Consider the following 57,671-nt stretch of genomic DNA (forward strand, 5'->3'; position numbering starts at 1 on the left):
TAGACTGCATAGTATCAGCTCTCCTTTGCTATGTAGCTCTGAAATGGTTGGTCTTTCCACTTTCCATTTTAACCTACGAGATGTAGCAATGTGGAGGGCTGTCTGTTTACGTTCATCATAGCTAGAATCAAACAACAGAGCCTGAACATCTCAATTGTATTGGAATGGCCTTGTGGGTCAAACCCTCGATCCCTCCACCCGCATAGTGAACTGCCCCCTAGTGTTAGACACCATCTAACATATTGGGGTGCAGTTCAATAGCGGGTAGTTTTTTATTTTGCGCGTTTCACGCACTCAACTGGCTAAAGCCTAAACAAAAAAAACCGCACACAGCTTATCAGCTTTGTGCGCGGTTGGGAGACAATGTTTCTATAAAATGATGGCAATCAGCCCGCCGGAGCCTTCATTAATAATGCGGCCCAGCGTCTCCTGCAGCTTGTAGCGGGCGTTGTCCGGCATCATGGCGATTTTGCCCTGAATGCCTTCCCGGACGATGGAATGCAGGGAGCGGCCGAATATGTCGGATTCCCATATTTTTATCGGATCGTTCTCGAAGTCCTGCATCAAATACCGCACCAGCTCTTCGCTCTGCTTCTCCGTGCCGATGATCGGCGCGAATTCGGACTCGACGTCGACCCGGATCATATGAATCGACGGCGCCGTCGCTTTCAGTCGCACCCCGAACCTGGAGCCTTGGCGAATGAGCTCCGGCTCATCCAGCGCCATTTCGGCCAGAGAAGGAGCAGCGATGCCGTATCCGGTCGTCTTGACCATTTCCAGCGCTTCCGCGAAACGGTCATATTCCTTCTTCGCATGCGTGAACTCCTGCATCAGCTGCAGCAGGTGATCCTTGCCTCTGATTTCAACGCCGACGACCTCCATCAAAATTCGGTCATACAGATCGTCAGGCGCATATAGGTCAATTTCCGCTACGCCCTGCCCCATATTCAGGCCGCTGAGTCCAGCCCGGTCGATAAATTCATATTCAAGAAAATTGCTGACGACCCGGTCGACGTCACGGAGACGCCGAATATCTTTGACCGTATCACGAACGGAATTTTCGTAGTTGCTGCGCAGCCAGTGATTTTCGTTCAGCACCATAACCCAGCTCGGCAAGTTCACGTTGACTTCGTGCACCGGGAATTCATACAGCACTTCGCGCAGTACTCCGGTCACGTCCTCCTCCGTCATTGTCGCCGCGCTTAAAGCGATGACCGGAATATCGTACTTCTCGGCGAGTTCCCCGCGAAGCTGCTGCGCTTCCTCGCTCAGCGGGCGCGTGGAGTTGATGACAAGCACAAACGGCTTGCCGACCTCCTTCAATTCCGCGATCACACGCTCTTCGGATTCCACGTAAGAGTAGCGCGGAATGTCCGCAATCGTGCCGTCCGTCGTTACTACGACGCCAAGTGTGGAATGCTCCTGAATGACTTTACGCGTCCCGATTTCTGCCGCTTCCTGGAACGGAATCGGCTCTTCAAACCACGGTGTGGAAATCATGCGCGGGCCGTTCTCATCCTCATAGCCTTTTGCCCCTTCGACGGCGTAGCCGACGCAATCTACGAGCCTGACATTTACTTCCAGCCCTTCTGCCACTTTGATTTGCACCGCATTGTTGGGCACGAATTTCGGCTCGGTCGTCATGATCGTCTTGCCGGCTGCGCTTTGCGGAAGTTCATCCACTGCACGGATCCGATCGGCTTCGCTGGAAATGTTCGGCAGAACGACCGTTTCCATGAAGCGTTTAATAAAGGTCGATTTTCCGGTTCGGACGGCTCCAACCACACCGAGATAAATATCTCCCCCGGTGCGTTCGGCAATGTCCTTGTAAATGTCCACTTTCTCCAATACCAATGATATCCCCTCCTCAAAATTCGCCGAAGGAAAAATGCCTTGAGAGCATCCGCTTCGTTATTTGCGACAACTCGTACATTCATTTGGACTAGTAACATCATATGTAGCAAATGCTGTATTATGACGGATTATACCGTCCAAGCCTACTTTTTTTTGCACACTATCCCTCTATGGATCCTCTTTATTTTCCGCCATATTACAAATATATGTGAACCTCCCGGTTCGTATGACAGGCAAAAAAAGCCGCCCTATCACTTCAGCAAAGTAATAGGACGGCATTTTTTGAGCCTTCAGTTTGAGCATTCATTTTGAGCCTTCATTTCGATCCTTCAAAGTATGTGATTCACTATTCGACCTGCGGTACCGGGGCACCGTCCAGCCAAGCATAAGGCAGTGATTTGACCGGTACGAAGTAAGATTGGTTGCTTAAAATTACCCGAAGATCACCATCTTCCTCACTGACTGCTGAGCCGGATTTATCGATTGCCTGCATAATATCCCAAGCATAGTCGACGTACACCTGACCATTTGCATCGACTATATAAGGAAGCTGCTCCCTGGAAAATACGCTAGTTAGCGCATAATTTTCACCGCGAACTTTGTTCAAATCGACTTCATGCAATCCGGGATACACTTCCGTCTCGGATGTTACCGGCCATTGTCCCGGATTGGACCGCCCATATTGATCTACCAGCCGCTGTACATCATTAACTTTCTGTACCGTGACTAAATCCATCACCTTTACCGTCGGATTCGTCTCTTCATCAATGACGAGAAAATAGGCGCTGCCCCCCTGCTCAAAAGCCGTTGCCGGAATCTCGTCGATATATCCCATTTTATGCAGCTTGTCTAAATCAATACGGAATTTTTCGTATCGAGGCACTTCCTCCCCTGCTGTAATGATCGGCAGTATTCCTTTGTCGGCCTGAAATTGATTTAGCGCGTTTTGGATCCGGTCTACGCTTTCCCGGTAGGACACCGCATTCTCCTGGCGCTTATCTCCCGGGTACATGCAGCCTGACATGAATGATACCGCCAACATCATAATAATGAGCAGTCCGGCATACCGGACAACCCCCTTGCTTCTCGCTAAAAAATTAACTGAACGTTTCAAAGCTCTTCATCCTTTTTGTCGTTTATCCGTATTTTATATCTATGGCCATTTACCATAAATCCTCATTACGCTGCTCGAGCTGCTTGCGGATCGCTGCTTTGAGGGGATCTTCCGGGACGTTTACTGCAGTGTCGCCGCATATTTTCGCCTGACACGCCAAACGAACTCCTTGCTCCAACAGTGGACCTAGCTTGCGAAGCTCGCTAGCGGTCGGAGGGGTAAGCGCTTTGCCATGCTCTTCATCTACTTTCACTTTGCACATTAAACAGCCGGCATTGCCCCCGCAGCGCGTAGCGATATGAATTCTGGCATCTCGTGCAGCCCGCAGGACGGTAGTTCCCCGCCGTACCTTTACGGTTTTCCCTGACGGCATAAATTGAATTGATATATGCACTCCCGGCTCCTCCTATGCTTCGGCGTTTCGCTTGATCAGCCATTGCTCGTACAATTGAGGCGCCTGCAGCAGTTCGGCTACACCGCTCACCACCTGGGGTTCCCACACATTCCCCGCTAAAAGCGCCTGCAGCAGGGGCATGTGATGGTCCGGCGAAGAGCGGATAACTTGCGCCACAGCTGTGTAGCGATCCGGACGCTCTCTAAGCACGTTGAACAGCAGCTCATGAGCGAGCGGCATCAAAGGGACCGAGACCCCTTCCAGCAGCTTGTTATGAGCGTGTTCTTTTAAAACGGCGTTGACTTCCGTCCGGTAAATCGATTTTCCCTTCCGGATTTCAAAGCTGCCGACGAGTTCAATCGTTATAGCTTTGATACGATAATGGCTAAGCAGGGAGGCATAGCAGCCGCTCTCGTCCCATTTGGGCTCATCCAGGGACTGTCCGGCCAAACGGTCATGAAGCCCGCTTAAATCCGCTCTGTCGCAGTACACATCTATGTCACGCGGAGCCCGCTCAAGCGGAACCCCTTGCAGCCATAAACCGCAGCTTCCCCCCAACAGCCAAGTAGCCCCGGCATTATTTAATTGAGCGCATAGTTCGGTTAATGCTGCGGCTAAATCGTCATGGCTATCCCCAATTACGTCTTTATTCATCAACTTCCTCTTCCTTTGCTCCGTTGTCCAGGCCGTATCCGCCTTGCTGTTATTATGTAATCGATACAAGCCCCATCAGGAACCCGGTTAACATAATGACAAAAGCAAGCAATGACAATATGCCTTTTACAATTCCTTTTGTTTTCGTACGGGCGAAGGTGACCAAAAAGACGGACAAACCCATTACCAAAATTGCTGCTATCGATAACCACATTTTCGTCATTGCATCCATGAACTAAACTCTCCCATTAACGTTAATGATATGATGAATATTATAGCATTTTGCACCGAAACAGGCTATGTATAAGAGTTATTGATCCCGGTGAACTGACACCAACGAAAAAAACCGCGGCAAATCGCCGCGGAGTTGCAAATCTGCAGGTACCTCATCAGCACCTTTACTTCTTTAGCATTAATTTCATTAATGCTTCCATATTGTTCGGATTCATGCCGCTCTTCTTGACGGCTCCGATAATTTCCGTGATCGTGCTCTCCGAGACAGGTACTTTTGCCATAGCCGATACCTGCTTGATCAGCTTCCGCAGCTCTGCTTCACTTTGCAAAGTAGAGGGTTTGACAGTGCTTGCCAGCTTTTTTACAGAGCCTTCGGTAATATTTTTGCCGGCCTTTTTGTTAATGGCGTTCAGGGCATCTTTGGAAATTTTGCTCATATTCTCCCCCCTTCGGCTGTCCTCTTTCACAATGTATGAGAAACAGCCGAAAAAGGTGTGTGCAATTACCGCAGCAAGATAAACAATTTAGGTGTGCCACTGCTCCCAAGTTTCCAGTGACATCACTTCCATTTCGGTTTTTCGATCCCGTCCCATCAGGGACTCTACAGCAACTCTTGGCTCAATGCCGTCGAACAGCACATGATATAGCTGCTGGGCAATCGGCATCTGCACCTGATATTTTTCGGAAATGGTCCGCGCTGCCTTTGTCGTACGAATCCCTTCCACGACCATGCCCATCGAGCCGAGAACCGCATCCAGCGCTTTGCCCTCGCCGAGCATAAAGCCTGCCCGCCAATTACGGCTATGACGGCTTGTAGCGGTAACGACCAGGTCACCCACTCCAGCCAGGCCGGCAAAAGTGAGCGGATTTGCTCCCATTTCCACCCCTATGCGGGTAATTTCTGCGAGTCCGCGGGTGAGGAGCGCTGCTTTGGCATTGTCTCCGTATCCGAGACCGTCCGACATGCCGGCACCTAAGGCGATAATGTTTTTTAGCGCACCGGCCAGCTCTACGCCGACCATGTCCCGGTTAGTATATACCCGAAAGTACGAATTCATAAATAAATCCTGCGCGATTTGGGCTTGCTCTTCATCTAATGAGGCTACGACAACGGTCGTAGGACAGCGTTTCACGACTTCTTCGGCATGACTCGGGCCGGACAGGACGACAATACGCCCGGCATCGCATCCCAACTCCTCGGCAATGACGACAGAAATCCGTTTCAGGGTTTCGGTTTCAAAGCCTTTGGTCGCATGGACGACAGTCATATTTTCTGTCCAATAAGGCTTTAGAGCACGGGCTACATCGCGGACGGCAGAAGAAGGAGCTACGATGACCACGGCTTTCGCGCCAGAAACCGCTTCCGCCATATTTGTCGTCGCTACAATACGGGGCGTTAATTCGACCCCGGGCAGAAATTTTTCATTCCGGTGCTTTTCGTTAATTTCGTCTCTTTGCGCCTCGTTACGGGTCCAGATCATTACATCCCTTTGTTCAGCTAGGACGCTGGCCAATGCTGTTCCCCAGCTGCCCGCTACCAATACAGCCGCTTTATCAGACAACGCGTTTACCTCCCTTGGAGCCTAATTTATTCTCTTTGCCTTGAACCAGTTTTACGATATTGGAACGGTGTCTCCAGAAAGCAAAGACAAATATAATAAGACTAGTCCATAAATATGGGCCGATCTCTCCCCCGAGAACAAGAAATAACGGGGTAAGCAAAACAAACAGCAAAGAGCCAAGAGAAACATATCTTGTAATGACAATAGACAAAATAGCAATAATTCCGGCATAAAGCGCCGGAAAGAAAAATAAAGTAGCCATTACGCCGATTGTTGTCGCAATCCCTTTGCCGCCGCGAAAACGGAAATACAGGGGCCAATTGTGGCCGATGATGGCTGCAAGGCCGCATAGCAGCGGAACCCAAACATATTCTCCCCCTAACCAGCGGCCAATCCAAACAGCAGCAATACCCTTGAGAACATCTAGCGCAAGCACCATGATCGCCGGCCCTTTGCCGAGCACTCTCAGTGTGTTGGTAGCTCCAGCGTTCCCGCTACCGTGCTGACGGATATCGATTCCTTTCAAGGACTTCGCCAGCACGACACTAAAGCTGACCGATCCCAACAAATAACTGAAAATTACTGCAATCACGGGTAAAATCACATTTTTCCTCTCCTAACTTTCATCAGACTTCCGGCGCGTAAACAAGCGAATTGGTGTACCTTCGAAATCAAAAGCCGCCCTGATTTTGTTCTCCAAATAACGCTCATAGGAAAAGTGCATCAGTTCCGGATCATTTACAAATACAACGATGGTCGGCGGCTTTACCGTGACCTGCGTTACGTAATTAATTCGCAATCTTCTGCCTTTATCGGTAGGCGGAGGGTTAATCGCAATCGCATCAGATACGACATCGTTCAGCAAATGCGTCTGTACTCTTTTTGCATGCTGATCCGCCACATGCTGTACGACAGGGAGTAGTCTGTGGAGGCGCTGCTTCGTTTTAGCGGAAAGGAACACAACTGGCGCATAAGTCATGAACAAGAAATGATCGCGGATTTTCTGTTCAAATTGATGCATCGTTTTGTCGTCCTTCTCTACAACGTCCCATTTGTTGACGACGAACACGGAAGCTTTACCCGCCTCATAGGCATAACCGGCGATATGCTTATCCTGCTCGATGATCCCTTCCTCGCCATTAATCAGAACGAGCACGACATCCGCCCGCTCAATCGCTTTCATAGCGCGCATCACGCTGTATTTCTCCGTCGTTTCGTACACCTTGCCGCGTTTGCGCATTCCAGCGGTATCGATAAGCACGTAACGCTGCCCATCCTTCTCGAACGGCGTATCGATCGCATCGCGGGTCGTTCCGGCGATATCGCTGACGATAACCCGTTCCTCACCTAAAATCGCATTAATCAGTGACGATTTTCCTACATTCGGCCGCCCAATCAAAGCTACGCGAATGACGTCCTCGTCATATTCATCATCCGCCAGTTCGGGCAAATTGTCCGAAATCGCGTCAAGCAAGTCACCAATCCCTGTCCCGTGGCTGCCAGAAATGCCAATAGGATCGCCGAATCCCAAATTATAGAACTCGTAAATAAGATCGGAACGTCCGATATTATCGACTTTGTTCACGGCAACGATAACCGGTTTGCCGCAGCGGTACAGTAAATTTGCGACTTCCTCATCCGAGCTCGTTACGCCGGCCTTGGCATCGCACATGAAGACGATGACATCCGCCTCTTCGATCGCCAGTTCTGCCTGCATCCGGATCGACTTCAAAATCGGCTCTTCATCTCCGAGCTCGATGCCCCCCGTATCGATAATGCTGAACGGTTTGCCGTTCCATTCGCCCAAGCCGTAAATGCGGTCGCGCGTAATTCCGGGCTTGTCTTCCACAATTGCAAGGCGGTCCCCGATAATCCGGTTAAAAACCGTGGATTTCCCCACATTCGGCCTTCCTACAATCGCCACAACGGGTCTTGCCATAAGGATACCTCCCAGTTCATTCTTATATTTAAACGAAAAGCTTACAATGTCAATGATTCACGAATATCATCATAGCAAAAAAAGCTTTAATTGGCTAACGTTTCATTGCTTATTTTCTGCATCACTTTGTACCTAAAAAAGGAACAACAAACGTTACTATTATTGCCGGTCCCGCTTTCTTTACTCTGGAGCCGCCATAAGTCGACCCGGAAAAATAAAAATCGGCGAACCCATGTTAGGGGGTCGCCGATTTTATGCCTGCTATATCCCGTCGCTTATTTCCATTTGCTCAATTTGTCGCCAAAGCGCTCGCCAAGGGTAATGCTCAGTCCTTGGTTATTCAAAGACACGTTAGGATTATCGCCTAAGTCTTCTTTTCTCACGCTGCTGCCTCTGGACGGTTTTTCGCTTCTTTCCGGCACAGCTGGAGCTTCTTCGGTCTCCTTGATGCTAAGGCTAATCCGTTTCTCAGCCGCATTCACATCAAGAATTTTAACTTGGACCGTCTGTCCTTCCTTCAACACTTCATGCGGTGTACCGATATGTTTATGGGAAATTTGAGAGATATGAACAAGTCCTTCAACCCCAGGTGCAATTTCAACAAAAGCACCGAAGTTCACAAGACGCTTCACTTCACCGCTCACGATATCTCCCGATTTAAATTGCTCGGCAGCCGTTTCCCAAGGGCCAGGTGTTGCCGCCTTAATGCTAAGGCTGATCTTCCCTTTCTCAGGATCAACTTTGAGAACTTTCACCTTCACTTGCTCTCCTTCAGAAAGCACATCGGCCGGCTTCTCAACATGGCTCCAGGCAATTTCGGATACGTGAACGAGTCCGTCTACGCCGCCTACATCGACGAATGCTCCGAATTGAGTCAGGCGCTGTACCGTACCTTCGATCACTTGGCCTTCTTGCAATTCACTCATCACTTTCAGCTTGTTCGCTTCAAACTCTTCGTCAAGCACATCTTTCTGAGACAAAATAACTTTGTTGTTCTCAGGATCGATTTCCTTCACTTTAACGCGAAGTGTGCGCCCTTTATAATCGCTGAAATCTTCAACGAAGTGACGCTCCACCATCGATGCCGGGATAAATCCGCGAACGCCGACATCAGCGACGATTCCGCCTTTTACGACATCAGCAACAGTAACCTCGAAAGTCTCTTGACTTTCAAAACGCTGCTGAAGTACTTCCCACGCATTCTCGCTGTCGATCGCACGCTTGGATAGCACGAGGCGTTCTTTCTCATCGTCAATGCTGACGACTTTCGTCTCTACTTCTTGGCCCACTTCAACGGCATCCGCAGCGCTGTCCAAATGAACAGAAGACAATTCACGAATAGGAATAACGCCGTCATATTTATATCCAATGCTTACATAAGCCTGGTTATCCTCGATTTTGACGATCGTTCCTTTGACGGTGTCCCCTTTTTTCAAGGATACGATTTGATCCAGTTCATCCTGGCTCACTGCCTCGACAGCTTCTTGATTTTTGATTTCTTCCGACATGTCAATACCCTCCTCAATTCAGCAACCCATTTATTTAAACCCGCTTAATGCGAAGTTCAAAACAACTTTATTGATGATAGCTTTCCAAATGCTCTATAGCTTCATGCATATTCAGAGCTTATTCAGCGATCATTCCTTACCCTTGAGCTTTAAGCTCGTTAATACGGGCCATGATTATCTCCGTTGCCCGTTCTGCGGCGTCAGGCACATCGCCGTTTTTGAATTCCGTTAAATCGATTGGAGCTCCGTAGACAACTTTCACTTTCCTGAACAATTTATAATTGCCGACTATAGCTACGGGAATGACCGCACAATCACTGCGAAGTGCGAAGGTCGCTGCTCCTCTTTTGCCCATCCCGCCTGAACGGGACCCTTCTGGGAAAATTCCCATCACCTTGCCCGTCCGCAAAATGGTTAACGACGTCTTGATCGACTCCTTGCTAACGCCTCCCCTTTTGACAGGAAACGCACCAAGTTGTGTAATCAGCCAGCCAAATCCGAAAATGTCGAACAATTCTTTCTTCGCCATAAAATGCACTTTTCGCTTCAAAAGGATTCCGATCGTTGGCGGATCCAGTACACTGATATGATTGGAACAGAGCAGTACGCCGCCTTCCTTGGGGATATGCTCAAGACCTTTCCCCTCCAAACGGAATAGCGCTTTATAAATTAGTATTAATGCACCACGGCAAAAGCTATAAATCATTCCTGTTCTCTCTCCCATAAGCTTCGGTTAATGAAACGATGCGGCTTGCCACTTCACGAGGAGTCAATTGTGTCGTATCCAGCAGTATAGCATCCTCAGCCTGACGAAGGGGGGACACTTCCCGCTCCTGGTCCAGCCGATCCCGCTCTGCGATATCATGGGCGATCTTCTCCATCGTAATTCCTTGCTGTTCCTGCATTTCATTGAATCTGCGACGGGCGCGCTCCTCTACGGTAGCCGTCATAAACACTTTCACTTCGGCATCGGGAAGCACCGTCGTACCGATATCGCGTCCGTCCATGACGACGCCTTTGCGCAAGGCCATTTGGCGTTGAAGAGATACGAGCCATGCCCGCAGCCCCTCGATTTGCGCATATCGGGACACTTGAGAGCTAACCGTTAGAGAACGGATTTCCGCGGTAACATCTTGACCGTTTACGATGACTTGCTGTCCATCTTCTCCCGGTATTAATTCAATACCCAAGTTCTGTATAGAATGAAGCACTTTGTCTACTTCTTCCGGCTGTATGCCGAGATTTTGCAAATACCAGGTTGCTGCGCGATACATTGCACCAGTATCTACATAGACGTAGGACAGCAGGCTTGCCACCATCCGGGCGATTGTGCTTTTACCCGCACCGGCAGGTCCGTCAATCGCGATGTTGATCTTGCCATATTGTGATGACGATGTCCTTGCCAACGGTGACGCCTCCTCATGAAAAACACGGTCTCAATAAAAAAGCAGGCATTGCCTGCGACGTGAAAATTATACCACACAACGGAATGGGATGCAAAAAAACCGAAACTTTCCTGGCTTGCCTAGCGACCTAATGGTTGTTCGATTGCAACGCCCTCAAATTTATCAGCAGAGGCGATATATTCTCTTAAAACGGGAATACGAAGTGCCGCCTGGAAGAGGCACAGTCCGATCAAACAGGTGATGGTCATTCGGATTAACACCGCTTCTGCCCGGCTGCTGAATTGCAAAAACATTTCCGTATATTCCTTAGAACCGCTGTCCTTCGCCATAACGAACCTCCTGCTTCATTAGATACTGATATTTTATCCAACAAAACAGCAGGCCAACCCGCGGTATCCATACGATATGCTAATTAACGTTTCTGACGTATCCCGTACCACGTATCTTCTAAGCAGTTTAACGATTTTTAAAATCAAACTGGCGTTCGAAGCAATAGCGAATCAGCTTCTGCCGCTCCATGTCGGAGATGCTTACAAATTTCACCATCGTCATCGTCCGGCCTGTCTCAAGCTTTTTCGTACGTACGATTTGGGCTTCAAATGGAACATGGTCGATGGAGCCGTTCTTAAACGACAGAAGCAGCCAGCAAAACAGCGGTTCCCCTTCAGCAAGCTTGTACTTGCTGTCCGCAAGAAAAGACACCCCGCCGCCGCCGACGTCTTCAGTGAAGGCTACAAAGCGGGTATTATCCTTCAGCCTGACTGCCAAATCAAGCTTGGCTATGACACGCAAGAAGTGGCGACGCTGAATTTTGGTAATCGTTTCCGGTTCAGGCTTCCTGATCCTTACAAGCTGAACGACATCATCTGCAAACCCGAGTACATAGGTATTGAAGTAATTTTTCACGCCCTGCTCAGTCAAAAAGTAAACAGATAATTCATCTCCCATATACAGCCGTTTAATCCGTCCGCTGCCGCTTTCAATTGGTACTTCTATCAAAAGCGTATCTTCTTCCATATCCGCGATCCGCGATTTGCATTCTTTGTCCATATCTTTGCCGTCCGCTGATGCAACCTGAATATATAACAGGTCATTCACATTAGGAAACAAGCCCCTCCACCGCCTCAATTCGTTATATAACTATTACCAATTGATTATAGCATGCACTAGGTCTATTGGAGCAACAAATTAAATAGCCCTTACCTCTTCATTTCTTAATCCTTAAAAACGCTCCAAAAAAACGAATGACTAGAAGCTTATGCTCCTAGTCATTCGTTCAATCGGCCGATAAAATGTGTAAGGTCAGAATGACCGTTCCGGCTTCACATGACCGTCGCGAATTTGTTCCACGACTTCTTCATCTCCGTTATCAGCATTTAGATAAATGCGATATTTTGAGCCGTTAATCGCGCCGCCGAACTCATATGTCAGCACCTTTTCGGCCCTGTCATTTTCGATCAGCGCCAGGCGCTGATACTGCTCCTTGTATTCGGGATTCAAACGTTTACGGGCCTGCTGCAGAGTCAGCTTTGGCTTTTCCAGCTTTCTGTCCTTGCCTTCCTGTTGCTCGTATACGTAGTCACTGGCCTGCATCCCTATTACGTGGCCGTTATCGAGCGCAACCCTTAACGTTATTTTCTCCGGATAGATCAGCACATCCCCATCTTTTCTTACATAAGTGAAGCTGCCGATATTGTCGTATTCATCGTAAGTAACCGGCGTCAGATCATTGTAGCCCTTACTGGACAAAAACTGATCCGCGCTCACTCTGGCTGATTCGTGGGAAACCGCTTTTGCACCGATATGGCGATCGCTCCAGTAATTGATCAAATGTCCGCCATTACGGGTAAAGTCCATAGTGAGCGCTTCATCTTTAGTGCTGCCTGGAACTTTCGCTGTATACGAGGCCCACTCCGTCCCTTTCCCGTTCTCGGTAACCTTAATGTCCTGGGTATGTTGAGCGCCAGCGAAATGAGCGGCTTTATTTTTAATATCTTGAACCGTCACCGGATTCCCGCCAAGTTTTTTTACCGAGCGCTTATTGTAAATGCTTGATACGGACGGTCCCCAATCCAGCTCCGGATATTCGCCAACACGTTTGTCCACCGTCTTGAAGCCATCGATAATCGTATTGTCCTGCTGACTATCCGGATTCGCCAGCGCCGTCTCCACATCCATCCAGCGCAGACGATTGGCAATAACCTTGTCCTGAACCTGCTGCAATTGCTTAGAAATTTGGGAAGAGCTTTTGTAAAGCTCCTTCAAATTTTTAAGCTCACCGTCACTGAGCGGCTGTTTCGTCAAATCCCGAATCCCTGCTTGATAAGAAAACTTCGAGATGCGGGACAAAAACTCCTCCGTTTTGTTAAAAGGAAGCAGCGTCAAAGGAAGCTGGTTGATTTCATTTTGCGCTTCACTCGTAATTCTCCACACATTTACGAGTCCCTTCCGCTGCGACCCCGATGAGGCGCTATGAACTGCCAGCGTATTTCCGAGCTCCCCGTGCAGTTTGTCAACATGAAAGGACAAATTGTGGAACGCCCGTTGATACTGATTCTCCGCTTTAATTAAAATCGCGTTCTTTTCTTGATTTTCCTGGTATCCCCACATTAAAGCACCGATTAACAAAACCGTTGCGATCGGAAACAAAATGGCACTTAAACGTTTATACATATCATTTACACTCCTTCCTTCAACGAACTGAAGTTAGTTTGACAAGAAGGAGGTAAGTTTATTCATTATTAGCTGCAGTTCCTAAATTCATTTTTTGTTCGAAATATTTGCCGGTCATCCTGGTTGTTGGCACCTCTCAAGGTCTGCTCTTGTCGTTAAGGCATATCCTCTTCAATATCGAAATAATGGCGATTGTCACAAAGACATTGTTTAAATCCCGTCTCGATATGTCCCCGCTCTTTTCTACCGCGAAGCACGAAACGTTCACCGCAGGATTTGCACGTAATTTTTACTTTTACCCGCACAAAAAAGACACCCCTTTCAGTTTCCACGATTTTCAAATGGTGGATAAACTGTTTTTAGGATGCCCTGTTTTCGGTCTTGTTAACCCTGTCCCCCAGAAGGCGGCGGAAAGGAGATCGCTTGTTAGCCCGATACATCTTGCCAATGCCTCCGTACCATAGAAACACCATCAATGGGATGATGTACCAGATCCAGTACTGTGAAATGTTCTCCAATATCCAATCATACACCCCGTGATAAAATAAAGGCATCAGTAAAGAATAGGCAAGGAATCTTCGGCTTTCTTTACCTGCAGCAAATTTGGCACGTCCCATGTAATAGCCCATCATGACTCCGAATAACGCGTGACCTGAAACCGGCAGCAGTGCCCGGATTAACAAGGTTGCGACGGATGCCTGCTGAGCGAAAGAATAAATCACATTCTCAACCGTAGCGAAACCTAGTGAAATAGCGGTAGCATACATGATACCGTCATAGGGTTCATCGAACTCCGTATGATTGTATATCATATGAAACAAAACAAACCATTTCAACGACTCTTCCACACCAGCTGAGATCAAAAAAGCATTGACCAAGGAACCGTCCCCCAGCCAAAGCATCAATCCTTGCTGTACAATCATAACCGGCAGGATAATGACAAAGCCGAGAAAAAACACTTTAATAACCATATGCAGCGGTTCGGCTTCGTACTTGTCCTTAAGATAGAAATAAGTTAACAAGGCGATTCCAGGGGCTACCGCTGCGGTCACAATCGAGATAAAAATCAACGGTTATCCCCCCTCATCGACCGTTTACAACTCTTATCCAGCTTTTGGCGATGTCGAACAATTCGACGATCTATATAAGTTGAACAATTGAAATGGATGTGCAGCAAGTCGTAAAATGATTCTGCGATCACTGTTGCTCCCAAATTTCTTAAGATGTTATAGGTTCTTAAGAGGTAGAATATCACCTCACAAAGGCGACCACAAGCGTATGCTCTCGAAGCAGCTTTCTTTCAGAAAGCTATCAGTTCCTTCGGAATCATTTTCTCCCTTGCCTGCATTCATTTTAAGTTCATCTTATCTAAATTAGTCCTGACGTTTGAAATTATCGCAGATAATCCCTACTGCATTATCGGCCATGACCCGCTTGCCGTACTCTTCCAGCATCGCAGGGGTTACCGATGTAGCCTCGCCGAATTCAGCGAGAACCGCAATGACAGCTGGATGTCTGCCAGCTTCCAATTCGTCAGGCTCTAATTGAAGAATCCATTTCCCATTATATTTATACAGTCTGCCAGCTTCTGTAAGCATCGGCCGCAGAACGTGAGCCGCTTCAATCAGCACTTCAAAATCATCAAAAGAATATAGAATCGTATCACTCTGCTCTAGCGTTACTTCCATCTCATATACTTCATCCGGCAATTCATCCTCATAGTGCGTTCCGATCCCATGATTGTGATCGTACTTACCTCGCGTCACTATGACGACCATTCCCTGAGCAGGAAGCGCGAATACCTCGACAGCCAAAGGGCCTGTAGCGTCAAACCCCACTTCATTATAAGCCTGATCCATCATCTCCGTGAACAGGTCATGTACCTTGGGAATTTCCTGCCACATGTCCTCTTTCTGAATGCCGCGTTCGCTAAGGTCGTCAAACGTGAGGAAAATCCGTATCTTATCCTGGCCAATTCTTTCTATTCTCATACAGGATCCTCCTCCCCAAGCCTTGTTATAACAGATTATGAAACCTGCTGTAATATGTGCTGGAAATGGTTCTTTGTAAGTATGTTATCATTTATCTTACTTAAATGCACGCAATAAAATAGACAAAAAAAGAATCATTTTCCGCCCAACTACATAGGAGCTGAAAATGATCCATAAATTGGTATATTTTATAGTCCGGGAATGACCGAATTCGTCTCCTTCAAAATTTGCTCAACCTCACGGCGCACATCCGCATTGCCTTTGATAAAGTCCGTAATTTGCTTCAGATTGTATTCCTTCGAATGACTCGCATTGGCCGGAGATGCGGAACTGGGATACACCTTTTCGCCGCTAGTACTGCCTGTGCTGCTTGTGCTGCTTGTGCTGCTTGCACCGCTTGCTGCCGCAGAGCCCGAATTCCCCGCCGATTGATGGGAATTCCCTTTGCCCGCGCCCCCCATCGATAACCCTGCTAATTTCATAATCGTTCCTTTTCCCTCTTGACCTGACATTGATCCGTTTTTCTTGGCTGCCCAGACGACAGCCGCTGCTCCAACTAATGCACCACATAAAAATGAGACAGATCTCACCCAAAAAACCTCCTTCAATTGTGTTAAAATCAGTTGTAGTGTTCGCGTAAAGAATTAAACTCATGCGTATTAATTACAGGAAAGAACACGGAAAGCGAGATGAATTCCTTTGTTTAAAAGTAAGCTTTTGCTCCTCGCCGCCTGCTGTATAATACTTAGCTCATGCAGTCAGGATCGTCCCGCATCCAAGCCTATCGCTTCCAACGCCTCATCAAACCAGCCTCCGGAAGCGAATTCTGTGGATTTACCGGATCAAAGCGGTACGGAGGCCAATGACAGCAGTTTAAACGGCAACAGCGGTTCCGCCCCCACAGAAAATGTACAGCCGCAAGAAGCTTCCACCGAGCCCCCCGAAATTCCACAACATAAGTATCACATTAATAATGTGTACCGTGTCGTGCCAAATGAGGACGGGATCGAGAAGAAAGTCGTCTTACTCACGTTCGACGATGGGCCTAAAGAAAAGGAAATGCTGGAGGGTTTGCTGGATACGCTCGATAAACACGAAGCTAAAGCGATATTTTTTGTCAACGGCTACCGGGTGAAAAGCAATCCGGATTTATTGAAGCTGATTTATGACCGCGGCCAAATTATTGGCAATCACAGCTGGGATCATATCGATTTGAAAAAGGAATCCGCCGACAGTGCCCGCAAGCAGGTGGAAGACGTTCAGCAGATCGTCGAGGAAACCGTCGGTGAGCGGCCGCGATTTTTTCGTCCTCCCTTCGGCTCAGGCAATGAGACGCTTCACAGCATAGTTGAAGAGAACGATATGATTTACATGACCTGGTCAAACGGCTCGCTTGACTGGGACGCCAAGTTCAAAAACAAGCCGGATGGCGTCATTCAAAATGTGATGGACCAGCTCCACCCTGGCAGCAACATTTTGATGCATGAGCTCCCTTGGACCGAGGAGGCGCTGGATGAGCTGCTGACGAAAATAGAGACGGAAGGCTATGGATTCGTCGATCCGCGGACGATCTCGGCTCCTCCCGAAAATTGAGGCGGAATCGTAAATACGCTGGCTGCCGTCAGCTTCAGACAAACGGAAAGGGGTATCCCGCAAGGTCTATAAAAGACCAGGAATACCCCTGTTATTTTGTATGTTTATTACCCTTTCTATACTACAGGATCGGATTTTTTTGCGGAGACTACTTAGAAAGCGTTGGCCCTACACTGATATACAAAACTGCGATGTTACATCCCGTTGCTTTGTCCCCATGGCGACTCGCTAATACCCCACCAGAACAACGCCACCATCACGGCAATAAAAATAAACAGCAGGGCATTAAAAAAATATCTGGTCAACTTTACCCGCTGGGAAGGATAAACTTCCCGCCTGGATGGAAGCTCCTGGGCTGCTGACACTGGAGGCGCCTCGATTTCAATTAACGGGTTGTCCGAATACTCTGCAAAACGGCGATAATCCGTTGGAGCAGCTTCCGCAACAGCGCTAGCGCCATAGTCCGCGTTCAACCCGCTCTCCAAATGCCGTTTGCGCGAGGGCTTCCGTTCCTTTGCTGATTTTTTTGGACTTGCTGCCGAACTTTTGCTCCTCAGAGCTCTGGATTTCGTTTCGCCTGGCATTTGATGCTCTGGCTGCTTCCGGTGATCTTCCCCGGACCGATGATGTCTGTCTTTGGCAATGCGGCGCTGACCGTACCGCTCTATCCTGCTCAAGCGTTCACTCATTTTTCCCTCCGATATTTAATGACGAGTCCGGATATGAAATCAATAAGGAAGTGGCATACAATCGGTGCCCATAACGTACCCGCCTGTATATAAATGTAACCAAGCGCATAGCTGCTTAGAAATACCCACCCTGTCGGAATCCAGTGCCTCAGATAGCGGATATGAATCAATGCAAAAATAATACTCGTCCAATACGGCCCGATTCCATGCTGAATTGCACCGCGAAACAGCAATTCTTCACAAATCGATACAATGATGCAAATGACCGCGATATGCCAGATCGGACGGTTCCGAAACAGCATTTCGTTAATGCCCCCGTCATCGAGGCTCTCTTCTTTGACAAACCTGGACAACATAAAATCCAAACTGAACATGGCCGCTGCCAAGCCGCATCCCCAGAACAGAAAGTGAGTGTTTTCGGGAAATTGTAACAATGATATCACATTTCTCTTCTGAAAAAACAAGATGACAATTCCGATAATTAAAGTAAGTCCTTGAGTAATGTATAAATTAATTAATAATAAGCGCTCATTAAGTTGACCGGGATCGACTCTTTGAATTTTTATTTTGCCAAACTTGTTTTTTTTCATAGTATTTGTCAAACCCTGTCCTTTATTATAGTTCTAACTACAATCTAGTTCCTGGCATTTAAAGCTTCATAGTGCTCTCGGACTAAAAAACATTTACAGAGGAGCGTTTTTGACTATGCAAAAAAAATCTTATCGCTTCGAAATTTTTTTTATGCTCGGGTTTCTGTTTACGCTGATCGCCGCATTCGGAACTTTTTTCCTGGGCTTCAAAATGGGGATCAATCAGACGGAAGCAAAGTACGCTCACCTGAAAATTCAATCCGGGTTTGAAACAACGGTTTCCTACGAGCAGCAGGATCTGGTTGCTTATTACTACGTAGTGTTCCAGCCTTACGAGCAGTTCAAGGACCAATATTTCGAGCTTGTAGATCAGCTTAAACGCAGTGATTCCCGGTTGAAATCACACAGTATTTTGAAAAATATCCGCGATGCTTCACGTGATCAGTATGACCAGATTTATTATCAATCTATTACAGTGTCTTCACCTTTGTTAAAAGATGCACAAACCGATATTTTGAAAAGCTTGAAGCTGTTCGACGAAAGCATAGGCCGCATTGAAACCGGGAATAAAGCTGGTCCTGAAATTGCTAAATTGCTCGCTGATGACGACTTTACAAAAAGCGCGGAAAACTACGGGCTCAAAGCCCAGCAAAAATACTATACATCGATGATGAAATGGGCTGCGAAAAGCAACCAAGCCATTCCTGCAGATTTTTCTTTCAAAGACAGTACAACTGTCAAGGAATGGACAAACTTTCCATTAGCGGTAAAGAACAAAATTGTCAGCGACATGATGGCTAGCAGCAATTTATATGTATCTTACCTTCCGCAGGACATGACCGCCAAAATTGACCAAATGATCGACAGCGGCAAAGCCAGCTCCATGAAGCTGAATTCAGTCACATCGATCGTAAAAGTGCTCATGGACACAGATGCGGTGCAAGGCAAAGAGTTCATACGCTGGAAGTCGACTTACTATGCAAGCGAGTTCATCCCTGAGCTGCCTTTCTTCTCGGAACAATAGAAGACAGCGATGCATTACTTGGAACGGCGATATTCGACAGTACTAAAAGCATAACCAAAATAGCAAGCTTATTCAAGGTTCCTCCGTCCCTTATGATTACAGGTATTGACACATTCATTCAGCTCGTGATACATTATGAAAAATTACATTTCTAAAGCACGATGAAGGAAACGAGTTTTCGCGAAGCTTACAGAGAGCCGGTGGTGCTGCAAACCGGTAGCGGAATGGGAACTCCAGCGATCCTGAGTAATTGCGTTGAACATATTTTTTAGTAGGCGCAATCGGAGGAACTCCGTTATCAACATGTCATTTATGACAACTGAGGCTGTATCTGTGAAGAGCAGCGAATTAGGGTGGTACCACGAACAACTCTCGTCCCTTACTACGGAAGTAGTGTGCGGATTGAGAGTTTTTTTATGTTTGTGCCTCATCTTCAACCATTGTCTGCGGGCAGCTTGTTACGTGACGCTTCGCTTCTCTAACGCATTGGGACGGCATTGGGCTATAGCACCGTATACAAAACTTAAGCGAATGCTTCCGAAGAAAGTTTTGTATCGAAGACTTTCCGAAGAAGCAATGCTATATACAAAACTTAAGCGAATGCTTCCGAAGAGAGTTTTGTATCGAAGACTTTCTGAAGAAGCAATGCTATATACAAAACTTAAGCGAATGCTTCCGAAGAGAGTTTTGTATCGAAGACTTTCTGAAGAAGCAATGCTATATACAAAACTTTTAGGAGGAAAAGAAATCATGTTCAAAGTACTAGTATCAGATCCGATCAGCGACCTGGGAATTCAGCAGTTGATGGATGCAAGCGACGTTGTAGTAGAGAAAAAGACGGGACTTTCGGAGGATGAGCTCATCCAAATCATTTCCGGCTATGACGCTTTGCTCGTACGCAGCCAAACGAAAGTCACCGAGAAAATCATGGAAGCCGGAACCAATCTGAAAGTGATCGGCCGCGCAGGCGTCGGCGTCGATAACATCAACCTGGATGCGGCAACTAAACGCGGTATCATCGTTATCAACGCTCCTGACGGCAACACGATTACGACATGCGAGCACGCTTTTGCAATGATGATGGCTCTTGCCCGCCATATTCCGCAAGCTTACGCCAAGACGATTCAAGGAACTTGGGACCGCAAATTCCTCGGCGTTGAGCTGCGCAACAAGAAGCTGGGCGTACTCGGCATGGGCCGCATCGGCAGCGAAGTTGCCAAACGCGCCAAAGCGTTCGGCATGGACATCCTCGGCTATGATCCGTTCATGACGGAGGAGCGCGCCGAGAAGCTGGGCGTGAAGCTTGCCACCGTCGACGAAATTGTACGCAACGCCGACTTCATGACGATCCACACACCGTTGACGCCGGAGACGAAGCATATGATTTCCCGTCCGCAGTTTGAGGTGATGAAGAAAGGCATGCGCATTATCAACTGCGCTCGCGGCGGCGTAGTCGATGAGCTGGCATTGGTGGATGCGATCGATCAAGGCATCGTGGCCGGCGCGGCCTTCGACGTATTCGAGCAGGAGCCGCCGGCAGCGGATCACCCGTTCTTGCACAACCCGAAAATCATCGTTACACCGCACCTGGGCGCATCGACCGTAGAAGCTCAGGAAAACGTAGCGATCGACGTTTCGGAGCAAGTACTGCACATTTTGCGCAACGAGCCGTTCAAGAACGCGGTCAATATGCCGCCGGTAGCAGCAAGCGTGATGAACAAGCTGCAGCCGTTTTTCGATCTAGGCGAAAAAATCGGTACATTTGCGGCCCAGTTGAATAACCAGGCTGTGCATGAAATCCATGTCGAATACGCCGGAGATCTGGCAGATGTAGATACACAACCGCTAACCCGCTACATTATCAAAGGGGTGTTGTCCCGACACTTCGGCAATGACGTAAACATCGTCAACTCGGTTCACCTGGCCAAGGTACGCGACATTGATGTCGTTGTATCGCAATCCTCGGCTTCCAAAGGCTTTACGAACCGGATCAGCGTTACGCTGAAAACAGAAGACGGCCAGGATCGCCGCATCGCAGGCACTTTGCTGAAAGAGTATGGCCCGCGGATCGTACGGATCGACAAGTTCCCGGTCGACATCGCTCCGGAAGGCAACTTGATCTTTATTTCTCATAATGATAAGCCGGGCATTGTCGGCAGCGTAGGCACCCTCCTCGGCAAAAATGAGGTAAACATTGCTTCGATGCAAGTTGGACGTAAAATTATTGGCGGCGAAGCGATTATGGTGCTGAACGTGGATAAGACGGTTTCCAAGGAAGTGCTCGATGAATTAATGAGCTTGCAGGAGCTGAACACCGCTCAGCAAATCGCCTTCGAATAATATTAAGCTGTAAACCGTATTAAATAGGAAGAAAGGGTTGTTCCAAGTGTACTGTATACACATTGGAAAAACCCTTTCTTTTGTGGCAAATGTTCCACGATGAACAAGATTAATCTGCGGAAATCAACAAAAAACATCCTCACAAAAGGATGTTTTTACGTTTATTGAACCTTTTCGACAGGGAGGACGATATGGAACTCTGCCCCTTTGCCTACCCCACTGTGAACTTGAATCGAGCCGTGATGCGCATCTACAATGTTTTTCACGATAGCCAGTCCCAAACCTGTTCCTGCTGCCGTGCCGCGGACCCGGGCTTTATCTGCTTTGTAAAATCGTTCAAACACAAATGGCAAATCTTCAGTCGGGATTCCCGACCCCTCATCGCGTATAGAAATGTGCAGTTCATGACCTTGTTTCCCTTCCAGTGTATCGGCAGCGATGTAAATGCTGCGTCCTTCCGGGGTGTGCCGAAATGCATTGTCCAGCAAATTGGTCAGCACCTGCTCCAATCGATCCTCGTTCGCTTCCTGAGCAATCATCGCCTTGCTGCTCATATCCAAATCAAGATGGATTTGGTGCTCTTTCGCTCTGACGGCAAATTTGCGGTATACCCGCTCGATCAGCTCTTTAACGTCTACCCGGTGCATGGCAATATCTGTATGGCCAGCTTCCATCCGGGCGAGGTCGAGCAGATCGCGAACGAGGCGGCCCATACGCAGCGATTCATCATGAATGACCTGCACGAGCTCCTGGCTTTCTTCCGGTGAGGCGGCCATTCCGTCGAGCAGCGCTTCACTGTATCCTTGCATCATCGAGAGAGGCGTACGAATTTCATGGGACACGTTGGCGACAAAGTCCCGCCGCATTTTCTCCAATCGGACCTCCTCGGTCACATCCCGCAGAACGGCTACCGCTCCCCTGATCTCACCATCCGCAGAGAGCGGTGCCATATGAACGGACCAAACGCTCTGCTTGACGTGAATGTTGGCGCTCTGATCCCCTTCCTGATTCAGCACTTTTCTGAACATCGGCAGCAATGGCTTGGGTATCGTTATCGAACGCTCCCCATGCACATTTAACTGCAGCCCGTCATTTTCCTCATCAGGCAAATCTCCCCATAGCTGCAACAAATGATCACCCGGAGGGTTCGTTAAAATAACGCCTCCCCCCCAGTCTAACGAAATAACCGCATCATTCATGCTTCTTAAAACGCTGGAAAGGTGCTCCTTCTCATGGTTCAAGCTGCGAATCGTATTCTCCAGCTCTTCTGCCATATGGTTAAACGTATTCGCTAATTGACCGATTTCATCGCTTGTCTGCAGCGACAGCCGCGTATCATACTTCCCTTTGCGGATGGCGTCGGCAGCGCTGATCAGCTGCTGCATCGGCTGGGTAATTTTCGTAAACAAGAACAGAGCAAAGAAGGTCGTCAAGGAAAAGCCGATGATCGCTACGATGACAAACAGCTTCTTGACGGCTACCGGATCGGTAAAATTCGTATCGATATAGGGCAGCAGAAACAGCCCCATGCTCATCAATACAAAGGCCACTAGGCCTATTATCGTAATCCACAGCTTGCCTACAAGCGTTCTCCAGAAGCTCACGTTATTTCGCGACCTCCAGCTTGTAGCCGACGCCCCAAACCGTAGTAATCATGCTTGCCGATTCCGGCGATACTTTGTTCAGCTTTTCACGAAGCCGCTTCACATGGGTATCCACCGTCCGCAAATCTCCAAAAAACTCATAATTCCAAACGTCCTTCAGCAATTCCTCACGCGAGAACACTTTGTCAGGAGAAGTAGCCAAATAATGCAGCAGCTCGTATTCCTTCGGCGTCAGGCTGACCTCTTGCCCGCTTGCGGTGACTCGGTGCGCATCATGCTCAATGACAAGGTGCGGGAATACAATATTGTTGCTTGTTCCACTTTCTTTCGTCAAATATGCTGTAGCTGAAGCCCGTCGCATGATCGCCTTAACACGATATATTACTTCACGCGGACTAAATGGCTTGACGACATAATCGTCCGCACCCACTTCAAATCCTTGTACCCGGTTAATTTCCTCGCCCTTGGCCGTTAGCATTAATACCGGTGTCGATTTGACCTGTCTCAGCCGGCTGCATACTTCCACGCCATCGATTCCCGGCAGCATCACATCGAGCAAAATCAATCCATAATCGTTGGAGGTTGCTTTTTTGAGAGCGGTCTCACCATCTTCCGCTTCATCGATTTCATAACCTTCTTTTTCCAAGTACATTTTCAGCAGACGGCGAATACGTTCCTCATCATCCACTACGAGAATGCGGTTTTCCTGATCTGACATGAACAACAACCCCTTCATCATCTTCCCATTCACTTGAGCTTTAGTAATAATTCCATTATATCATTAGTCCGTACCCGCGTAAGAATGTAAACCAGCGATGATTAGATTAACCCCAACGAGCGTGAACATGACAACTAAAAATCCAAGAACGGCAAGCCACGAGGCTTTACGGCCATGAAATCCCCTGGACAAGCGAAGATGGAGATACACACTATAGAATAACCAGGTTATTAAGGCCCATACTTCTTTCGGATCCCAGCCCCAGAATCTTCCCCAGGCCTGTTGGGCCCATATCATCGCAAATACGAGAGCTCCAAGCGTAAACACCGGAAACCCGATCGCGATAGCCCGATAGCTGATTTCATCCAGGTCATCCGCGTCCATTCCTTTAAGAGCCGGGGCAAGCGCCTCGCTGAGCGGCTTGCGCAGCACAAGCCGCAACACGCCATATAGTAAGGTGCCTGTTATTAAAGCCCATACGATCGTGTTGGATTTACGGCCTGCATTCACTCCTTTAAACCAGGAGGGGACCTCCACCAGCGGTTTACTCATACCAAGGAAAGAGTCTGCACTCTCCAGCTGACTCTCATAAGGCGCCACAATAGGCGGTAAGTTATACACTTCCTTAGTACCGCTGGACTGTTCAGTTGCTTCAGCACTTTGCGTGAATACCGCTTCGTATCCTGATGCGCGGAATGCAAAGACTGAAACAATAAAGCCCACTACTATAATAATAGAATAAAACGTAATTTCAAGCCATAGTTTCTGCCTGCGGGCTGATTTATCCGTCCCTTTGAAATCAATTGTCCGCAGCAAACACATTAACCCGGCGATAAAGCCGACGGCAAAAAATGCATCCCCTGCCGCAGCAAGAGTAACGTGAATATAAAGCCAAATGGACCGCAATGACGGAATTAATGGCTGCACGTCCCGTGGAAAAACGGCAGCATAGGCCATGACCACGATGGCCAGCGGTAAAGCGAATAAACCAACCAGCTCTTTACGGTAAATAAGGTAAACGATCGTAAAGGCTACAATAATCATTAACGACAGGAAGGTCATAAATTCATACATATTACTTACCGGAATATGCCCTGACCAAGCCCATCTTGTAGCGACATATACTAAATGGCTAAGTAAACCTAATAAAGTAGTGACAAATGAAATTTTCCCCCATTTCCGCTCATGCTGCTTAGGGTCGCGATTTTTCCACGTTTTTCCTGTAATTGTCACCACATAGAAACAAAATGCCACACAATAGAGTAAAAAAGCAATGACAAATGCCTGTTTACTTACCTCCAATAAATTCATGACCGGTTTCCTCCGTTATCCAAAGACTTCTCATCCACTTCAATCCCCATTCCCTGCAGGAACGAGGAAACTTCACGCCGCATTCCGAACCAGTTCTTCGTCGTATGTCCGCCTAACGTTACAATGCCATCATCCACGCGCAGCCAAATTCTGCGATGCTGCCAGTAAAAGCCCATGATCAGCCCGATCATGACGATGCCGAGTCCAGTCCAGACAAAAGGCATGACGCGATCAACGCGGATGTTCAAATAGCTGTTGTATTCAATAATATCCACATCCGTCATAGCGGCTAAATCCAGCTCAAGCTTGTTGTTGGTTCCGCCAAGTCTTTGGTTCAGCTGGTCCTGACCATAATACTGCTGCTGCTGCAAATAAGGGAAATAAATGTATTGTCCCCCGTCTTCGGGCAGACCGGGTCCCGTAATCGTAAATAAAAACGCCGGAGCGTTCGGCTCCCCGGATTTGGAAATTGGTCTTTTTTGCTCATCCAGCCCAAAATCCATATATTTGTCTTTCAGCACCAATTTATAAGGACCTACTTGATACTCGGTGTCGGGATCATTCATCGTCAGCTTGAATTTACCGTAAACCTCGCCTGTCTCCTTATCGACGAGCGTCGGCTGCACGGAACGGAGTTCCGATATATTCTCAAAGCTGAATTGATAGGCTTGGAAGCCTTTATAGTTCAAAGGGTCATTTACCTGGATATTATGACGGTGGACTTCCTTCAGCTCGGGTTCAGCCAGCGGATCATCGCAGCGGGCAACGCATTGATACAATACCGCTTTTGTTTCAAACAGCTTAGGAACAACTTTCCCCTGGTCTTTGAAGTCCTCGGACATTTCATCTTCCGTGTAATATTCCACCGTGAACTTCTCGTTTTTCAAGTAGAAATGAGTGTCCGGGATAGGCGTAATTTCACCTTCCGGAAACCAGTAGTGCTCATCCATATGAAGTCCTGGCAATCCGCGAAATAAAACGGCAAGCAGGAATACGATCAAGCCAATATGGATGACATACGGGCCCCAGCGGCTGAATCGCTGCTTCTCGGCAAGGAGCGCTCCGCCTTCTGTATGAACGCGGTATCCTTTCTTCTTCAGCGGAGTTACCGCACGCTCTATCCAGGCTGCGCTGTTCTCATGGATCGGCCCTTGATATACAACCCTTTGACGCGTGAGAAACTGCATATGCTTGCGGATTTTCTGCTTTGAAAGCGCCCGGTAAAGCGGCAGCACACGGTCCAGGCTGCAAATGACCAGCGAAGCGCCAATCATGACGAGCAGCAGAATAAACCACCATGAGTTAAAAGTATCGGATAACCCAAGCTTGTAATAGATGTGGCCAATCGTGCCGTATTTCGTTTTATAATAAGTTTCAGGATTAATGGTGACGAACATCGTTTCCTGCGTGAAGACGGTTCCAAGCATTGCGCCTACTAAAGTAATAATGATTAAATAAACGGCGACTTTGACCGAGGAAAAAAAGTTCCAAACTTTATCAATAAAATTCGGGTTGGCCCGTTGTGAACGGCGTGCTACCCCGTCGTAGCGCATTTCCAGCAGTTCGCCGGAATTTTCCATTTTCTCCTCAAATTGAGGCTTCCCGCAAGCTTCGCACAGGACGGTACCAACCGGATTCTGATGTCCGCATTCGCATTTTGTATTTTTAATCAATGTCTAACCCTCCTGTTCTCATCGGGATTTCACAAGCCGATCAATTTGCTTGTCAAGCGTTTTTAAATCAAGCTCGCCCTGAACGATGGAGGTAATCTTGCCATTTTTGTTTACAAAAAAAGTAGTCGGCATCGGCACAACTCCGTATTTGCCGACGATCTCCTTCTTCTTATCGAATAAGATCGGAAAATCTACCCCTGTCTGCTTCACGAAGTTTTTCACAGTCAAATCATCCTCTCCGGTATTGATGCCGAGGATGACCACGTCCTGATCCTGCCATTTCTCCCACTGAGTTTGCAATGCCGGCATTTCATTGACACAATACGTGCACCAGGTAGCCCAGAAATTAATGACCAGCGCTTTGCCCTCATATTTCTCCAGATTATGTACCTGCCCGTCGAGACCACGCAAATTAAAGGCAGGAGGTGAATCGCCGTTCTCAGGTCTGGCCTTCTCACCTCCAAATACAGCAGTGCCTATTGCATAACCGCCCAAAATGACAATGAGCGTCAATATAATAATTTGAACCGGACGTCTAGCTCTACCCATTATCAGCACTCCTTCTATGACAAATCTCATAATTTATGGACGAAAGGTGAATATCCTATGAACATTATAACGAAAAGTGTCATAGATTCCGCTAGGGTAAATTTGAACTTTATGTGTCCTTCTATCGTTTTCCTGGCTTTCCCGCGTTTCTTGCCTGCTTGAACAGCCCCTCTACTTCCTCCTTGGTCAAATGCCGATACAGCCCTCTTTTTAAATTTTCAAGGAAAACGCCGCCAAAAGAAATTCTTTTCAGCTTGACGACCGGATGCTGAATCGCCTCAAACATTCGCCGCACCTGGCGATTTCTGCCCTCATGGATCGTAATCGAAATCACCGATTGCTTCCCTTCAGGGTCCACATCGTAATATTCGACTTCCGCCGGAGATGTCAGGCCATCCTCCAGCATAATGCCCTGCTTCAGCTTGTCCAGTTCTGTGCCGTGCGGCACTCCCTTTACAGTGGCCAAATAGGTTTTCGGAACATGATGCTTCGGATGGGTCAGCAAATGCGCAAACTCGCCATCATTAGTTAGCAGCAGCAATCCTTCTGTATCATAGTCCAGGCGGCCTACAGGATAGAGGCGCTCGGGTATGGCTTTCAAATAGTCGGTGACAATTTTTCTTCCCTGCGGATCGGATGCGCTCGTTATGACCCCTTTAGGTTTGTTAAACATAATGTACAGCTTCTTCTCCGCACCGACCGTTTTTCCATTTACGGTTATTACATCCACGGCAGGGTCGGCCTTCGTTCCCAGAGCTGTAACGGTTTCCCCGTTCACTTGCACCAGCCCGTTCAAAATCATTTCTTCACATTTGCGCCGCGACGCCACGCCGGCGGCGGCTAATATTTTCTGTAATCTTTCCATTGTTTTTTCGTCACCTCATAAACATGATACATATAGGAAAGAAAAATCACAATAGGATGGACCCAAGGGGGGACTCAGACGTCCCAGCTTAAAAATAAAAGGCTTGTATTCCATCAAAAGAAGCCGCTCAACTATAATTTTATAGTTGATACGGCCACCAGCGCTATCCGTTATTGTTCAACTGAAAATCAGCAAGCATACACCGATTGCGGCGACAAACCCGACAAAATCGGAGAACAGGCCGACCTTGAGGGCATAGCGCCCATTTCGAATACCGACAGCCCCGAAATAGACGGTCAGCACATAAAGGGTAGTGTCGGTGCTGCCTTGGATCGTGGAGGCAATCCGGCCAATCATTGAATCTGGGCCATACGTTTTGATGAGGTCAGTCGTAAATGCGAGGGAGCCGGTTCCTGTCAGCGGCCGGAGAATGCCAAGCGGTAAAATCTCTGCCGGGACTTGCAGCTTCTCCAGCCATGGCCCCATCCAGCCTACAAAAAACTCCAGCGCTCCTGAAGCCCGAAACACACTTATCGCTACCATCATTCCCACCAAGTGGGGAATAATGCCAATCGCTGTTGAGAAGCCGTCCTTCGCTCCCTCTACGAAAGATTCATAGACGGGAACCTTTTTCATAAAAGCATATAATGGAATAAACGCAATCATCGCAGGCACTGCCCAAGCCGAAATGATATTAATCCACCCTAACAAGGACAATCACCTCTTCAGAGTTATTGTGGCAGCAGGCGCAGGCGGGGTTGGCGTACGGCGAAAAGTCCTGTTTCTGTACCAGCGGTCAGCCGCGACTGCCGCCGTAGTGGCAATCGCTGTAGCTAACAGAGTCGACCCGACGATCTCCGCGGCATTAGCCGAGCCAAAATTCAGACGGATCGCGATCAGCGTAGTCGGAATTAATGTGATGCTGGCGGTGTTCAAAGCAAGCAGCGTGCACATGGCAGCAGAAGCAGTTTCCTTATCAGGATTGAGCTCCTGCAGTTCCTGCATCGCCCGAATCCCCATCGGAGTCGCCGCATTTCCGAGCCCAAGTAAATTGGCGCTCATATTCGAAAGAATATACCCCATCGCCGGATGATTTTTCGGGACGTCTGGAAATAAATATCTGACTACCGGGCCAAGAAGGATGGAAATCGCTTTTACGAGCCCGGCATCCTCTGCCATGCGCATCATTCCCATCCAGAACACAAGTACGCTAATCAGTCCAAAACAAACGGTGACGCCGGTAGCCGCCCCTTCAAACGCAGCTTGCGTGACGAGATTAATGTCCCCCTTTATCGCCGCAAAGGCAAAGCCGATTATAATGAGGCCCAGCCAGATTTTATTTACCATCGTCCTGCCTCCTCCTCTCCTCCAGGGTATTAACTTTTTACATGATCTATGAGCAGTAGCGATTTAATGACAGCCGCGAACGCGCTTCGCCATGCAGGTTTAATATTTGCTGACAATCTGGGATTTACGTCAGGCGAGGGGATGAAGCTCCCCTGCTCGTAAACAGGAACCCGCCCGATCTCCTGACCGTCCAGCGAAATTTTTATGTGCCCCCGGTATCCAAATGCATTGGCTCTTGCGTTCTGAAGAAGCAGCTTCCGCTCGATTCGTTCATATTCCCCGCCCGCGAGCGCATAACTAAAGCCGGCTCCGGTAACGAGCCCGTTTTCTACGGGCTGCCTGTCTTCAATAATTTGCTGCAGCGGGAAATGGGCAAAGCCATAATCCAGCAGCTTCTGATGGTCATTCCAATCATCACCGTCATTCAAGGTGACGACAGCCAGTTGCTGTCCGGCACGGCTTGCCGAGCTGACCAGACAACGGCGGGCAATTTTCGTATAGCCTGTCTTCACTCCATCTGCGCCTTCGTAAAAGCGAAGCATTTTATTTTTGTTATCCCATTTATAATCCCAGGGGTGATTCGGGTTAGGGGCCTTTTTGGTCTGTGTTTTTACGATTTCTTTAAAAATCGGATTTTTAAGACTATAGGCGGTAATGACCGCTAAATCATTGGCCGAGGAATAGTGGCCTTTGGCGTCTAGTCCATGCGGATTTTGAAACCGGGTATGCTTGAGGCCGAGCATTTTTACCTTTTCATTCATTAAATGCACAAAGCCTTCCTCTGATCCGCCGACATGCTCCGCAATCGCTGTTGCCGCATCGTTCCCAGAACGCAGCATTAACCCGTAGAGCATATTTTCCAACGTCATCTCTTCCCCAAGTTCCAAGTAAATCGAGGAGCCTTCTTTGCGATACGCATGTTTAGAGACGCTCACCTTCTCATCCAGCTTGCCATGCTCGATCGCTACGATCGCTGTCATAATTTTAGTCAAGCTGGCCACGGGCATTTCAGCATCTCCCTGATGGCTGTACAAAATGCGGCCCGACTTGACATCAATCAGTGAAGCAGCCTGCGCGTTCGTGGCAGGGGCACGAGAAACGGTATTTTCTTCTCCAGCAGCCGCGGTGCTGATGAGCAGAGATACAACCCATACTGCAATGAAGCTTAAATGTAATCTCGAGCGTTTTGTCATCATGAACTCCTCCGCTATGTGGCGCTAATACTTGTACACTATATGCAGGAAATAAAGGGAGTATGTCCCTCGCCCCGGCAAAAAAAGACCCCTCCCGAAATTGGCGGAAAGGATCGCTTCAACCCTATCGGCTTGTCAGCCCACTTTAGCTATACGTATTTCCATCGTGTTGATTTGTTACGGGAACATCTTGTACCGAACCGGTTTGAGTCGTCCCGGCCCCGTTGTTAGCCGGAATCATCGATTGAATTTTGTCCATCACATACGGAACAGCATCAATCATTTTCTCAAACAGATGGGTTTGGTTGTCAAGCGGAACGATGTGTACGCCTTGCTGGCCAACGACCAAAAAGGCAATCGGATTTATCGACACGCCTCCCCCGCTTCCGCCCCCAAAAGGACGTACTTTGCTCGGATCAGATGAACCGGAAGATGGGTGGCCATTTTCATCTACATTAAAATCGCTACCTCCAGCAGCAAACCCGAAGCCTACGCGGCTAATCGGCAAAATGACGCTTCCGTCCGGAGTTTCGACAGGCTCACCGACTATCGTATTTACATCCACCATATCTTTGATGTTTTCCATGGCTGTTTGCATCAGCCCTTGGATCGGATGATCTGACATGGATTACTCCTCCTCTTCAAATTAAAATAATGAGAACCGCCTTCACTCCTACAGTTTGCTCAACCGGGAAACGTAATATGCGCCGAAAAAAGAACAAAAGAAGGTCAGCCGGCTTAAGACCGCGAGCTCCCTTCTTTACGTCCTTTGGCGACGATATCCAGCCATTTTTTGACACCGCCTTTTACTTTTAACACTCGAACGATAAGTACGAATGCGGCGTAAAGCGCATAACTGCAGCGTATTTTACCTTGACACTCGAATTCGGTAGCAAACAGCGGAGGCTGGCCAAAAACAGGCACAACGAACAACCTGGGGCTGTGCTTTAAACAGATATGATATGACAGCCAGCCTACTAGCGTAGCCTTTACGCCCCACAGTGCTCCGGTCAATGTGGCCGTATGCGCCGCGTCCGTTAAGGCCACATTCGTTGACCAATCGAGCTTGTTGAACGTAATATGCTTCAGCGTGCTGTTCATCCATTTCTTCAATCCCTTTGTCGCCCGCAACAATCGATAAAACTCATCCGCCCATAATCGGACCTTATCCTTATCGATCTCCTGTTCATCGCTGGCAGCGTGATCTTGCCTCAGATTGTCCGTCCGATTTTGCTTCAGAAAAAACCCTTCTTTTATATTTTTAAAAATAATGTCGGGTATTTCGTAGCGCAGACGTATGATACCGAAGAGCATGACAACTTTAAGCTGAACATACTCATTCCGATTTTTTTTTCGGGCGACCAAATGGAACTTAATCGGAGATAGCAAGATACCAACAACAGCTATAATGAGGAACAACAGGATCAGGATGACTCCGAGCCAAATCCACACAGGAAAGCCCTCCATACCAATGCAAATGACCATCTTGAAATAGTATGGCTTCATAAAAAGGAAATCATTCGTCATTCGCCAATTGCCATTCATTCATGGAACAGGAATCGTTCTCGTGATATACTATAAATATTTCATACGGGGGCGGAGGAATACAGATTGACAGTGCTTTATAAGCTGGGAACCTTTGAAGGACCACTGGATTTACTGCTGCATTTGATCGACCAGGCCGAAATCGATATTCATGAGATTTCTGTTAGTGAAATCACGGACCAGTATCTCGAATATTTGCATAATATGCAGGAGCTGGAGCTGGAGATCACCAGTGAGTTTCTTGTCATGGCGGCAACGCTGCTGTCCATGAAAAGCAAGCAATTGCTGCCCAAACCGCCCGTTATCGAATTGGACGATGATTTTGAATATTACATGGATGATGAAGAAGATCCGAGGGATGAGCTGATCCGCAAGCTGATCGAATACCGGAAATATAAAGGAATCGCCGAGCACCTGCATGAGCGTGAATGGGAAAGAAGTCTCATCTTCTCGAAGGAACCGGAGGATTTAACCCCGTTCATGCCCGAAGTAATTGAGAATCCAGTCAAAGGGCTGCATGCCAGCGATTTGATCGCGGTCTTTCAGAAAGCGCTCCGCAGGGCGGTTAAACGCAATGTGGTTGCGCGCATACACCGGGATGAAATTTCCGTAAAAGACCGGATTAAAGATGTCATAACCGCATTTGGACATATGGGACAAGGCGGGAGACTGCTGTTCTCCAAGCTGCTGCATCCCGAAATGTACCGCCATGAAATCGTCGTTACATTTCTCGCTATATTGGAATTGATGAAAATGAAGCAGATTGTCTGTTATCAGGACAAGCTGTTCGAAGATATTGTTATGGAGTGGAGAGGGGAAGTTAAGATCGATGAATTTTCAGGACTTGAAATCGATTATTGAAGGCTTGCTGTTTCTGACTGGAGAAGAAGGGATAAGCGTCAAGCAGCTCGCGGAGGTGACTGAACAGCGTCAGGAAGTTATACTTGATGCGCTGGCGGATATGAAATCCTCCTTTGAGCGCGCCGGGAGAGGTTTGCAAATTGTACAGATTGCCGGCAATTACCAGCTGGCCACCCTGCCTGAGCATGCTCCATATTTCGAGCGGCTAGCCTATTCTCCTTCCCGCTCTTCGCTGTCGCAGGCTGCACTGGAGACGCTCTCTATTATCGCCTACCGCCAGCCGATCACCCGGATCGAAGTGGAAGAAATCCGCGGCGTAAAATCGGAACGGGCGATTCATACGCTGGTTAACAAGGATCTGATCGAGGAAGTCGGCAGAGCTGAGGCGATTGGCCGGCCGATCCTATACGGTACGACGAATGCATTCCTCGATTATTTCGGACTAGCCAGTCTGCATGACTTACCGGATTTAGCCGATTACGAAAACGCGGAACATCTGGAGGAAGAAACACAGCTTCTCTTTCAGAAGCTGGAGGAGCAGCAGCTAACTTTTGACGATGTAAATGATGATAAAATGAATGATGATAAACTAAATTAGTCCTTGTTTCGATAGTTCATATTTTGATTAACTAAAACAGCGTGCAGAGCAAAGTATCTCCGATACTTGCCGCACGCTGTAGCTTTCTGTATTCGTAAAGTCCGTATTATTTCATCAAATTCGTCAAGTTGGCCATTTCGATCGCAGCCATCGCTGCATCCCATCCTTTATTACCTGCCTTCGTACCTGCCCGCTCGATCGCCTGCTCGATGTTTTCCGTCGTCACTACGCCGAAGATCGTCGGAACGCCTGTTTTGAGGCCGATCGCCGCTACCCCTTTCGCCACTTCGTTGCAGACGTAGTCATAATGAGATGTCGAGCCCCGGATGACCGTGCCGAGCGTAATAACGGCGTCGTATTTACCGCTTTCGGCCATTTTTTGCGCGGTGAACGGGATTTCGAATGCTCCCGGAACCCAGGCTACGCTAACTTCTTCATCCTTCACGCCGTGCCGCTTCAAAGCATCGAGCGCTCCGCCCAGCAGCTTGCTCGTAATGAACTCGTTAAAACGGCCGACCACGATACCATATTTCAAACCTTCCGAGACGAGATGTCCTTCAAAAACGTGTGCCATAACTAAATTCCTCCTGATAAGTAAATTGTATTTATTAGTTGTAATTTTTATTTTGCAAATTGTGCATTTGTTACTTTGTAATTGGTAATTAACAATTGGTAATTTGTGATTGGTAATTTGTGATTGGTAATTTGTAATTTCAAACCGTACATCGTGCAATATTAATCCGGTTATTCGTTCTGCTCGATGACGTCAAAGTTGAGCAAATGCCCCAGTTTCTTCTGCTTCGTATGCAAATAATTGCTGTTGTCCTCATTTTCATGGATCTGGATCGGAACACGGTCCACGACTTCCAAACCGTAGCCTTCAAGTCCCGTAATTTTCCGGGGATTGTTCGTCAACAAGCGGATTTTGCGGACGCCGAGGTCCTTCAAAATTTGTGCGCCGATGCCGTAATCCCGCAAGTCGGCCGGGAAGCCCAGCTTCAGGTTGGCATCTACCGTATCGAGCCCTTGCTCCTGCAGCTTGTAGGCCTTCAGCTTGTTAATCAGCCCTATGCCCCGTCCTTCCTGGCGCATATACAGCAGAACGCCATTGCCTTCCTCTTCGATTTGCCTTAGCGCCGCCTCGAATTGCGGTCCGCAATCGCAGCGGTGTGAATGAAATACGTCTCCGGTTAGGCATTCGGAATGCACACGGACCAGCACCGCTTCTTCGCTGGCGATTTCCCCTTTGACAAGGGCGACATGCTCCTTGGAGTCCACATCATTCGAATATGCGATCGCGCGAAACTCGCCGTAGTCAGTCGGCATGCGTACCTCAACCTCGCGGGTAACCAGCTTCTCTTTCTCGTTGCGGTAATGGATCAAATCCTTTACGCTGATCAGCTTCAAGTCGAACTGCTTAGCGATCTCGACCAGGTCAGGCAAGCGGGCCATCGTTCCGTCTTCCTTAATGACCTCGCAGATGACCCCGGCCGGGTAAGAACCACACATCCGTGCCAGGTCGACAGCGGCTTCCGTATGCCCAGCACGCCGCAGTACTCCGCCTTTCTTCGCGATTAGCGGGAACATATGCCCCGGTCTGCGGAAGTCGGATGGCTTCGCATTGGGATCCATAATCGCTTTCACCGTTACAGCCCGCTCATGTGCGGATATCCCGGTAGTTGTGTCATTATGATCAATTGAAACTGTAAAAGCAGTACCATGAAAATCGGTATTTTGCGCTACCATCGGCTTCAGATCAAGCTCTTCGGCTCTTTCTGCCGTAATCGGCATACAGACAAGCCCGCGCCCTTGTGTAATCATAAAGTTGATCACTTCCGGCGTCGCCTTTTCAGCAAGTGCGACAAAATCCCCTTCATTCTCCCGGTCTTCATCGTCCACAACGATGATCACTTGCCCGCGCATCAACTCGTAAATGGCCTCTTCTACCCGGTCTAATTTAATGTCACTCATAATTTTTGCCCCTCCTTTAGCTATGCAAATCCAACGCTGTGACCAGATTGCTGTCCTCTGCTGCTTAAAATTTACACAAATCCGTTCTTCATCAGAAACGGCATATCGATACCGGACGGAGAGTCTTCCGTCCCGGACTGCTCTTCCGCGTTAACTCCTTTGCCATAGGCAAGCAGATGCTCTACATATTTGCCAAGAATATCGCATTCCAGATTGACCGTATCTCCTTGGCGCTTAAATGCCAGAACGGTTTCCGCCAACGTGTGGGGAATGATCGATACGCTGAAGCGGTGCCCCTCTGCGCGAACTACCGTCAGGCTTATACCGTCAATGGTAATGGAGCCTTTTGGGATAATGTATTTGAACAAAGACTTCTCCACAGGAGAAATATCGAAAACGACCGCATTTTGATCCTGTTTTATTCCCATGATTGTCCCTATTCCATCTACGTGTCCTTGAACGATATGTCCGCCGAAGCGGCCATCGGCAGCCATCGCCCTTTCCAGGTTCACCTTGCTGCCCGATCTGAGCTGACTTAAGTTCGTGTTGCGATACGTTTGCGGCATCACGTCCACCGTAAAAGATGCACGATCAAATTGCGTTGCCGTCAGGCAAACTCCGTTCACGGCCACGCTGTCTCCCAGCTTCATTCCTGCCGTTACCGTGCTTGCCGATATGCTGATGACCATCGCCTCGCCCTTGCTTTGCACCGACTTGATCGCCCCGACTTCTTCCACTAATCCAGTAAACATGCGGTTCCCTCCTTCCTCCGCTTGCTCCAACGGTTAACCCTTCACTTCATTTCACTTCACTTGGCATTCCAGACAGGATATCCCGTAATACAAACATTGTCGCCGATTTGCTCCACGGACAAATCGCTTAAGGCAACCGCATCCGCCATGAGGTCAAAACCTTCGAACACAAAGCTGCCCGGTGCATGCAATCCGCCAATAATTTTAGGTGCCAGAAACAAAGCTACTTCATCGACCAGCTTGTTTTGCAGCAGCGATCCGTTAAGCCGACCTCCCCCTTCGACAAGAAGGGAACATATCCCGAGCTCGCTAAGCCTTTGCAATCCGGAGCGAAGATCCACCTGCGGACCTTCACCACAAACGATCACTTGAATTCCCCGCTCTGAAACAGCTGCCCGTCTCTCTGCCGCAGCCCTCTCCGTAGTCAGCACAATCGTCGGTGCAGCCCCGTCGCGGAGCACTTTGGCTTCGTCGGGTATGCGAAGAGTAGAGTCGACGATAATTCTCGCCGGAGAAATGCCTGGTACGGTCAGTCTCGTCGTTAAAGACGGATCATCGGCAATCACCGTATCCACGCCGACCATAATTCCATCGTGCCGATGGCGCATCGTGTGTACGAGTTCACGCGATTGTTCGTTGGAAATCCATTTGCTGTCTCCGCTTCTCGAAGCGATTTTCCCATCCAGAGTGCTGGCGGTTTTGATCGTGACATACGGCAGTCCGGTCGTAATGTTCTTGATGAACCTGCGGTTCAGCCTGATCGCCTCATCCCGCAGTACACCGATGTGTACTTCAATCCCGTTTCGCCGCAGCAGCTCAATGCCTCTTCCCGCAACCTGAGGATTTGGATCTTCGCACGCCACAACTACGCGGCTTACTCCGGCCTTGATCAACCCTTCGCTGCACGGGGGCGTCGTTCCATAATGGCTGCACGGTTCGAGCGTGACATACACTGTACTTCCATTTGCCGCTTCCCCCGCCATATTAAGCGCATGGACTTCCGCATGGGGGGTTCCGCGCTTCAAGTGGCTGCCTAGCCCGATCACTTCACCATCCTTCACAATGACGGCTCCGACGACCGGATTAATGCCGGTTTGTCCCTGAGACCTGTTCGCCATGTCGAGTGCGAGCCTCATGTAGTATTCGTCATTAATGATCTCCAATTTTCCCACCTCCGCTGTCAGCAATAGAAACAACCCCGTCGGCCAATCCGATGGGGTTGATGAGAGTGATATACGCAGTAAGCAATAAATGGATATCGCAAACGAAACGAACGAATGGGCCTAGTAACAACAAGATCCCATTTGCCGTTATCGATCATATCCTTTCTCAAGTATCTTAAGCTGGCACAAATAGAGCTTCATAACGAGCCCCAATTTGAGCGCACTTTGTGAAAAATGGTACTTGAAATTTATGATTGCATGAGTTGGATATACTCGTTTAAGTTACGTCATATATCCTGCGCGTTTCCTTCTCCCATCCAGACTATACTGTCGGTCCCGGAATCTCACCGGCTCAGCCGCATGCTTCATATGTAGCGCAAGCGGGTCACGGACTTGTACTTCCTTCAGCTCATATTGTTGAGCTAGAAGCAGTCATCACCGTCGGTAGGGAATTTCACCCTGCCCCGAAGTTAACGTTAGAATATTTAATTGTCTTCTTAACTCACTTACTCAGTTGAAGTATAAATGACTTCGTTTAGATGTTACCACCAAAAAAATTAAAAAGCAAGGCGCTAATGTACAGCCCACCTTGCAAAACCCCGCTTTTCACTTGACTCTCTTATCATATTTGCTCCGAAAAGTGATCTTGTAAACTTTTATTGCTGTGTACGGTAAATACGTATTTCCACTTATTTTCTTCCGGTTCAAGCCATTCAAATAAATACGATATGCTGTGTCCTGTCTTCCTCACACTGAAGCATCGTATTACTGTCTCCTGATTATAAGAGTAATCTACTAGTAATTTGCCTACTTCAATAATCGGCGCCTCCACTTCTTTACCGGCGCATTCTTCCGCATCTTTCTTCCGCAAAAAAACACTGCCGCAGTGCACACAGTTATACATCGAATACCCCCTATGATTTTATATCAATTCAATTTTCATTTTTATCAGATTACATTTACGTGAAATAGTTCTAGGCTCACAAGGACTTTATATCAAAATATAAATGAAATACTTACAAAGGTTCCGTTGTTGAATGCTCGATTATTTCAACCGCAGTGTAAATAAATGCTTTGCCTTTTTTAGAGTGTTTGAGAAAAAGAATATCTCTTGCAGCCATCATTTTCAAGCCATTGTTTTCAATAGGTACAAGGACATACTGACCTTTTTCCCGGTAATAATTGCGATTGCGGTTGTAGCTCACTAATTCGATATGCTCTTCTAGTAATTAAATATTCCACACTTATCATCCGGTAACTAAAAACCCCTCACTATTCAGAAAATGCGTAAAACTTGCTGATCTCATCGGTATTCAGATACTCCTCATTATTCAGGCCGCGCAACGAAGTCAATGAATGTGCCTTCAAATTTCCGATAGCACCATGCGAAGAACCTCATAAATATTCCGATCAGAATCTGCCGTGAATGGGAACATATGTTTGCTATCTAAAAATATCCATGCTAGTATTACCTTATTGGTAACATCGGGTTACTTTTTATTAAAACATGATGGAGTTGAGATTTCAATATGAAAAAACAGAAAACATGGTACAAATCCGGGAAAACCACTCTACGCGCATGCTTTCCTGTATACCTACCTACTAAAGAAAGACTCTTAAAAGTCGCCGCAAGCTTGTTCAACGATAATACCATTTCGGTAATAAGGAGGGGTTCCACGGAACCGTTCCACGTCTTCGGACATCACTTTAGATGTTCAAGTGCCATGGCCATGTGCTGACGGCCAATGAGTTTAGATGATTAAAGGACAAGCTTATTTCTCTTATAAAATGAAAAATATCATGGGAGGATCATTATGATTACAAGTACGAATAAGCGCTATTGTGCCTTTCCGTGGGGAGGTGATTTGGATGAGACGCGGACATTCCAGACTAAGCTGGCAAGACCTTTATTACGACGGCGAAATCGACGACAGATCCGAAATTTTTGATGAAGACATGCAGGAAATCATTATTATTACGGCAGAGGATCGTTATGCAGCAGGAGGTAATTATATTGGCCAAACCATCAGCTTCTTTAAAATACGTCTTTAAAATTCGTTCCTCCAGGCTCCGGAAAGCCAAGTGGAATCTTACCCTCTCGATTGATGAAGCAATGAAAAACGAAGAAATCGTAGCATTGGCGGATAGTACCGCGCTGCGGTTTATTTTGGAAATAGAACATAAAGAAAATCAAGATCCATACATATTGAGCATCAGAGAGCAAATCCATGCTTTAAAAATAGAAGATAACAATCTGGCTAACAAAAACAAGATCAGGTCCTTATATAAAAAATTGTACGAAGCCTCGTTCGTTTCAAGTTACCTAAGCGTCGTTATGGACAACAATCAGGACTATGACCGCTTAAACAGCAAAAAAGGCTTTTATATCAATGGCATAAAATATCGAAGATTGCTGGCAACAACAAGCGGAGCAAAGAATAGTACCGTTGTGTTTGTGAATTGTGACATCTACGACGAGCTAATGAGAAGAATTGATAACGGCAGGAATATGAACAAACCTTTTGTCCCTGCCAGACTTGAAGCTTACAAATCTTTAGTATGCAGTACGAGTACACCCGTGCCCCATCCTAATGGAATTCTGGTCGTCAACGATTGCGAAACCTCGTTTTTCAGCAATGTCATTGAAATTGACGATTCGGTCACAAAGAAGTTTCCAAAAATGAGATACAAAGAAAATTATGATATCAAACTGAACGAAAGCGATGGTTATGGACTGATCCTCCCTTCCCTTAGCCAAAAATGGGCCAAGCAGCTCGGGGAAAATTATATCCCTAGCGGCTTTTGCATTAGAAATGCTTTTGCAAAAGGCATGCTGTTTACGTTCGATTTCCACGCTTTTGCGGAGCAAATAGCTGAAAGCTATATCGTAATGGATGTTTGGGGACATGAAAGAGACATCCGTCAGGCTGAAGTTGTTCTGACGGCCTCCATGCTCAAGTTATGGGATTCCTATGATCATCTTGAGCACTATCTCCATCACTGCCGGCAAAACAACTATACCTTCAGCGTAACCAAAGTGACGCCGGAAACGCTGGAGGATGAACGAAACCTTAATTACCAGTTCATTCAGTCCCTGGATCTATCCGACGAGCAAATTCGAACGCTAATTACGCCGACCCTGAATGAAATCAATGATATTTTAGGGCTGGATCCCTACAAGAGCATTTTGTTTTTAAACGGCAAAGATATTACAGCAGATACTTTTCATAAGAAAGGCAATGATTTCTCCAAGGCCCTGATGGCTGATCCAAGCATCATTCATGATCCGTTCATAAGGAACAAAATTTACGGAATGATCAAGAAAAGAATGAACGACGCCAAGGTCGGCGTAATAAAAGTAGCCGGAAATTTTTCTACCATCTCAGGCGATCCCTTCAGCCTTTGTCAGAGCATGTTCGGAATGGAGGTTACGGGACTACTCCCAGCGGGCTCCTTCTATTCGGCATACTGGAATGACAGAAACGTCAGTCAGGTCGCCTGCTTCAGGGCGCCGATGACTTGTGCGGAAAACATAACAATTCTGCAATTGAAAAATACACCGGAAATGAATTACTGGTACAAATATATGAATACGGTCACGATTTTCAATTCATGGGACACCACCACCCACGCTCTGAATGGAGCGGACAAGGACGGTGACGCCGTCCTTACTACCAATAACAAGGTGCTGTTGGACAGCATCGAGAGATTACCTGCTATCGTATGCGTCCAGAAAATCGCCGAGAAAAAGATCGTAACCGAAAAAGACGCGATCCAAGCAAATAAAAACAGCTTCGGCGACGAAATCGGCAAAGTCACAAACCGGATTACGTCCATGTTCGATGTCCGCGCCAAATTTCCCAAAGACAGCAAAGAATATAAAACATTAACCTACCGCATTCAATGCGGCCAAAATTATCAGCAGAATGCGATCGATAAAACGAAAGGCATCAATAGTAAGGACATGCCCAAAGAGTGGTATGACCGCCATGCCGCCGACGCTTCAAAGGATCGGGAGATGAATCTGCGCATCCTCGCCGATAAGAAGCCTTATTTTTTCGGATACATCTATCCCGAGCTGCAAAAACAATATCGCGGCCATGTTAAAGCCTATGAAATGAACTGTATGGAAAGATTCAGAGTAAGCCTTAGCGAGCTTATGGTGAAAGAGGATCGGACAGACGACGAGCAATTATTTTTACAAAATTACTATGACTATATGCCCCTCTCGATCACCGAGTCCGTCATGAACAGATTGTGCCGAATGGTTGAGGACGTATTCGACCGCACGAAGGAAACCGCTTCTAATGCAGAATTTGACTACAGCATTTACAAAACAGCGAAGCCCTATTCCAAAAGAACCTATCAGCAATTATCCGAAGTATTGGAGAATTATCAGGAAAGCGTTAAAAGCCATGTCCTCTCAGCCAGGAAAGCTAGAATGACGGAAGATGAAGCTCAGTCCGCCAGAATGATGTTCAAGCAATCCTTCAAGCAGGAAGTATATGAAAAGTGCAGCAACACAGAAGATGTATGCAATATTCTATTGGATCTATGCTACAGCAAAAATACGACCAAACAAATCGTTTGGGACATTTGCAGCGATCAGATCCTATGCAATCTGCTCGAGAGAAAAGGTCATACCATCACTTATCCACGTTTGGATCGGTATGGCAGCCTTTCCTTCGGCGGAAGTTTGTTTTCGCTTGAAACCGTAAATTTAAAAGATTTTGATGATAAGGAGCTAGAACCCGCATGAAATTGATCATTAACGAAAAAGAGCTGGTTCAACAGGCGCTGACAGAAGGTTATATTCATCAGAAAACTTCTAAAACGATTACCTGTTTGATTAAACACTACTATTCGCTTGGTATGAATCGGCTGGAGGTTCGCGAAGAGATTGAATTTTTCATGGAGAACCATTATCCGCATTTCAACAGCGTTAAGTGGCAGGATACTTTGGACCGGTGGGTCAAAACGATTGAAAAACAACATCATTCGCTTCTAGAAATCACGGAAGTCGTCATAACGAATAAAGAATTGGAACATATCAAGAGTCTGAATAGTCTCGTTCATGAAAAGCTGACCTTCGTCTATTTGGTGTACGGCAAAATTTTCAACAAGATGAACGGCAATGACTCCTATTGGGTGAACACGCCGCGAAGCGACATATTCAAAGATGCCAAGATCACGGCGAATAACGTCAAGCAGGGCCTACTCGTCAATGATCTCATGACGCTCGGCGTTATTGAACCGACCTTGAACACCAAAAAATTGAGCAAAAGAGTGTTGTTTGCGGAGGATCAGGACACAGCAGGAATCATTGTGCGAGATTTCAGAAATTACATCTATCTCTACTTGGAGTGGCGGGGTGATAAGATCATGAGCTGCTGCAGCTGCGGCATCCTGCTTCGACAAACCTCCAATCGCAAGAAGTACTGCAGCGAATGCTCCAAGGCAAAACAAAAGGAGTGGCAGCGCAATAGCATGAAGAAAATAAGGGAACGTGTGTTCGTGAAGTGATGGAAAACTCTCTTAAACGTTGATACATCAGGACTTTAACAGAATCGGGCCAAATTTGTATTAGTGATAGGAATTGGAATATTCCTTTTAAATAAATATTTAGCTTTTAAGGAGGTGCTTAACTATGAATCAATCGGAAGGGATGGAGCCGCCGAAATGACCCTTGAAGAAGACATTCATCTGGCTTTGCTGGCGAATGAACCGGTGTTTGTCACAGATATCGGCCATATTCGCTCACCGAAGCTGAGAGATGTCATTAAGCTGGGGTACAGCAGCTACATGGACTCCCTGTCGTCTCTATTGTTTGACAAGTCACGGATATCCGGCTTGGGAGAAGTGCCAGAATCGGGATTTGTGCTGGCGTGTTATTTCTTCATGCAGAACGATCACTTCCGAAATTCGTTTTCCAACGGGATCCAACTTCTATTACAAAAAGAGATCGAGCTTGTAGATGCAGAGGAGGCTCCCTATTTCAACCTAGGAGATGGGATGACCCTACACGAAGGCAATTTTCAACGTTTCCAGGAAATTGTGAAAATCGCCAACAAAGCTGAATTAGCCGACGACAAGGAAAACTACAATCCTGGCAATTCCAAAGCCAAAGAAATGATTGAGAAGCTGATGAAGGGCAAGGCGAACAAGCCTGCCAAGAAACCGGTCATGAATTTGCACAGCATCATATCGGGTCTGTCCTGGAAATCGACCAGCGGCATAAACATCCATAATATTTTCGAGCTAAGTATTTATCAGTTCTATGACGGCTATTACCGGCTTGAAAATATCGATCATTACAACAGCGTCGTCACTGGCATTTATACCGGCAATATCGATGCAAAAAAGATTAATATGCAAGAAATCAATTGGACAAAAATCATTTATTAGGAGGAATTTTTTTATGGCAGTTACAAATAGATGGGCAGTACGGGACGTTGCAACAGCATCATTTTTCGATATCGAAACAGGGAAGTTGAAGCTTAAAATCGACACACTGAAAATGTCTAACATTGAGAACACCGCTGAAACGGTATATGCCGTAGGCGGCAGCGGCAATCCTAAATTGGTTGGCTTCTCGGGTGGCCGTTCTGCAAGGTTCGTACTGCAGGATGCCCTGTTCTCCAACGAAATGCTGGGCATGCTGCTTGGCAACGAGGTCACTTCCAGTGCGAAGAATGTCATTAAAAATGAAGTATGCGTAGTGAATGGAGATGCCGCTACACTTACATATACGCCGGCTAGCAGCGGAGCACTGGTTAGCGTGAACCTGCTCTATGCGGACGGAACGGTAGGCAAAGCCTTTGAATATGTCGCCTCAGCACCAGCATCGAACAGCTATACCGTAAGCGGCAAGACGGTTTCCTTCGCAAGCGGCGAAATTCCAGATCAAAGCAAAATCATCGTTTACTACGAAACAGCGGCAAGCCCGGATACGAAGGAAATCCGCGCATCCTCCGATAAATTCGCAGGCAGCTTCAAGCTTGTACTCGACGTTCTGGTGCGCGACTACCATCTTCAAAAGGACTATGCAGCTCAAATTACGGTTGATAATGCAAAGATCGAGGATAACTGGAACCTCAATATGCAGCCAGATGGAGAACCTTCTCCACTTGATATTCCGATGGAGGCATTGAAGCCAGCCGACTCCCACGATCTGTACGTGATGCGGATTTACGATGAGGAAGATTTGGCATAAGGACTCAGGGGGGGCTTCCCCCTCCTCCCTCCTTTCTTCTCATCTCAAAGCTAGTGAATGCGTCCTTTGCTCATTTTCAGATGAAAAGAAAACAGCTCATCACATTATTTTAATAGCAATGACTGCTTAAGCAGAATATGAACCTAGGAGATGATTTATATGGCGTCGACTGCGACTAAAGCGTCTACAACGGCCAAAACAACCGCAGCAACTAGAACAATCGAGGCGGCTAATAGCACCAATCCAAGCACCAATACAAGCAAAGCAATCAAAACTGCAGCTAGCAGCAAGAAATCCACCAAATCGAAAAAAGTAAAAAATACGAAGCTAACGTTAGATAACTTGGTTCAAGATGCAGATAAGTACGAAAAGCTGCATCGGGTCAGCTTTGAAGATGGCCGTTATACAGAGGTATATACCTGCTTCAGGCCAACGCGGATCGATGAAATGCTCGTTAATTTCTCTGAATTCATCACCGAGTATAATCGCAGATTTTCCGAGCTGAAAGAGAACAAATTAATGGATTATTTAAGCCTGCATATTCTGCTATTCTTCTCTACCTTAACGGAGCGGACCGATTATTCCTTTGATGAAAAAGTCGATATTTTCACTAAAATGCTGGACAGCGAGCTGGCCGAGACCATTTTTGAGCATTTTGACAAGACAGAAATCCAAAAAATCTACTCACGTATCTGGAAGAAATTCAGCATGTACGAGGAAATGGTCCAGGACAATATAGAGCTACAAAGCGGACTGCTGGATTACATCGATAATGCGAATTTAGAAAATACAGACGTCATCAAAAACGTTCTGATCCAAAACAACTAAATGCCAAAGGAGCGAATCGTTTTGAAGTTTTTTATTCATGAACTGGAATATGTCATCTCTTTTCTGTACCGTCTGAAATTGCTGGATTTTAGCTCTCGTATGAGAACCCGCTTTATTAAAATTTTGGCGGAGCGCTTTCAGCAATATAAGGAAGAATATTTGGACCTCGTGATGGAGCACTGTGTATTGGATGGCGATGGTCAGCCGGAAATTATTACGGAGGGTGAGGTCCAGCGTTACAACATCAAAGATCTTCAAGCGTTCCAAACGTCCCTTGCCCCCTTGCTGAATGAGGAATTCGTCGTTGGGATTACGGACAACAACCGAAACATGCTGAAGAGCGTTGCCTACTCCGTGCTGCATTGCGGTCTGGAATTCGCAGGCGACGATCAGTTCAAATACGATGCATTAGCGGCAAAATTTGAAGAACTGAATCTGGACGAATTTTAATATACAGTTTGTAAAAATGGCCATCGGTTGGTCATTTTTTTATTTAAAGGAGTGAGAACCATGGCAAATGATACGAAGATTTTAATTACAGCCGATATCAACATAAGTCCGTCAATCACCGCGCTGAACAAAGCTATAAAAAATATCGAAAAAAACCCTTCTTTGAAGAAAATCAAAATCAGTATTGAAATTGATAGACAAGAAAGCGATAAGGTCGGCAGCAGCTTCGGCCAAGCACTAAAGTCTGTTTACAAACAATCGCAAACTTTCATTAAAAATAACAAGGCTCTCTTGAAGCAAGGCATGCAGGATATTATTGGCACGATACTCGAGGTCGACACGCAAATTACGCAGCTCAAACGCGTGATGAATGAAGGAACAGATTTCGAGAATATGCTGCGCGGAAGCATTCAAACGGCGAATGAGCTGGGACATTCCATTAGTGAAGTAAACAGCCTGATGATCGATATTGGCCGCATGGGTTATAACGAGGAGCAAACTGTGGCGCTCTCCAAGACGGCCGCCCTGTTTCAAAACATCTCGGAGTTAACGCCGGATCAAACCATCCAGACTATGACGGCCGCGATGTCCGCGTTCAATATTGAAGCGGAGGACAGCATTCTAATTGCCGACAGGCTGAATGCCGTGGACAATAAATTCTCCGTGACAAGCCAGGATTTAGCCAGCAGCTTAACCCAGGCCGGTACTGCGGCCAGTAACTATGGAATTTCCATGGAAAAGCTGATCGGTGATACGACAGCCATTTCCATAGCTACGCGTGAGAGTGGTGAAGTGATCGGTAAACTCGTTGCCGCCTGATCAAGTGATTGATCAGTGAAAATCTCGACTAATGGACTTGGAACTCCTATTTTCAAAAATAGGACAACAAGGGGCAAGTTTAAATACAGCCTGAACGACTAAATGTCGAGACATCTTCCCTTCTTTAACTTTAAGAATGTAGAAGATGATGCGATAGTCTGAACACACTAGCAATAGTGTGAGAAGCGGTCGAGTGTAAAGACACTCCTGGAAGCACCGTTTCCGCTGCACTTCTACTGGATTTACGATTGGTGCAGTCCGTAGGACGCCATAAGTCCGAAAGTAACAGCCTGAACTCACTAACCACGATTTACTCGCGCCTGACAACTCTCGGCGAATCTGAACAGGTACTGAACAGCATCGGCATTTCCATGAAAGACATGCACGGCAACGTGAAAAACGGAGCTGATGTTCTGGACGAAGTGGCCGGCAAATGGAGTAATCTAAGCAAGGAGCAGCAGTATAATACCGCACTGCAGTTGGCCGGACAGTCCCAGCTCTCCCGGTTCATCTCCCTTATGGAGAACTATGACACCAGCACAAGAGCAAGCGAAGCCGCCCTCAACTCTCAGGGTTCTGCCATGCAGGAAAATGCCGATTACATGAACTCCCTCGAAGCCAGAATCCAAACGATGAAAAACGCCTGGGACACGCTCGCCTTATCGATGGGAAATGCCGTGATCAACGACTCCATCATTGGCGTAACGAGTGTATTAACGGGTTTGATGAAGGTGCTAACACTTAGTGTTGATAAACTTGGTTTGCTTCCTACTCTGCTGGGGATCGTCGGTACTTCGGCTGCCACTGTGAGTAAAAACTTTAGAACAACTACGATTGCCGTTTTAACGCTTGGTAAAGGCATGACATCGCTTGGAGTATCTGCAACAACCGCAAAAATAGCCATAAGAGGCTTATTGGCAAGCACAGGAGTAGGACTAGCTCTGGCAGCTCTTGGTTTTGTAATTGAAAAGGTCATTAATTTATTTGGGAATGCGGGAGAATCTCAAGAAGAGTATTTTGACTCTTTGAAGCAAAATATTGAAGATACTGAAAGTAAGATTAATACTCTGGATGAATTAAGTATCAAGCTGAAAGATAATACACTTTCACATGAAGAACAACTAGCAACATATGGCGAGCTAGCTAAAATTTCTTCTAAAGTTATAAGCCACTATACAGCAGAAGGAGAAGCAGTTTATAAAAATAAAGAACAAATAGATCAATTACTTAAAATTGAAAAGGAAAGACTTGTATTAAAAAAGAAAATTGCTGCAGAAGAAGCACTTGACTCTCTTGAAAAATCGTTACCTGACATTAGTAAAAAGAAAAAGGAAATCACTGGATTAACAGAAGAATGGAAAAAAGCATCAGCTAGTCAAGATATAGCTTTATACGCAAAATCATTTATTGAAGACAATAATATGGTCGAACTTAAAGAGTCTTCTAACAATTCCTTTAGTGATGCATATAATTATGACAAATTATTAGGACAATTAAATAAAGAAGTAAAGCAAAAGCTGAAAGATAATAATATCGCTTCCGATTATTTCATTTATAAAAAGACCAACCTAAAGTATTTTAACTTAGATGAATTGATAAATAGTTCTGAACGGTTTGAAATTATCACAGATAATATTGCAAGTAAAATTGAGAATAAACAAGATGAGTTAGATGATACGATAAATAATTACAAAGAGGTCTTTCAATCTCTAGGAGAAGTAACGGTTGCTAGTGTTGACGTAAATGATAAGAATCTTGATGTATTTCTATATAGTTTGGCGGACTCTTTCATCAAAACCTCAACCATTACAGAAGATAATGCACAGAAAATAAAAATAGATTATAAAAATTTGATTCAAGACATTGCCAGAGATGCCAGAGATAACAAGATTAATCTTGCAGCCGCATTAGACACAGGTGATTTTGACGATTTAATAACAATGTATCCAAAACATGCTCAAGCCTTTAAACATATGGCGAATTCTATCAAAGAGTCTAAAGAAGCTACTAATCCGGATTCCAACTTGCTTCCTGTATATGATGCTTTAGGTAAAAAAATCGGAGAAATCTCTGGAGTAGCTGATAAAGCGGCTGATAATTTCTATAACTTGAAAGCGAAACTTGACGATAATGGCGCTGTCATTGGTTTCACTGGATCATTAAGAAATTTAAGCGGTCTATTGGGATACCTATCTGAGCATGTGTCCAATGCCCAAAATGGTATCAAATTATTAGAAGAAGCTGAAGATGAGCTAAATCAAACAAATCATCTTTCTGTTGGTACTCTTCAAAAGATTGTGGAAAAATACGGTGATCGTATCGATATTTCCAAACTAACTAAAGATGGTATTAAAGGTTTAATTAAGGCTATTAAAGAAGAAGAAGCTGCACAAATAAGTAGTGAAATAAAGAAAACCGAAACAACAATAGATCAAACAAAAAAGCGCATTGCGGCAATGAAAGCAACAATGATAGCTTTTAAAATACTTGAGAAGATTAACGGGCCTACACCTGTAAGTATAGGCTATAATGCAGCTATTGAAGAAGAAGAAAAGAAATTAGAAGGACTACTGCTAGAACTCGAAATATCAAAAAAGTCATTAAAAGATATTTATTCCTACACCTCAAGATCATCTGGCTCGAAATCTAGTTCTAAATCAAACTCAAGTAGTACCAGCAGCAATAAACAGCATCTGGACGAGACTCAGGCAATTATTAATGGAATCAATAAAGAAATAGTTGCGAGAGAAAAGCTTAATGAAGTGATCAGTAAACGAGCTAAAGAATTAGAAGAGGAAAAACGCTACGCTGACGCTATAGAGAAAACAAATGTATTATTAGCTAGTCAAAATAAAGAAATCGAAGATCTCAACACAGCAAACTCAAAATTAAAAGCTGAGAGAAATAAACTGCAGAGCAACTCAAAGCATGATATGTCTTCCTGGTTAGATAACTCTGGCCAACAATCTCATGCTTTTATAAAACTATTCAATAGCTCATCCGAATCTGATCAAAAAGTACTGCAAGACCGCTTTGACAAATGGAAAGTTTTCTCCGAAGCCTTATCGGCTAATGAAGAGAAAATGGCTTCATTAAATGGTGCTATTAAAGATACCACGGAATCCCTGGATGCTTTAAAACTATTAGAAACGAAAGCTTATCTTGAACAACAGAAAAACATTTTGGCAGATCTTAATTATGAGATGGACATTTCGGAAAAAACCCAAGCGATGTTTTCCGAAGAAACAAAAGAATATAGCGAGCAAACTAAAATTCAAAATGGGCTGCTGCAAGAAAAAATCAAATTCTTACAGGATGAAGTAGATTGGACTACTCAAAAGCTCGCCCAAGGCGATCTAACCAATGAGCAAATAGAAGAATTAAACGAATATTTAAAACAAAATAAATTAGCTCTATTAGATGCCCAGAAGGCTGCAAGCAATTTAGCAGAAACCTACGCCGATCAGATCATCAGCAACTTCAAGAAAATGATTGAGAAAAAACGTGATCTTGAATTGGATGCTCTCGAGGAACGGACCAAAGCGGAAAATAAAAGGCACGATACGTTCATGCAGAACATCGATGAGGAAGACAGACGGTTTGAAGAGTATATCAACAAACAAATCAAGCTGCTTGACCGTCAGAATGCCTCCGATGACTATGAAACTGAACTGGAGAAAAAACTCAAAGAGCGGCAAAAGATCCAGGAAAGCCTAAACAAATGGTCCCTGGATCAATCCATGGAAGGCAAAGCGAAACGAAAAGAACTACAGGAGCAGTTGGATGCTGCAGACGAAGAGATCGAGCGCTTTAAATTAGAACGTGAAAGAACCCTCACCAAAGAAGGCTTGCAAGATCAGCTGGATGATCGGAAGAAGTATACAGAGAAGATCAAAAAGGATCAAGACGACCTTCATAAAGAAACTCTCGAGAAAATCGATACCGAGAAAGAGAAAACGCAGCAAAAATATAAAGATATTCTCGAAAATGAGAAGTATTTTTATGAAATGAAGAAAAATCTGCTCAGTCAAGATGCTTCTGTTGTTAAAGCAACACTCAATGAAATACAGGGTGAGTATGACATATATTTTGACTTTCTTGATAGGCATGCTTTTAAAACAAGTCAAACACTTAAAAATTTACTTTACGATACCCAACTCGAGTATGAGAAGCTGCTCAATTTCCCTTTTGCGAATAATAGTAGCTCTTACAACAATAGTAACAATAGCAGCAATACTACCAGCCCTAGCTCTCCTGCCTCCCCTTCTTTTACAGCAAAAGAACTGGAAATTATCGAAATGATGAAAGGCAACAGCAAAGCTTGGGCGGCTAACACAAATCAGAACCGAAAAAATGAAATTGCAGCAGAAAACCTGCGGCTCGGAGCTCAGATTGGAGCAACGCGTGACGACAAAACCGGAATATGGTATAAAAATGGAATTAAATTATACCATGACGGCGGAGAAGTCGGAGTAGCTGGAACCACGACTCAAACCTGGTGGGAGAAAATAAAGAGCACCCTGAAGCCTAACGAAGAATTAGGCATTCTCAAGACAGGCGAAGTTGTCCTGGATAATCCTCTGCAATTCGTTTACAACTTTGCCGGCGAAATGTCCAAGAAACTCTCTCTCCTCTCTCCGTCCAGCAGTACGGCCAATGCGGTTCAGGCGGTCTCTGGCGGAGGCGTCGCGATCGATACCGTTATCATTCAAGCCAATGACCGCGAGACGGGAACCAGCCTGCTGAACAAGTTCGAATCCGCGATGAACAGGTCCATTAAGATAGGAACGTTTAAAAAATGATATGCTGGCAGAGCCGCTTTCCGATCCGAAAGCCTGCTCTGCTTTTTGCGATTTAGGAGGTATTATCCACGTGCTCGGAGAGATCGATTACAACTTAAAGCCGATACAACCGCAGTATTTTCTTTGTAAACCAAACCGTGAAATCATTGGCAAACTGAAACATATTTATAATGATTCCATCCAGGAGCCGCTTAACCAGGTTGGCGAACTAGAATTCACCATCCCTTTGCAAATCGATTGGCACCATAAACTCATCCAAAACAAATATGCCGAGCTCATCCGCGAGAGATATTTGATCAAAGTCGTGCGCGGCCAGAAAATCGACTGGTTTATCGTGGTCAGCCTGTCCCAAGCTTCCGAGAATGACCAGGAAAGCATGACGGTAAAATGCTATTCCGCCTATCACATGCTGACTGACAAAATGATCAAGAGCTATAACGTCGAAGCCTACTATTGCCGGCAGGTGCTGACGGATATGCTCGCTAATACCGTATGGGACATCGATTATATCGATGCCGATTTCGACCTTTCCTATCGTGCTTTTGAGTTCCAATCGAGTACAGTTCTGGACGCTATTTATTCGATTGCTGACAAATATAATGCTATCGTTGAGTTTAATACGGATGCAAGAACGTTAAGCTTCAAAAAGCCGGAATTGTTCGGCCTCAATCGAGGCCTTGCGTTCAGCTTCGGCAAATATCTCAAAAGCATGAATAAACAAACCTCGGCCGACCAAATGGTGACTAGGCTTACAGCTAAAGGCAAAGACGATCAGACGATCCATCACGTCAATCCTACAGGCCAAGGGTACGTTGAGAGCTTTAGCTACTTTGTATACCCTTTTCGCAGAGATGACCAACGAACGGTCCTCTCTTCTTCTTTTCATATGAGCGACTCCCTCTGCCACGCCCTGCTCGACTACGAAGAGCTTGTGCAATCGAAGACAGGACTGATTGAAAGCTACATTAAGCAGCGACAGGTCTATGAGGATGAGCTGAATCAACTAGACATTGACCATAACAGGCTCAAAAACAACGAAAAAGTCATAACAGACACGATGCTGAGCCAGCAATTTGATGGCAAAATGTTTTTCGAAAAATATGTGCATAACGGAAGCTCCTCGCACACTTTTGAAGTAAACAGTACTTATGCCTATGCCGTATTGATCAAAGCCGACAATACAGCTGCTCTATCTGTCTACTTTAATGGGCAGCTCCGAAGCCTGCCCTCCGGACAATGGGCTATGCTTGGCAAAGTGAAGGATGTCGCCTCCATTCAGGTTGCGCTCCAAGGGGGTAATACAGGAGTTTTCATCCAGGTAGCCAACATAAGCCTCGATGAATGGACCGGTTCAGGAAATGAGCAGGCCATCGTGGAGAGATACAGCCTGGATCACAAGGAGAATCAACTGCGGCTGAAGGAAATTGAAATCAACAACAAAAAGGCTCAAATTGCCGATATTCAAAATCAGATCGATGCCGTTCAGGTTGTTTTAGCAGCCGACAACAACTTCTCCCCTGCTCAGCTTCAGGAGCTAAACGAGTTTGTCATAGAGCGGGAGTTCAGTGACGATGTGTACGTCGACGAGCATGATCTTTATGATGCAGCTCAGGAAAAGCTGCGAGAGCTGCAGCAGCCTCAGCTTTCGATCGATATCGATATCGTAAACTTTCTGGAAATCGTCGGCGAACAGCGAAATTGGCATAAGCTTGTACTCGGCGATTTTGTTAATATCAGGTACGAACCTACGGATACATATGTCACGGCCCGGATTGTAAGTATCAGCTACGACTATGAAGGCCAAGAAATCAGCCTTACCCTGTCCAACATTAAAGACGTCAGTGACGACAGCAAGGATATGGAGAAATTTATCCAGAACTCGACCAATACGAATATCATCGTTGACGCCAGCAAGCATAAATGGGGCAAAGCCATCGTCGATGTGTCCGAAATGTCGCAGTTGTTCGAGAATTTTTGGAACAAGGTCACCAATGATATTAATATGGCCTCCAATGAACACGTTGTGATTGACCGCAAAGGCATTACGATCATCGACCCTAATGATCCTTTGAGATTTCTGCGTGCAACCCATGGCGTATTGGGCTTGACGCGCTCTGGCGGATTGAAGTATGAAACAGCCATCTCCCCCGACGGTGTGATTGCGGAAATGGTGCTTGGTAAAATCATCCTCGGCCAAAGGGTCGTCATTGGCGATACAACAGGAGTTTTTACGATCGAAGGCTCTCGGCTGATGATCGATGACCGCTGCGGCAGGGAAGTTCTCAAACTTGGCTTACTGTCCGAATCCCCGGATAAGTTCGGCATTTTCGTAAATCGTTATGCTTCTCCAGCGGACTGCAACAACACAACTATTCTGAACCGGGTGAATATTACCGCCGATGAAGGGCTTGTACTGGAGCGAAATCGCAATGGGTCTTTCCAAAAAACGCTCTACACCTCCACGGACGGGGATTTATATATGATCGGCAATCTGCGGGTTGGTGAAGATGAGCGGGTGTTCATAGCCGACCGCAACGGGATAAGCGTGGGCGCAAGCATTTGGAATGACGCCCCTTTTCGTGTAGACATGCACGGCAATTGCTGGCTGGATTCCTTGTTCGCTAATAACGCTGAAATAAAAAATTCGCTATTCAAAGATGGTCACATTGAAGGCTCCTCCCTCGTGTTGCGTGACGCCCTTGGCGGGGTTATCAAGATGTATCCAGAACATGGACTTTGGTTTGGAGCGGAACAGTTTAACGATGCTATCGCAAGCATAGCCATGGACGGCACGGCAAAATTCAAGAAATTGATCGTCACCGATGGGCAGAACAAACTTTTGATCGACAGTGAACAAAAGAAGATTTTCATGAACAACTGGGATATCGTAGGTGCCGGCGCCATTGACACGGATCTGCTCTCCGCCAACATCGTAACTGCGATGGACGGATTTGTCACCGATCTGACGGCATCCCGAATGACTACCTTGACCGGTCAGATCCGAGAAAGAGCAATGGATTACATTCGAATTGACGGCCATACGCAAAAGTTCATTAGAGGAAACATTAAACCTGGTTCTGCTGTGCATAAATCTCTCCCTGACGGCAGACTGCTCTATTGGATCAACGCTTCCCAAAGCGGACAAATGACAACAGAGGTAACGAATTGGCCTGTCATGACTTATGACATGGATGAAAACGACAAGATGATCATTGGACTTAATGGGGATGGAGATCGCGCTACTCCATTTATTCAAATGGGGATCGGGGACGGGAATGATGGAAGCCTCGGTGGCAAATCACGAATCGGTAAATACGACGGCGGATTAAAAACTTCCTATCATTCCAGCGGTTCGGTGATCGAAAGAAGCATCGATCTGGGTGACAACGGCATTACGATTCAGTCGGATGGCCAAGGACATATTACGATCAAGGCTCATAGTATTAAATTAGAAGCAACTGGCACTATCAATTTTTCTGGAACGGAGTTTGTATTCACAGAACGGTAGATTTCATCTTCAAATAGTCATCTTATTGATGGCTTTTTTCTTACTTTATTATGTTATGGGAGGTGAATTAATATGCCTGGAGTGGCTGTACATGGATCAGAAATATATGAAGTTAGAAAACCTGGTTATGTAACCTATGAGATTTGGACTGAGATACCTGTAGATTCTGATGAATATGGTAACCCTATTTATAGATGGACGCCGACAGGATCTGGAAGTAGAAATGCTAAGATAACCGGCTATATAGTTGCATCTTCCAAGATGAAAGTCGGCGGAGCTAATGTCGCTGTGGTAGGAGATAAGACAATTGAGACTTGGGTGGCTGATCCTCCTGTGCCATCCAGTGACAGCAGTACTCAAATTAGAAACATACAACCACCTGGAGGACAGGGGAGTGGCGAAGGTGAAATCATCTCTGGCAGTACCAAGGCTAAACTAGACGGTAAGCCCATCGCCTTAATCGGTTCAACCGTAAGAACCTGTTTAGGGACTACAACTACTATCAAAACAGGCAGCGATAAATTGAAATTCAGCAGCTAAAAATAAAAAATTCAATTACTAATCTTTCCAGCCAGGAAAGGAGGTGTTCAAAATCACAATTCGGAATTCGTTATATTTTTCATACGCTGGCAGAGTGTCCGCTGAGTTTGGCATTTTAAATGTCAGCCTAAGCGGCGGAATGGCAGAAGAACCCTTGGCGTCAAGCCGTGAGATCTATGAGGTTTCCGTCAAAGGAAGAGATCAGCCCTATTTTCAAGGCATGGAGAAAGATCCACTGCGCTTTAACGTTTCTTTTGCCTTTAAAAATAACTGGGATTCTCAAAAATTAAGAGAAGTTACCCGATGGCTCACTGAACATGATTACTACCAAGAGCTTTTTTTTACTAACGATATCGGAAGAGATCCTGAGCGCATCTACTATGCTCTTGTCGTTGATGACCCAACCCTAGTACACAATAGTTTGTCACAGGGCTACATTAATCTTACTTTTCGCTGCGATAGTCCGTATGCATACTCCCCAACGCGAACATCGCAATTGTACAAATGGGAAAAGAATAGTCATACAAATACAATCTCTAATTTCTCTCAAGGCGATAAGAAATCAATGATTACCGGTACAGACGGAGGGTTGATTCTTAATCCTCACAGAACAAAATGGAGCGATTTTTCATACGACATGAAGTGGACTGAGTTGGATCAGCTGCTGACATGAGAAAGGAGTTACAATGGCAACTACTACTGCTAAATTGGGCTTAGTCAAACCTGACTGGGCAAATGATGAGATCGGCTCAACTATAGATGCAATAGCTCAAAATTTTCAAACCCTAGATGATATTTCTGCCGATTATGCCGATGCACCTCCTATATCTGGTGATTGGCCAGCAAAGCACATATTGTATGCCAATCAATTGTCGATTGGTGGGCATATTGGCTGGGTAAACATTCGAACAGGAAAAGCAGCGCCAATTTGGGAAAAGTTGAAATACTATGCTAATGGCTCACATATCGTACCTAAAAATGATAACGGCCATTACTACACATGCACTCAAAGTGGATATTCTGGTTTAATCGAACCGATCTTCCCTGTTTCTGACCAGGGGCAAGTTCAGGATACTAGAGGGGCCAATACCTGGAATGCAAACCACCTTTACCAAGTGAATGATATTGCTCTGCCGACAATTGATAACGGACGGTTCTACATTTGTATTCAAGCTGGTGAATCTGGAGATGTTGAGCCTACATGGAGTCTTATCGATGGGGCAACAACCTATGATAAAAATGCGGTCTGGCATGGATATAAAATAGCTAAATGGCAGGAATCTGGCGTAGCGGCACTATATAGACCCTTCGGAAAAATTGAGTAGGTGATGAAAAATGGCTAGATGGATATCTCTTTTAAATCTACAAGGCATATACACCTCCCCTTCCATATTAATTCCGCTGCAAGCAGATGGAGCGCTTAGCAAGGTTTCTTGGGAAAGCAGTACTCCTGAGGGCAGCCAAATCGTAGTACAGACCCGGCTAAGTTTTGACGGATACAATTGGACAGAGTGGCGAGCTTGCACGAACGGTGGACAAATCCCTGAAATTGACGAAGACACACCCTTATATGAAACATACCTTATGTATCGAGTCATCATGAAATCTAACTCTTATAGTGTTAAACCTAATTTTAAAAAGATCACTTTTTTCTTCGAGCCTGTGCTTGTTTTTGACAATAAAGGCGATTTAAACTGTAAGCCAGAAATCTGGATTACGAAATCAGGAAATGGTGATTTTAGCATTCAAAATATTACTCACAACAATGAAGAATTTGCGTTCACTAATCTGCTTGA

At 46.3% G+C, this 57,671-nt stretch carries 57 protein-coding genes, 1 riboswitch and 1 other annotated feature (1 of these 59 running past the window's edge); of the genes, 19 read left to right on the forward strand and 38 right to left on the reverse strand.

Features of this window, described 5'->3' with window-relative positions; all coding sequences use genetic code 11:
* Nucleotides 1-369: 369 nt before the first annotated feature.
* The 19 genes from spoIVA to G358_RS0119655 form a co-directional block, all read right to left on the reverse strand.
* Entirely contained in the window at nucleotides 370-1,848 is a 1,479-nt protein-coding gene (gene spoIVA / locus G358_RS0119570) for a stage IV sporulation protein A (RefSeq protein ID WP_026342374.1), read from the reverse strand.
* Between the two features lie 352 nt (nucleotides 1,849-2,200).
* The gene (locus tag G358_RS0119575) at nucleotides 2,201-2,968 is read right to left on the reverse strand and encodes a hypothetical protein (RefSeq protein WP_019638949.1); all 768 of its coding nucleotides are present in this window, start codon (nucleotides 2,966-2,968) and stop codon (nucleotides 2,201-2,203) included.
* Nucleotides 2,969-3,017: 49 nt separating this feature from the next.
* A complete protein-coding gene (locus G358_RS0119580) occupies nucleotides 3,018-3,362 on the reverse strand; it encodes a 2Fe-2S iron-sulfur cluster-binding protein (protein ID WP_019638950.1) in 345 nt (114 codons plus the stop codon).
* A 12-nt stretch (nucleotides 3,363-3,374) separates the two neighbouring features.
* Nucleotides 3,375-4,016, reverse strand: coding sequence for a nucleotidyltransferase family protein (locus tag G358_RS0119585; RefSeq protein ID WP_019638951.1), 642 nt, complete (start codon nucleotides 4,014-4,016; stop codon nucleotides 3,375-3,377).
* Between the two features lie 52 nt (nucleotides 4,017-4,068).
* On the reverse strand, nucleotides 4,069-4,248 hold the full coding sequence (locus tag G358_RS0119590; RefSeq protein ID WP_019638952.1) for a DUF2768 family protein: 180 nt from the start codon (nucleotides 4,246-4,248) through the stop codon (nucleotides 4,069-4,071).
* A 166-nt stretch (nucleotides 4,249-4,414) separates the two neighbouring features.
* Nucleotides 4,415-4,687, reverse strand: coding sequence for a stage VI sporulation protein F (locus tag G358_RS0119595; RefSeq protein WP_019638953.1), 273 nt, complete (start codon nucleotides 4,685-4,687; stop codon nucleotides 4,415-4,417).
* 87 nt (nucleotides 4,688-4,774) lie between these two features.
* Entirely contained in the window at nucleotides 4,775-5,812 is a 1,038-nt protein-coding gene (locus tag G358_RS0119600) for an NAD(P)H-dependent glycerol-3-phosphate dehydrogenase (protein WP_019638954.1), read from the reverse strand.
* The gene (gene plsY, locus G358_RS0119605) at nucleotides 5,805-6,416 is read right to left on the reverse strand and encodes a glycerol-3-phosphate 1-O-acyltransferase PlsY (protein ID WP_019638955.1); all 612 of its coding nucleotides are present in this window, start codon (nucleotides 6,414-6,416) and stop codon (nucleotides 5,805-5,807) included. The genes G358_RS0119600 and plsY overlap by 8 nt, the downstream gene beginning before the upstream one ends.
* A gap of 12 nt (nucleotides 6,417-6,428) precedes the next feature.
* Entirely contained in the window at nucleotides 6,429-7,751 is a 1,323-nt protein-coding gene (gene der, locus G358_RS0119610) for a ribosome biogenesis GTPase Der (protein ID WP_019638956.1), read from the reverse strand.
* Nucleotides 7,752-8,026: 275 nt separating this feature from the next.
* On the reverse strand, nucleotides 8,027-9,259 hold the full coding sequence (gene rpsA / locus G358_RS0119615; protein ID WP_019638957.1) for a 30S ribosomal protein S1: 1,233 nt from the start codon (nucleotides 9,257-9,259) through the stop codon (nucleotides 8,027-8,029).
* A 136-nt stretch (nucleotides 9,260-9,395) separates the two neighbouring features.
* Nucleotides 9,396-9,965: a lysophospholipid acyltransferase family protein gene (locus G358_RS0119620; RefSeq protein ID WP_019638958.1), complete on the reverse strand. Its 570-nt coding sequence runs from the start codon at nucleotides 9,963-9,965 to the stop codon at nucleotides 9,396-9,398.
* Nucleotides 9,955-10,665 carry a (d)CMP kinase gene (gene cmk / locus G358_RS0119625; protein ID WP_019638959.1) on the reverse strand — a complete coding sequence of 237 codons (711 nt, stop codon included), beginning with the start codon at nucleotides 10,663-10,665 and terminating at the stop codon, nucleotides 9,955-9,957. Before cmk ends, G358_RS0119620 begins: the two co-directional genes overlap by 11 nt.
* A 119-nt stretch (nucleotides 10,666-10,784) precedes the next feature.
* Entirely contained in the window at nucleotides 10,785-10,994 is a 210-nt protein-coding gene (locus G358_RS0119630) for a hypothetical protein (protein ID WP_019638960.1), read from the reverse strand.
* 127 nt (nucleotides 10,995-11,121) lie between these two features.
* Complete coding sequence (locus tag G358_RS0119635; protein WP_019638961.1) at nucleotides 11,122-11,775, reverse strand: flagellar brake protein; 654 nt, start codon at nucleotides 11,773-11,775, stop codon at nucleotides 11,122-11,124.
* Between the two features lie 192 nt (nucleotides 11,776-11,967).
* Nucleotides 11,968-13,338, reverse strand: a complete 1,371-nt coding sequence (gene ypeB, locus G358_RS0119640) for a germination protein YpeB (RefSeq protein WP_019638962.1) — start codon at nucleotides 13,336-13,338, stop codon at nucleotides 11,968-11,970.
* 155 nt (nucleotides 13,339-13,493) lie between these two features.
* A complete protein-coding gene (locus tag G358_RS33515; RefSeq protein ID WP_169447450.1) occupies nucleotides 13,494-13,643 on the reverse strand; it encodes a hypothetical protein in 150 nt (49 codons plus the stop codon).
* 54 nt (nucleotides 13,644-13,697) lie between these two features.
* Nucleotides 13,698-14,408 (reverse strand): glutamic-type intramembrane protease PrsW, encoded by a 711-nt coding sequence (gene prsW, locus G358_RS0119645; RefSeq protein WP_019638963.1) that lies wholly within the window; start codon nucleotides 14,406-14,408, stop codon nucleotides 13,698-13,700.
* A gap of 303 nt (nucleotides 14,409-14,711) precedes the next feature.
* Entirely contained in the window at nucleotides 14,712-15,329 is a 618-nt protein-coding gene (locus G358_RS0119650) for a genetic competence negative regulator (protein WP_019638964.1), read from the reverse strand.
* A gap of 188 nt (nucleotides 15,330-15,517) precedes the next feature.
* Nucleotides 15,518-15,919 (reverse strand): hypothetical protein, encoded by a 402-nt coding sequence (locus G358_RS0119655; protein WP_019638965.1) that lies wholly within the window; start codon nucleotides 15,917-15,919, stop codon nucleotides 15,518-15,520.
* A 238-nt stretch (nucleotides 15,920-16,157) separates the two neighbouring features.
* Here G358_RS0119655 and G358_RS0119660 point away from each other — a divergent pair, with 238 nt between their 5' ends.
* The gene (locus G358_RS0119660; RefSeq protein ID WP_019638966.1) at nucleotides 16,158-16,922 is read left to right on the forward strand and encodes a polysaccharide deacetylase family protein; all 765 of its coding nucleotides are present in this window, start codon (nucleotides 16,158-16,160) and stop codon (nucleotides 16,920-16,922) included.
* Nucleotides 16,923-17,116: 194 nt separating this feature from the next.
* Here G358_RS0119660 and G358_RS30520 read toward each other — a convergent pair whose 3' ends face one another.
* Both G358_RS30520 and G358_RS0119670 read right to left on the reverse strand, forming a co-directional pair.
* Nucleotides 17,117-17,611, reverse strand: coding sequence for a hypothetical protein (locus G358_RS30520; RefSeq protein ID WP_019638967.1), 495 nt, complete (start codon nucleotides 17,609-17,611; stop codon nucleotides 17,117-17,119).
* A complete protein-coding gene (locus G358_RS0119670) occupies nucleotides 17,608-18,201 on the reverse strand; it encodes a CPBP family intramembrane glutamic endopeptidase (RefSeq protein WP_019638968.1) in 594 nt (197 codons plus the stop codon). Before G358_RS0119670 ends, G358_RS30520 begins: the two co-directional genes overlap by 4 nt.
* A 115-nt stretch (nucleotides 18,202-18,316) precedes the next feature.
* On the opposite strand from G358_RS0119670, the gene G358_RS0119675 reads away from it, so the two are divergent.
* Nucleotides 18,317-19,225: a hypothetical protein gene (locus G358_RS0119675; RefSeq protein WP_019638969.1), complete on the forward strand. Its 909-nt coding sequence runs from the start codon at nucleotides 18,317-18,319 to the stop codon at nucleotides 19,223-19,225.
* Nucleotides 19,226-19,377: 152 nt separating this feature from the next.
* Nucleotides 19,378-19,608: a binding site (T-box leader), on the forward strand.
* A gap of 367 nt (nucleotides 19,609-19,975) precedes the next feature.
* The gene (gene serA, locus G358_RS0119680) at nucleotides 19,976-21,565 is read left to right on the forward strand and encodes a phosphoglycerate dehydrogenase (RefSeq protein ID WP_019638970.1); all 1,590 of its coding nucleotides are present in this window, start codon (nucleotides 19,976-19,978) and stop codon (nucleotides 21,563-21,565) included.
* Nucleotides 21,566-21,726: 161 nt separating this feature from the next.
* Here the strand turns inward: serA and G358_RS0119685 are convergent, their stop codons facing one another.
* The 11 genes from G358_RS0119685 to G358_RS0119735 form a co-directional block, all read right to left on the reverse strand.
* On the reverse strand, nucleotides 21,727-23,169 hold the full coding sequence (locus tag G358_RS0119685; RefSeq protein WP_019638971.1) for an ATP-binding protein: 1,443 nt from the start codon (nucleotides 23,167-23,169) through the stop codon (nucleotides 21,727-21,729).
* 1 nt (nucleotide 23,170) lies between these two features.
* The gene (locus tag G358_RS0119690) at nucleotides 23,171-23,887 is read right to left on the reverse strand and encodes a response regulator transcription factor (protein WP_019638972.1); all 717 of its coding nucleotides are present in this window, start codon (nucleotides 23,885-23,887) and stop codon (nucleotides 23,171-23,173) included.
* Between the two features lie 63 nt (nucleotides 23,888-23,950).
* Nucleotides 23,951-25,198, reverse strand: a complete 1,248-nt coding sequence (gene ccsB, locus G358_RS0119695) for a c-type cytochrome biogenesis protein CcsB (protein WP_019638973.1) — start codon at nucleotides 25,196-25,198, stop codon at nucleotides 23,951-23,953.
* A complete protein-coding gene (gene resB / locus G358_RS0119700) occupies nucleotides 25,195-26,871 on the reverse strand; it encodes a cytochrome c biogenesis protein ResB (RefSeq protein WP_019638974.1) in 1,677 nt (558 codons plus the stop codon). The genes ccsB and resB overlap by 4 nt, the downstream gene beginning before the upstream one ends.
* Before the next feature lie 18 nt (nucleotides 26,872-26,889).
* Nucleotides 26,890-27,420, reverse strand: coding sequence for a redoxin domain-containing protein (locus G358_RS0119705; protein ID WP_019638975.1), 531 nt, complete (start codon nucleotides 27,418-27,420; stop codon nucleotides 26,890-26,892).
* A gap of 121 nt (nucleotides 27,421-27,541) precedes the next feature.
* Complete coding sequence (locus G358_RS0119710; RefSeq protein ID WP_019638976.1) at nucleotides 27,542-28,285, reverse strand: pseudouridine synthase; 744 nt, start codon at nucleotides 28,283-28,285, stop codon at nucleotides 27,542-27,544.
* Nucleotides 28,286-28,462: 177 nt separating this feature from the next.
* Entirely contained in the window at nucleotides 28,463-28,996 is a 534-nt protein-coding gene (locus tag G358_RS0119715) for a spore maturation protein (protein ID WP_019638977.1), read from the reverse strand.
* Between the two features lie 6 nt (nucleotides 28,997-29,002).
* A complete protein-coding gene (locus G358_RS0119720; RefSeq protein WP_019638978.1) occupies nucleotides 29,003-29,632 on the reverse strand; it encodes a nucleoside recognition domain-containing protein in 630 nt (209 codons plus the stop codon).
* Nucleotides 29,633-29,661: 29 nt separating this feature from the next.
* On the reverse strand, nucleotides 29,662-30,828 hold the full coding sequence (locus G358_RS0119725; RefSeq protein ID WP_420836068.1) for a D-alanyl-D-alanine carboxypeptidase family protein: 1,167 nt from the start codon (nucleotides 30,826-30,828) through the stop codon (nucleotides 29,662-29,664).
* Nucleotides 30,829-30,970: 142 nt separating this feature from the next.
* Nucleotides 30,971-31,450 carry a GerW family sporulation protein gene (ytfJ, locus tag G358_RS0119730; protein WP_019638980.1) on the reverse strand — a complete coding sequence of 160 codons (480 nt, stop codon included), beginning with the start codon at nucleotides 31,448-31,450 and terminating at the stop codon, nucleotides 30,971-30,973.
* A gap of 113 nt (nucleotides 31,451-31,563) precedes the next feature.
* Entirely contained in the window at nucleotides 31,564-32,277 is a 714-nt protein-coding gene (locus tag G358_RS0119735) for a DUF2953 domain-containing protein (RefSeq protein ID WP_019638981.1), read from the reverse strand.
* A gap of 159 nt (nucleotides 32,278-32,436) precedes the next feature.
* Between G358_RS0119735 and G358_RS0119740 the strand changes: the two genes are divergently transcribed.
* Nucleotides 32,437-33,231 (forward strand): segregation and condensation protein A, encoded by a 795-nt coding sequence (locus G358_RS0119740; RefSeq protein ID WP_019638982.1) that lies wholly within the window; start codon nucleotides 32,437-32,439, stop codon nucleotides 33,229-33,231.
* Nucleotides 33,200-33,829, forward strand: a complete 630-nt coding sequence (scpB, locus tag G358_RS0119745) for an SMC-Scp complex subunit ScpB (RefSeq protein ID WP_019638983.1) — start codon at nucleotides 33,200-33,202, stop codon at nucleotides 33,827-33,829. The genes G358_RS0119740 and scpB overlap by 32 nt, the downstream gene beginning before the upstream one ends.
* A gap of 106 nt (nucleotides 33,830-33,935) precedes the next feature.
* Here the strand turns inward: scpB and ribH are convergent, their stop codons facing one another.
* From ribH to G358_RS0119775, 6 genes are all read right to left on the reverse strand, one after another.
* Complete coding sequence (ribH, locus tag G358_RS0119750) at nucleotides 33,936-34,403, reverse strand: 6,7-dimethyl-8-ribityllumazine synthase (RefSeq protein WP_019638984.1); 468 nt, start codon at nucleotides 34,401-34,403, stop codon at nucleotides 33,936-33,938.
* Between the two features lie 170 nt (nucleotides 34,404-34,573).
* Nucleotides 34,574-35,800 (reverse strand): bifunctional 3,4-dihydroxy-2-butanone-4-phosphate synthase/GTP cyclohydrolase II, encoded by a 1,227-nt coding sequence (locus G358_RS0119755; RefSeq protein WP_019638985.1) that lies wholly within the window; start codon nucleotides 35,798-35,800, stop codon nucleotides 34,574-34,576.
* A 71-nt stretch (nucleotides 35,801-35,871) separates the two neighbouring features.
* Nucleotides 35,872-36,552 (reverse strand): riboflavin synthase, encoded by a 681-nt coding sequence (gene ribE, locus G358_RS0119760; RefSeq protein ID WP_019638986.1) that lies wholly within the window; start codon nucleotides 36,550-36,552, stop codon nucleotides 35,872-35,874.
* A gap of 56 nt (nucleotides 36,553-36,608) precedes the next feature.
* Complete coding sequence (ribD, locus tag G358_RS0119765) at nucleotides 36,609-37,715, reverse strand: bifunctional diaminohydroxyphosphoribosylaminopyrimidine deaminase/5-amino-6-(5-phosphoribosylamino)uracil reductase RibD (RefSeq protein WP_019638987.1); 1,107 nt, start codon at nucleotides 37,713-37,715, stop codon at nucleotides 36,609-36,611.
* Between the two features lie 301 nt (nucleotides 37,716-38,016).
* Nucleotides 38,017-38,191: riboswitch (FMN riboswitch) on the reverse strand.
* Nucleotides 38,192-38,337: 146 nt separating this feature from the next.
* Nucleotides 38,338-38,619 (reverse strand): hypothetical protein, encoded by a 282-nt coding sequence (locus tag G358_RS0119770; RefSeq protein ID WP_019638988.1) that lies wholly within the window; start codon nucleotides 38,617-38,619, stop codon nucleotides 38,338-38,340.
* Nucleotides 38,620-38,731: 112 nt separating this feature from the next.
* A complete protein-coding gene (locus G358_RS0119775) occupies nucleotides 38,732-38,920 on the reverse strand; it encodes a hypothetical protein (RefSeq protein WP_019638989.1) in 189 nt (62 codons plus the stop codon).
* Between the two features lie 664 nt (nucleotides 38,921-39,584).
* On the opposite strand from G358_RS0119775, the gene G358_RS33520 reads away from it, so the two are divergent.
* The 14 genes from G358_RS33520 to G358_RS0119845 form a co-directional block, all read left to right on the forward strand.
* Nucleotides 39,585-39,767, forward strand: coding sequence for a hypothetical protein (locus tag G358_RS33520; RefSeq protein WP_019638990.1), 183 nt, complete (start codon nucleotides 39,585-39,587; stop codon nucleotides 39,765-39,767).
* Complete coding sequence (locus G358_RS0119785) at nucleotides 39,730-42,474, forward strand: hypothetical protein (protein WP_019638991.1); 2,745 nt, start codon at nucleotides 39,730-39,732, stop codon at nucleotides 42,472-42,474. The genes G358_RS33520 and G358_RS0119785 overlap by 38 nt, the downstream gene beginning before the upstream one ends.
* Entirely contained in the window at nucleotides 42,471-43,238 is a 768-nt protein-coding gene (locus tag G358_RS0119790; protein WP_019638992.1) for a hypothetical protein, read from the forward strand. The genes G358_RS0119785 and G358_RS0119790 overlap by 4 nt, the downstream gene beginning before the upstream one ends.
* Nucleotides 43,239-43,394: 156 nt before the next feature.
* Complete coding sequence (locus G358_RS0119795) at nucleotides 43,395-44,120, forward strand: hypothetical protein (RefSeq protein ID WP_019638993.1); 726 nt, start codon at nucleotides 43,395-43,397, stop codon at nucleotides 44,118-44,120.
* 13 nt (nucleotides 44,121-44,133) lie between these two features.
* Entirely contained in the window at nucleotides 44,134-44,928 is a 795-nt protein-coding gene (locus G358_RS0119800) for a hypothetical protein (protein ID WP_019638994.1), read from the forward strand.
* A 159-nt stretch (nucleotides 44,929-45,087) separates the two neighbouring features.
* Complete coding sequence (locus G358_RS0119805; RefSeq protein WP_019638995.1) at nucleotides 45,088-45,756, forward strand: hypothetical protein; 669 nt, start codon at nucleotides 45,088-45,090, stop codon at nucleotides 45,754-45,756.
* A gap of 21 nt (nucleotides 45,757-45,777) precedes the next feature.
* Complete coding sequence (locus G358_RS0119810) at nucleotides 45,778-46,206, forward strand: hypothetical protein (protein WP_019638996.1); 429 nt, start codon at nucleotides 45,778-45,780, stop codon at nucleotides 46,204-46,206.
* Between the two features lie 60 nt (nucleotides 46,207-46,266).
* The gene (locus tag G358_RS0119815; RefSeq protein WP_020722885.1) at nucleotides 46,267-47,025 is read left to right on the forward strand and encodes a phage tail tape measure protein; all 759 of its coding nucleotides are present in this window, start codon (nucleotides 46,267-46,269) and stop codon (nucleotides 47,023-47,025) included.
* 251 nt (nucleotides 47,026-47,276) lie between these two features.
* Nucleotides 47,277-51,827: a hypothetical protein gene (locus G358_RS0119820; RefSeq protein WP_020722886.1), complete on the forward strand. Its 4,551-nt coding sequence runs from the start codon at nucleotides 47,277-47,279 to the stop codon at nucleotides 51,825-51,827.
* Between the two features lie 70 nt (nucleotides 51,828-51,897).
* Complete coding sequence (locus tag G358_RS0119825) at nucleotides 51,898-55,335, forward strand: phage tail spike protein (RefSeq protein ID WP_019638997.1); 3,438 nt, start codon at nucleotides 51,898-51,900, stop codon at nucleotides 55,333-55,335.
* Between the two features lie 72 nt (nucleotides 55,336-55,407).
* Nucleotides 55,408-55,875: a hypothetical protein gene (locus G358_RS0119830; RefSeq protein ID WP_019638998.1), complete on the forward strand. Its 468-nt coding sequence runs from the start codon at nucleotides 55,408-55,410 to the stop codon at nucleotides 55,873-55,875.
* 43 nt (nucleotides 55,876-55,918) lie between these two features.
* Nucleotides 55,919-56,548, forward strand: coding sequence for a phage tail domain-containing protein (locus G358_RS0119835; protein ID WP_019638999.1), 630 nt, complete (start codon nucleotides 55,919-55,921; stop codon nucleotides 56,546-56,548).
* 13 nt (nucleotides 56,549-56,561) lie between these two features.
* Entirely contained in the window at nucleotides 56,562-57,200 is a 639-nt protein-coding gene (locus tag G358_RS0119840; protein ID WP_019639000.1) for a hypothetical protein, read from the forward strand.
* A gap of 10 nt (nucleotides 57,201-57,210) precedes the next feature.
* Nucleotides 57,211-57,671 carry the 5' portion of a phage distal tail protein gene (locus G358_RS0119845; RefSeq protein ID WP_019639001.1) on the forward strand. It continues 175 nt past the right edge of the window, so 461 of the gene's 636 nt are visible here — the first part of the coding sequence; the start codon lies at nucleotides 57,211-57,213; the stop codon falls past the right edge of the window.

Origin of the sequence: Paenibacillus fonticola DSM 21315 (genome assembly GCF_000381905.1) — a bacterium.
In the GTDB taxonomy this organism is placed as follows: Bacteria; Bacillota; Bacilli; order Paenibacillales; family Paenibacillaceae; genus Fontibacillus; species Fontibacillus fonticola.

Bases quoted from the DNA above. Each gene is read 5' to 3' on its own strand.
- G358_RS0119800 (WP_019638994.1), top strand. From the start codon at position 44,134: ATGGCAGTTACAAATAGATGGGCAGTACGGGACGTTGCAACAGCATCA.
- G358_RS0119630 (WP_019638960.1), bottom strand. From the start codon at position 10,994: ATGGCGAAGGACAGCGGTTCTAAGGAATATACGGAAATGTTTTTGCAA.
- serA (WP_019638970.1), top strand. From the start codon at position 19,976: ATGTTCAAAGTACTAGTATCAGATCCGATCAGCGACCTGGGAATTCAG.
- G358_RS30520 (WP_019638967.1), bottom strand. From the start codon at position 17,611: ATGAGTGAACGCTTGAGCAGGATAGAGCGGTACGGTCAGCGCCGCATT.
- G358_RS0119710 (WP_019638976.1), bottom strand. From the start codon at position 28,285: ATGGAAAGATTACAGAAAATATTAGCCGCCGCCGGCGTGGCGTCGCGG.
- G358_RS0119830 (WP_019638998.1), top strand. From the start codon at position 55,408: ATGCCTGGAGTGGCTGTACATGGATCAGAAATATATGAAGTTAGAAAA.
- ypeB (WP_019638962.1), bottom strand. From the start codon at position 13,338: ATGTATAAACGTTTAAGTGCCATTTTGTTTCCGATCGCAACGGTTTTG.
- G358_RS0119675 (WP_019638969.1), top strand. From the start codon at position 18,317: ATGCAAAAAAAATCTTATCGCTTCGAAATTTTTTTTATGCTCGGGTTT.
- G358_RS0119585 (WP_019638951.1), bottom strand. From the start codon at position 4,016: ATGAATAAAGACGTAATTGGGGATAGCCATGACGATTTAGCCGCAGCA.
- G358_RS0119770 (WP_019638988.1), bottom strand. From the start codon at position 38,619: ATGTATAACTGTGTGCACTGCGGCAGTGTTTTTTTGCGGAAGAAAGAT.
- G358_RS0119670 (WP_019638968.1), bottom strand. From the start codon at position 18,201: ATGAAAAAAAACAAGTTTGGCAAAATAAAAATTCAAAGAGTCGATCCC.
- der (WP_019638956.1), bottom strand. From the start codon at position 7,751: ATGGCAAGACCCGTTGTGGCGATTGTAGGAAGGCCGAATGTGGGGAAA.
- G358_RS0119705 (WP_019638975.1), bottom strand. From the start codon at position 27,420: ATGGGTAGAGCTAGACGTCCGGTTCAAATTATTATATTGACGCTCATT.
- ribH (WP_019638984.1), bottom strand. From the start codon at position 34,403: ATGGCACACGTTTTTGAAGGACATCTCGTCTCGGAAGGTTTGAAATAT.
- G358_RS0119805 (WP_019638995.1), top strand. From the start codon at position 45,088: ATGGCGTCGACTGCGACTAAAGCGTCTACAACGGCCAAAACAACCGCA.
- rpsA (WP_019638957.1), bottom strand. From the start codon at position 9,259: ATGTCGGAAGAAATCAAAAATCAAGAAGCTGTCGAGGCAGTGAGCCAG.
- ribE (WP_019638986.1), bottom strand. From the start codon at position 36,552: ATGTTTACTGGATTAGTGGAAGAAGTCGGGGCGATCAAGTCGGTGCAA.
- G358_RS0119795 (WP_019638993.1), top strand. From the start codon at position 43,395: ATGACCCTTGAAGAAGACATTCATCTGGCTTTGCTGGCGAATGAACCG.
- G358_RS0119755 (WP_019638985.1), bottom strand. From the start codon at position 35,800: ATGAGTGACATTAAATTAGACCGGGTAGAAGAGGCCATTTACGAGTTG.
- ytfJ (WP_019638980.1), bottom strand. From the start codon at position 31,450: ATGTCAGATCATCCGATCCAAGGGCTGATGCAAACAGCCATGGAAAAC.
- G358_RS0119620 (WP_019638958.1), bottom strand. From the start codon at position 9,965: ATGATTTATAGCTTTTGCCGTGGTGCATTAATACTAATTTATAAAGCG.
- G358_RS0119650 (WP_019638964.1), bottom strand. From the start codon at position 15,329: ATGAGAATAGAAAGAATTGGCCAGGATAAGATACGGATTTTCCTCACG.
- G358_RS33520 (WP_019638990.1), top strand. From the start codon at position 39,585: ATGAGACGCGGACATTCCAGACTAAGCTGGCAAGACCTTTATTACGAC.
- G358_RS0119840 (WP_019639000.1), top strand. From the start codon at position 56,562: ATGGCAACTACTACTGCTAAATTGGGCTTAGTCAAACCTGACTGGGCA.
- G358_RS0119815 (WP_020722885.1), top strand. From the start codon at position 46,267: ATGGCAAATGATACGAAGATTTTAATTACAGCCGATATCAACATAAGT.
- scpB (WP_019638983.1), top strand. From the start codon at position 33,200: ATGAATTTTCAGGACTTGAAATCGATTATTGAAGGCTTGCTGTTTCTG.
- ccsB (WP_019638973.1), bottom strand. From the start codon at position 25,198: ATGAATTTATTGGAGGTAAGTAAACAGGCATTTGTCATTGCTTTTTTA.
- G358_RS0119720 (WP_019638978.1), bottom strand. From the start codon at position 29,632: ATGGTAAATAAAATCTGGCTGGGCCTCATTATAATCGGCTTTGCCTTT.
- G358_RS0119690 (WP_019638972.1), bottom strand. From the start codon at position 23,887: ATGTCAGATCAGGAAAACCGCATTCTCGTAGTGGATGATGAGGAACGT.
- G358_RS0119595 (WP_019638953.1), bottom strand. From the start codon at position 4,687: ATGAGCAAAATTTCCAAAGATGCCCTGAACGCCATTAACAAAAAGGCC.
- G358_RS0119590 (WP_019638952.1), bottom strand. From the start codon at position 4,248: ATGGATGCAATGACGAAAATGTGGTTATCGATAGCAGCAATTTTGGTA.
- G358_RS0119725 (WP_420836068.1), bottom strand. From the start codon at position 30,828: ATGATGACAAAACGCTCGAGATTACATTTAAGCTTCATTGCAGTATGG.
- G358_RS0119790 (WP_019638992.1), top strand. From the start codon at position 42,471: ATGAAATTGATCATTAACGAAAAAGAGCTGGTTCAACAGGCGCTGACA.